65 protein-coding genes and 1 pseudogene (2 of these 66 cut by a window edge) are annotated in these 56,118 nt (G+C 47.3%); 47 read left to right on the plus strand and 19 right to left on the minus strand.

All coding sequences use genetic code 11. From position 1 onward, the window contains the following. The 28 genes from NXT09_RS01005 to NXT09_RS01140 form a co-directional block, all read left to right on the plus strand. A protein-coding gene (locus tag NXT09_RS01005; RefSeq protein ID WP_268578549.1) for a type I secretion system permease/ATPase crosses the window boundary here: on the plus strand, window positions 1–288 show its 3' end. Its footprint begins 1,440 nt before the window's first position; 288 of the gene's 1,728 nt are visible here — the last part of the coding sequence; its start codon lies beyond the left edge, outside the window; the stop codon is at window positions 286–288. 27 nt (window positions 289–315) lie between these two features. Further along, window positions 316–1,644 (plus strand): HlyD family type I secretion periplasmic adaptor subunit, encoded by a 1,329-nt coding sequence (locus NXT09_RS01010; protein WP_268578550.1) that lies wholly within the window; start codon window positions 316–318, stop codon window positions 1,642–1,644. Between the two features lie 2 nt (window positions 1,645–1,646). Beyond that, window positions 1,647–3,014: a TolC family outer membrane protein gene (locus tag NXT09_RS01015; protein ID WP_268578551.1), complete on the plus strand. Its 1,368-nt coding sequence runs from the start codon at window positions 1,647–1,649 to the stop codon at window positions 3,012–3,014. Between the two features lie 239 nt (window positions 3,015–3,253). Then, window positions 3,254–3,583, plus strand: coding sequence for a putative holin (locus NXT09_RS01020; protein ID WP_268578552.1), 330 nt, complete (start codon window positions 3,254–3,256; stop codon window positions 3,581–3,583). A gap of 1 nt (window position 3,584) precedes the next feature. Next, window positions 3,585–4,196 carry a transglycosylase SLT domain-containing protein gene (locus NXT09_RS01025; RefSeq protein WP_219678315.1) on the plus strand — a complete coding sequence of 204 codons (612 nt, stop codon included), beginning with the start codon at window positions 3,585–3,587 and terminating at the stop codon, window positions 4,194–4,196. After that, a complete protein-coding gene (locus NXT09_RS01030; RefSeq protein ID WP_268578553.1) occupies window positions 4,186–4,860 on the plus strand; it encodes a hypothetical protein in 675 nt (224 codons plus the stop codon). Before NXT09_RS01025 ends, NXT09_RS01030 begins: the two co-directional genes overlap by 11 nt. Further along, window positions 4,850–5,179, plus strand: coding sequence for a hypothetical protein (locus tag NXT09_RS01035; protein ID WP_010281034.1), 330 nt, complete (start codon window positions 4,850–4,852; stop codon window positions 5,177–5,179). Before NXT09_RS01030 ends, NXT09_RS01035 begins: the two co-directional genes overlap by 11 nt. Next, window positions 5,172–5,483 carry a hypothetical protein gene (locus NXT09_RS01040; RefSeq protein ID WP_268578554.1) on the plus strand — a complete coding sequence of 104 codons (312 nt, stop codon included), beginning with the start codon at window positions 5,172–5,174 and terminating at the stop codon, window positions 5,481–5,483. Before NXT09_RS01035 ends, NXT09_RS01040 begins: the two co-directional genes overlap by 8 nt. Before the next feature lie 263 nt (window positions 5,484–5,746). Further along, a complete protein-coding gene (locus tag NXT09_RS01045) occupies window positions 5,747–6,214 on the plus strand; it encodes a Gp37 family protein (RefSeq protein WP_268578555.1) in 468 nt (155 codons plus the stop codon). Next, window positions 6,211–6,408, plus strand: coding sequence for a hypothetical protein (locus tag NXT09_RS01050; RefSeq protein WP_268578556.1), 198 nt, complete (start codon window positions 6,211–6,213; stop codon window positions 6,406–6,408). Before NXT09_RS01045 ends, NXT09_RS01050 begins: the two co-directional genes overlap by 4 nt. Next, window positions 6,398–7,825, plus strand: a complete 1,428-nt coding sequence (locus NXT09_RS01055; RefSeq protein WP_268578557.1) for a phage tail sheath subtilisin-like domain-containing protein — start codon at window positions 6,398–6,400, stop codon at window positions 7,823–7,825. Before NXT09_RS01050 ends, NXT09_RS01055 begins: the two co-directional genes overlap by 11 nt. Then, on the plus strand, window positions 7,825–8,349 hold the full coding sequence (locus tag NXT09_RS01060; protein ID WP_268578558.1) for a phage major tail tube protein: 525 nt from the start codon (window positions 7,825–7,827) through the stop codon (window positions 8,347–8,349). Before NXT09_RS01055 ends, NXT09_RS01060 begins: the two co-directional genes overlap by 1 nt. Before the next feature lie 56 nt (window positions 8,350–8,405). Then, window positions 8,406–8,702, plus strand: a complete 297-nt coding sequence (locus NXT09_RS01065; protein WP_039499429.1) for a 2Fe-2S iron-sulfur cluster-binding protein — start codon at window positions 8,406–8,408, stop codon at window positions 8,700–8,702. A 139-nt stretch (window positions 8,703–8,841) separates the two neighbouring features. Continuing rightward, a complete protein-coding gene (locus tag NXT09_RS01070) occupies window positions 8,842–9,162 on the plus strand; it encodes a phage tail assembly protein (RefSeq protein ID WP_010294908.1) in 321 nt (106 codons plus the stop codon). Beyond that, window positions 9,107–9,250 (plus strand): GpE family phage tail protein, encoded by a 144-nt coding sequence (locus NXT09_RS22520; RefSeq protein ID WP_306417430.1) that lies wholly within the window; start codon window positions 9,107–9,109, stop codon window positions 9,248–9,250. The genes NXT09_RS01070 and NXT09_RS22520 overlap by 56 nt, the downstream gene beginning before the upstream one ends. Window positions 9,251–9,471: 221 nt before the next feature. Further along, window positions 9,472–11,919, plus strand: a complete 2,448-nt coding sequence (locus tag NXT09_RS01080; protein WP_268578883.1) for a phage tail tape measure protein — start codon at window positions 9,472–9,474, stop codon at window positions 11,917–11,919. Beyond that, window positions 11,919–12,848, plus strand: a complete 930-nt coding sequence (locus NXT09_RS01085; protein WP_268578560.1) for a phage tail protein — start codon at window positions 11,919–11,921, stop codon at window positions 12,846–12,848. The genes NXT09_RS01080 and NXT09_RS01085 overlap by 1 nt, the downstream gene beginning before the upstream one ends. Continuing rightward, window positions 12,838–13,050 carry a tail protein X gene (locus NXT09_RS01090; RefSeq protein ID WP_268578561.1) on the plus strand — a complete coding sequence of 71 codons (213 nt, stop codon included), beginning with the start codon at window positions 12,838–12,840 and terminating at the stop codon, window positions 13,048–13,050. Before NXT09_RS01085 ends, NXT09_RS01090 begins: the two co-directional genes overlap by 11 nt. After that, the gene (locus NXT09_RS01095) at window positions 13,038–14,198 is read left to right on the plus strand and encodes a phage late control D family protein (protein ID WP_268578562.1); all 1,161 of its coding nucleotides are present in this window, start codon (window positions 13,038–13,040) and stop codon (window positions 14,196–14,198) included. The genes NXT09_RS01090 and NXT09_RS01095 overlap by 13 nt, the downstream gene beginning before the upstream one ends. Further along, complete coding sequence (locus tag NXT09_RS01100; RefSeq protein WP_268578563.1) at window positions 14,195–14,776, plus strand: phage baseplate assembly protein V; 582 nt, start codon at window positions 14,195–14,197, stop codon at window positions 14,774–14,776. The genes NXT09_RS01095 and NXT09_RS01100 overlap by 4 nt, the downstream gene beginning before the upstream one ends. 58 nt (window positions 14,777–14,834) lie before the next feature. Beyond that, window positions 14,835–15,182, plus strand: coding sequence for a GPW/gp25 family protein (locus NXT09_RS01105; protein WP_039273098.1), 348 nt, complete (start codon window positions 14,835–14,837; stop codon window positions 15,180–15,182). Next, complete coding sequence (locus NXT09_RS01110) at window positions 15,173–16,276, plus strand: baseplate assembly protein (protein WP_268578564.1); 1,104 nt, start codon at window positions 15,173–15,175, stop codon at window positions 16,274–16,276. The genes NXT09_RS01105 and NXT09_RS01110 overlap by 10 nt, the downstream gene beginning before the upstream one ends. Beyond that, window positions 16,269–16,850: a phage tail protein I gene (locus NXT09_RS01115; RefSeq protein ID WP_268578565.1), complete on the plus strand. Its 582-nt coding sequence runs from the start codon at window positions 16,269–16,271 to the stop codon at window positions 16,848–16,850. The genes NXT09_RS01110 and NXT09_RS01115 overlap by 8 nt, the downstream gene beginning before the upstream one ends. A 2-nt stretch (window positions 16,851–16,852) precedes the next feature. Further along, complete coding sequence (locus NXT09_RS01120) at window positions 16,853–18,829, plus strand: phage tail protein (RefSeq protein ID WP_268578566.1); 1,977 nt, start codon at window positions 16,853–16,855, stop codon at window positions 18,827–18,829. Next, complete coding sequence (locus NXT09_RS01125) at window positions 18,829–19,446, plus strand: tail fiber assembly protein (RefSeq protein ID WP_268578567.1); 618 nt, start codon at window positions 18,829–18,831, stop codon at window positions 19,444–19,446. The genes NXT09_RS01120 and NXT09_RS01125 overlap by 1 nt, the downstream gene beginning before the upstream one ends. 75 nt (window positions 19,447–19,521) lie before the next feature. Further along, window positions 19,522–21,339, plus strand: a complete 1,818-nt coding sequence (locus NXT09_RS01130) for a hypothetical protein (RefSeq protein WP_268578568.1) — start codon at window positions 19,522–19,524, stop codon at window positions 21,337–21,339. Window positions 21,340–21,621: 282 nt separating this feature from the next. Continuing rightward, the gene (gene ybiB, locus NXT09_RS01135; protein WP_268578569.1) at window positions 21,622–22,590 is read left to right on the plus strand and encodes a DNA-binding protein YbiB; all 969 of its coding nucleotides are present in this window, start codon (window positions 21,622–21,624) and stop codon (window positions 22,588–22,590) included. Window positions 22,591–22,676: 86 nt separating this feature from the next. Next, complete coding sequence (locus NXT09_RS01140; RefSeq protein WP_268578570.1) at window positions 22,677–24,545, plus strand: M3 family metallopeptidase; 1,869 nt, start codon at window positions 22,677–22,679, stop codon at window positions 24,543–24,545. Between the two features lie 51 nt (window positions 24,546–24,596). On the opposite strand, the gene glnQ is transcribed toward NXT09_RS01140, so the two are convergent. The 4 genes from glnQ to dps form a co-directional block, all read right to left on the minus strand. Then, a complete protein-coding gene (gene glnQ, locus NXT09_RS01145) occupies window positions 24,597–25,319 on the minus strand; it encodes a glutamine ABC transporter ATP-binding protein GlnQ (protein ID WP_014914973.1) in 723 nt (240 codons plus the stop codon). Further along, the gene (gene glnP / locus NXT09_RS01150; RefSeq protein ID WP_005972676.1) at window positions 25,316–25,975 is read right to left on the minus strand and encodes a glutamine ABC transporter permease GlnP; all 660 of its coding nucleotides are present in this window, start codon (window positions 25,973–25,975) and stop codon (window positions 25,316–25,318) included. Before glnP ends, glnQ begins: the two co-directional genes overlap by 4 nt. 26 nt (window positions 25,976–26,001) lie before the next feature. Beyond that, on the minus strand, window positions 26,002–26,748 hold the full coding sequence (gene glnH / locus NXT09_RS01155) for a glutamine ABC transporter substrate-binding protein GlnH (RefSeq protein WP_268578571.1): 747 nt from the start codon (window positions 26,746–26,748) through the stop codon (window positions 26,002–26,004). 391 nt (window positions 26,749–27,139) lie between these two features. After that, window positions 27,140–27,643, minus strand: coding sequence for a DNA starvation/stationary phase protection protein Dps (dps, locus tag NXT09_RS01160; protein ID WP_039273124.1), 504 nt, complete (start codon window positions 27,641–27,643; stop codon window positions 27,140–27,142). Window positions 27,644–27,981: 338 nt separating this feature from the next. Here dps and NXT09_RS01165 point away from each other — a divergent pair, with 338 nt between their 5' ends. Beyond that, window positions 27,982–28,533: an AAA family ATPase gene (locus NXT09_RS01165; RefSeq protein ID WP_205550964.1), complete on the plus strand. Its 552-nt coding sequence runs from the start codon at window positions 27,982–27,984 to the stop codon at window positions 28,531–28,533. Here NXT09_RS01165 and rhtA read toward each other — a convergent pair. Beyond that, entirely contained in the window at window positions 28,521–29,408 is an 888-nt protein-coding gene (gene rhtA / locus NXT09_RS01170; protein WP_268578572.1) for a threonine/homoserine exporter RhtA, read from the minus strand. The genes NXT09_RS01165 and rhtA overlap by 13 nt on opposite strands. A 376-nt stretch (window positions 29,409–29,784) precedes the next feature. Between rhtA and ompX the strand changes: the two genes are divergently transcribed. Then, entirely contained in the window at window positions 29,785–30,300 is a 516-nt protein-coding gene (gene ompX / locus NXT09_RS01175; protein WP_014914977.1) for an outer membrane protein OmpX, read from the plus strand. A 344-nt stretch (window positions 30,301–30,644) separates the two neighbouring features. Next, window positions 30,645–31,814 (plus strand): MFS transporter, encoded by a 1,170-nt coding sequence (locus NXT09_RS01180; RefSeq protein WP_268578573.1) that lies wholly within the window; start codon window positions 30,645–30,647, stop codon window positions 31,812–31,814. Between the two features lie 44 nt (window positions 31,815–31,858). Here NXT09_RS01180 and NXT09_RS01185 read toward each other — a convergent pair whose 3' ends face one another. Then, a complete protein-coding gene (locus NXT09_RS01185; RefSeq protein WP_268578574.1) occupies window positions 31,859–33,259 on the minus strand; it encodes an EmmdR/YeeO family multidrug/toxin efflux MATE transporter in 1,401 nt (466 codons plus the stop codon). A gap of 406 nt (window positions 33,260–33,665) precedes the next feature. Here NXT09_RS01185 and NXT09_RS01190 point away from each other — a divergent pair, with 406 nt between their 5' ends. The 3 genes from NXT09_RS01190 to NXT09_RS01200 all read left to right on the plus strand — a co-directional run bounded on the left by NXT09_RS01190 (window position 33,666) and on the right by NXT09_RS01200 (window position 35,110). After that, a complete protein-coding gene (locus NXT09_RS01190; protein WP_268578575.1) occupies window positions 33,666–34,202 on the plus strand; it encodes a rhodanese family protein in 537 nt (178 codons plus the stop codon). 71 nt (window positions 34,203–34,273) lie between these two features. Then, window positions 34,274–34,603 carry a DHCW motif cupin fold protein gene (locus NXT09_RS01195; protein ID WP_039527441.1) on the plus strand — a complete coding sequence of 110 codons (330 nt, stop codon included), beginning with the start codon at window positions 34,274–34,276 and terminating at the stop codon, window positions 34,601–34,603. Between the two features lie 315 nt (window positions 34,604–34,918). Continuing rightward, window positions 34,919–35,110, plus strand: coding sequence for a hypothetical protein (locus NXT09_RS01200; protein WP_268578576.1), 192 nt, complete (start codon window positions 34,919–34,921; stop codon window positions 35,108–35,110). A gap of 157 nt (window positions 35,111–35,267) precedes the next feature. Here NXT09_RS01200 and NXT09_RS01205 read toward each other — a convergent pair whose 3' ends face one another. From NXT09_RS01205 to NXT09_RS01220, 4 genes and pseudogenes are all read right to left on the minus strand, one after another. Further along, complete coding sequence (locus tag NXT09_RS01205; protein ID WP_268578577.1) at window positions 35,268–36,146, minus strand: cell envelope biogenesis protein OmpA; 879 nt, start codon at window positions 36,144–36,146, stop codon at window positions 35,268–35,270. Window positions 36,147–36,567: 421 nt separating this feature from the next. Continuing rightward, window positions 36,568–36,852, minus strand: a complete 285-nt coding sequence (locus NXT09_RS01210; protein WP_268578578.1) for a type II toxin-antitoxin system RelE/ParE family toxin — start codon at window positions 36,850–36,852, stop codon at window positions 36,568–36,570. Beyond that, window positions 36,842–37,075, minus strand: a complete 234-nt coding sequence (locus tag NXT09_RS01215; protein ID WP_268578579.1) for a CopG family ribbon-helix-helix protein — start codon at window positions 37,073–37,075, stop codon at window positions 36,842–36,844. The genes NXT09_RS01210 and NXT09_RS01215 overlap by 11 nt, the downstream gene beginning before the upstream one ends. Window positions 37,076–37,112: 37 nt before the next feature. Next, window positions 37,113–37,309 (minus strand): annotated as a pseudogene (locus NXT09_RS01220) (phage integrase central domain-containing protein); the annotation flags it as partial. A 420-nt stretch (window positions 37,310–37,729) separates the two neighbouring features. Between NXT09_RS01220 and NXT09_RS01225 the strand changes: the two are divergent. From NXT09_RS01225 to NXT09_RS01265, 9 genes are all read left to right on the plus strand, one after another. After that, window positions 37,730–38,242, plus strand: a complete 513-nt coding sequence (locus NXT09_RS01225; protein ID WP_268578580.1) for a DUF4823 domain-containing protein — start codon at window positions 37,730–37,732, stop codon at window positions 38,240–38,242. Window positions 38,243–39,001: 759 nt separating this feature from the next. After that, window positions 39,002–39,853 (plus strand): DUF6387 family protein, encoded by an 852-nt coding sequence (locus tag NXT09_RS01230; RefSeq protein ID WP_268578581.1) that lies wholly within the window; start codon window positions 39,002–39,004, stop codon window positions 39,851–39,853. A 122-nt stretch (window positions 39,854–39,975) separates the two neighbouring features. Beyond that, window positions 39,976–40,134, plus strand: coding sequence for a helix-turn-helix transcriptional regulator (locus NXT09_RS01235; protein ID WP_010305240.1), 159 nt, complete (start codon window positions 39,976–39,978; stop codon window positions 40,132–40,134). A 300-nt stretch (window positions 40,135–40,434) separates the two neighbouring features. Continuing rightward, a complete protein-coding gene (locus tag NXT09_RS01240; protein WP_268578582.1) occupies window positions 40,435–41,625 on the plus strand; it encodes a tyrosine-type recombinase/integrase in 1,191 nt (396 codons plus the stop codon). Then, complete coding sequence (locus tag NXT09_RS01245) at window positions 41,622–42,926, plus strand: site-specific integrase (RefSeq protein WP_268578583.1); 1,305 nt, start codon at window positions 41,622–41,624, stop codon at window positions 42,924–42,926. Before NXT09_RS01240 ends, NXT09_RS01245 begins: the two co-directional genes overlap by 4 nt. 364 nt (window positions 42,927–43,290) lie before the next feature. Beyond that, window positions 43,291–44,619, plus strand: coding sequence for a DNA-binding protein (locus NXT09_RS01250; protein ID WP_370690888.1), 1,329 nt, complete (start codon window positions 43,291–43,293; stop codon window positions 44,617–44,619). Window positions 44,620–44,634: 15 nt separating this feature from the next. Then, complete coding sequence (locus NXT09_RS01255; RefSeq protein WP_121328614.1) at window positions 44,635–45,024, plus strand: hypothetical protein; 390 nt, start codon at window positions 44,635–44,637, stop codon at window positions 45,022–45,024. 124 nt (window positions 45,025–45,148) lie between these two features. Beyond that, window positions 45,149–45,559 carry a hypothetical protein gene (locus tag NXT09_RS01260; RefSeq protein ID WP_121328616.1) on the plus strand — a complete coding sequence of 137 codons (411 nt, stop codon included), beginning with the start codon at window positions 45,149–45,151 and terminating at the stop codon, window positions 45,557–45,559. 225 nt (window positions 45,560–45,784) lie between these two features. Further along, the gene (locus NXT09_RS01265; protein ID WP_268578585.1) at window positions 45,785–46,570 is read left to right on the plus strand and encodes a hypothetical protein; all 786 of its coding nucleotides are present in this window, start codon (window positions 45,785–45,787) and stop codon (window positions 46,568–46,570) included. 676 nt (window positions 46,571–47,246) lie between these two features. On the opposite strand, the gene NXT09_RS01270 is transcribed toward NXT09_RS01265, so the two are convergent. From NXT09_RS01270 to NXT09_RS01300, 7 genes are all read right to left on the minus strand, one after another. Then, on the minus strand, window positions 47,247–47,954 hold the full coding sequence (locus tag NXT09_RS01270; protein WP_233980938.1) for a DUF5677 domain-containing protein: 708 nt from the start codon (window positions 47,952–47,954) through the stop codon (window positions 47,247–47,249). A gap of 390 nt (window positions 47,955–48,344) precedes the next feature. Then, a complete protein-coding gene (locus tag NXT09_RS01275) occupies window positions 48,345–48,671 on the minus strand; it encodes a hypothetical protein (RefSeq protein ID WP_268578586.1) in 327 nt (108 codons plus the stop codon). A gap of 36 nt (window positions 48,672–48,707) precedes the next feature. Then, a complete protein-coding gene (locus NXT09_RS01280) occupies window positions 48,708–49,082 on the minus strand; it encodes an SEN1984 family lipoprotein (protein ID WP_103161085.1) in 375 nt (124 codons plus the stop codon). A 36-nt stretch (window positions 49,083–49,118) separates the two neighbouring features. Then, window positions 49,119–49,922 carry a hypothetical protein gene (locus NXT09_RS01285; RefSeq protein ID WP_268578587.1) on the minus strand — a complete coding sequence of 268 codons (804 nt, stop codon included), beginning with the start codon at window positions 49,920–49,922 and terminating at the stop codon, window positions 49,119–49,121. Window positions 49,923–50,240: 318 nt separating this feature from the next. Beyond that, a complete protein-coding gene (locus NXT09_RS01290) occupies window positions 50,241–51,650 on the minus strand; it encodes a relaxase/mobilization nuclease domain-containing protein (protein WP_268578588.1) in 1,410 nt (469 codons plus the stop codon). Then, window positions 51,619–51,996 carry a hypothetical protein gene (locus NXT09_RS01295; protein ID WP_268578589.1) on the minus strand — a complete coding sequence of 126 codons (378 nt, stop codon included), beginning with the start codon at window positions 51,994–51,996 and terminating at the stop codon, window positions 51,619–51,621. Before NXT09_RS01295 ends, NXT09_RS01290 begins: the two co-directional genes overlap by 32 nt. Window positions 51,997–52,203: 207 nt before the next feature. Beyond that, window positions 52,204–52,716 carry a hypothetical protein gene (locus tag NXT09_RS01300; RefSeq protein WP_268578590.1) on the minus strand — a complete coding sequence of 171 codons (513 nt, stop codon included), beginning with the start codon at window positions 52,714–52,716 and terminating at the stop codon, window positions 52,204–52,206. 107 nt (window positions 52,717–52,823) lie between these two features. On the opposite strand from NXT09_RS01300, the gene NXT09_RS01305 reads away from it, so the two are divergent. After that, a complete protein-coding gene (locus tag NXT09_RS01305; RefSeq protein WP_268578591.1) occupies window positions 52,824–53,444 on the plus strand; it encodes a hypothetical protein in 621 nt (206 codons plus the stop codon). Window positions 53,445–53,603: 159 nt separating this feature from the next. On the opposite strand, the gene NXT09_RS01310 is transcribed toward NXT09_RS01305, so the two are convergent. Both NXT09_RS01310 and NXT09_RS01315 read right to left on the minus strand, forming a co-directional pair. Beyond that, a complete protein-coding gene (locus tag NXT09_RS01310) occupies window positions 53,604–53,930 on the minus strand; it encodes a hypothetical protein (RefSeq protein ID WP_268578592.1) in 327 nt (108 codons plus the stop codon). Between the two features lie 237 nt (window positions 53,931–54,167). Beyond that, entirely contained in the window at window positions 54,168–54,347 is a 180-nt protein-coding gene (locus NXT09_RS01315; RefSeq protein ID WP_268578593.1) for a hypothetical protein, read from the minus strand. A 240-nt stretch (window positions 54,348–54,587) separates the two neighbouring features. Between NXT09_RS01315 and NXT09_RS01320 the strand changes: the two genes are divergently transcribed. The 3 genes from NXT09_RS01320 to NXT09_RS01330 form a co-directional block, all read left to right on the plus strand. Then, window positions 54,588–54,782, plus strand: coding sequence for a hypothetical protein (locus tag NXT09_RS01320; protein ID WP_039487725.1), 195 nt, complete (start codon window positions 54,588–54,590; stop codon window positions 54,780–54,782). A 331-nt stretch (window positions 54,783–55,113) separates the two neighbouring features. Further along, the gene (locus NXT09_RS01325) at window positions 55,114–55,563 is read left to right on the plus strand and encodes a hypothetical protein (RefSeq protein ID WP_039506828.1); all 450 of its coding nucleotides are present in this window, start codon (window positions 55,114–55,116) and stop codon (window positions 55,561–55,563) included. Between the two features lie 12 nt (window positions 55,564–55,575). Continuing rightward, a protein-coding gene (locus NXT09_RS01330) for an MvdC/MvdD family ATP grasp protein (protein ID WP_268578594.1) crosses the window boundary here: on the plus strand, window positions 55,576–56,118 show its 5' portion. It continues 420 nt past the right edge of the window; 543 of the gene's 963 nt are visible here — the first part of the coding sequence; it begins with the start codon at window positions 55,576–55,578; its stop codon lies off the right edge, out of view.

Raw genomic sequence — 56,118 nt, forward strand, 5'->3', positions numbered from 1 at the left:
GTGTATGGCGATCCCTGCCTGCTGGTACTCGATGAACCAAATTCCAGCCTCGATAACGAAGGCGAAATAGCGCTGGCGCAGGCGATCTCGCATCTTCAGAAGCGGGGAGCGACGGTGGTACTGATTACGCATCGTCCTGCATTAACCACGCTGGCACATAAGATTCTGGTGCTCAATCAGGGTAAGCAACAGCGATTTGGGCCTGCACGCGATATTCTGAACGAATTGCAGCCGCGTCGTGCCGCCAATCAAGCACAAATGACACCTGCTGCCGCTGTTCAACAGTAACAGGGAATGACGAATACAGGGAAAGACATGTCCGCATCAGAAATAAGTGAAGAGAGTATGAACCAGACGGCGCGGCGCGATGAAAAACGTGCTGTGCGTCTGGGGTGGTTGCTGGTGCTCGCCGGGTTCGGCGGTTTTCTCCTGTGGGCACTGTTTGCTCCGCTGGACAAGGGCGTCATGGTGAATGGCAGCGTCGTGATTTCCGGTAACCGCAAGGTTGTGCAGCACAATCAGGGCGGCATCGTCGATAAAATCCAGGTGAAAGATGGCGACAGGGTCGAGGCCGGTCAGATTCTGCTAACGCTGAATGAGGTCGATGCGCGTTCGGCGAGTGAAGGGCTGGATGGTCAGTATTTACAGCTGGTGGCGCGTGAAGGTCGTCTGCTTGCCGAGCAGCAGCGGCTGAGTGACATGGTGATGACGCCTCGCCTGCAACCGCTAGCGGAAAAACCGGAGATGCGCGTGATTACGGCATTACAGCGTGATTTACTGCACAGCCGTCAGCAGTCGCTCAAGCTTGAAGCGGAAGGAATGCGCTCAAGTATCGCGGGGATGGAGGCGTCGCTCAGCGCCCAGCGTCAGGTGATGTCCAGTAAGCAGAAACAGCGGGAAACGCTGGAACAACAGCTGCAAGGGCTGCGCTCACTGGCGGCGGAAAATTATGTCCCGCGCAACAAAATGCTGGAGAACGAACGTCTGCTGGCGCAGCTTAACGGCGATATTGCCCAGTTGGCAGGGGATATTAATCGTACCCGTCGTGATATTGAACAACAAACGCTGCTGATCGCCCAGCGCCAGCAGGAATACGACAAAGAAGTGAACAGCGAGCTGGCGGACGTGCGGGCACTGCTGAGCGATGTGGGTAGCAAGAAGGAAAAAGCCGATTTCAATCTGGCGAATATTCAGATGCGCGCACCCGTTTCCGGCACGGTGGTCGGGCTGAAAGTGTTTACGGAAGGCGGTGTGATCGCGCCGGGGCAAACGCTTCTGGAGATTGTGCCGGACGATCAGCCTCTCTTGGTGGATGCGCGCCTGCCCGTTGAGCTGGTGGACAAGGTCTGGCCAGGGTTATCCGTCGAGCTTCAGTTCGTCGCGTTTAACCAGAGCACGACACCGCGCGTGGCGGGAACGGTCGAGCTGCTGTCCGCCGACCGCCTGCTGGATGAGCGAGACGGTTCACCTTATTACAGCCTGCGTGTTCAGGTGGATGAGGCCGGGAAACGGGCGCTGGAGGGGCTGGAAGTCAAACCCGGTATGCCGGTTCAAGGATTTGTTCGTACCGGAGAGCGGTCGTTCGTCAATTATCTCTTTAAGCCTTTAATGGATCGCCTGCATCTGGCATTAACGGAAGAATAATCATGCAAAGGATCGCGATAATCGTGCTGTTTGGGCTGCTTTCTTCGGGGGCCAACGCATTAGGGCTGCTTGATGCCTGGGAATTGGCGCTGCGTAACGACGCTCAGTTTCGCGCGGCGGGGTTTGAGCATGCGGCAGGTCAGGAAGAGGAGACGATAGGGCGTGCCAACCTGCTTCCCAATCTCCAGTATGGCTATAACGCTAACCGCAGCCACTCCAAAGTCACCCAAACGGATAGCTTCACGGGTAACACGCTAAAACGTGATTACGACAGCTATACGTCAACGCTGTCGCTGCGCCAGCCGCTGCTGGACTATGCGGCCTGGGCGCGTTATCAGCAGGGCGTTGCCCGCACACTGATGGCCGATCAGCGTTTTCGCGATCGCAGTCAGGATTTGATGGTGCGGCTATATCAAGCCTGGAGCAGCGCGCTGCTGGCGCAGGAAAAGCTGCAATTGCTGGATGCACAGCAGCGGGCGTATCAGGAACAGCTAGTGCTGAATAAACGCCTGTTGTTGGCGGGCGAAGGCACGTTAACGGATGTGCGGGAAACGGAAGCGCGTTTTACGCTGATCGAAGCGCAGCGTATTGAGCAGCAGGACAATCTGGATGCCGCGATCACCGATCTGGAAAATATGACGGGGACGGCGCTGGATATCACGACGCTGTATCCTCTGGCGCTCACTCAACTGCCGTCTGCGGAATCAGGTAAGCAGACGCTGGCACAGTGGCGCGATCTTGCCGTTCAGCACAATGCCAAACTGGCGACGCAGCGTGAAGGGCTGGCGGTCAGCCGCTATGAAATTGAACGCAGCCGCGCCGGGCATTTACCCACGCTGTCGCTGGTGGCATCGTCGCGTAATAGCCGTTCCGAAAGCGAATACAACTACAACCAGAAATACGATACGCAGAGCGTCGGTTTGCAGCTGAATGTCCCGCTTTACGCTGGTGGCTCTGTCTCCGCATCTATGCGGCAGGCGGCGGCAGAATATCAGCAAAGCCAGGCGGAGCTGGACGATCAAACCAAGAAAACGTTGGCCGAATTGAAAAAGTACTACAACCTGTACAATAACGGGTCGGCGAAAATTAAGGCCTGGCAAATGACGGCCTCGTCGGCGCAAGAAGCGGTCAACGCCACGCGGCTGAGTGTTGCAGGCGGAGAACGTATCAATCTGGATATTCTGCTGGCCGAACAGGATTGGTATAACGCCCGGCGAGAGCTGGCGGAAGCGAAATACAGCTGGCTTCAGGCGTGGCTATTACTGCGCTATACCGCGGGTACGCTGAACGAGAAAGATATTCTGGAGCTGGCGGCCTGGTTTCAGCCTGCAACAGCGTCATTTGCCAACAACAAGACCATTCGCCAATAACAAGACCATCAGACACTAAAACAGATGATAAAAATCATATGCGGATAGTCGGTTATGATTTTTATCACCATAGAAGTCTACACACGTGTAACGTGAAGTATGGAAAGTAGAAAGGGATGACGAATAGAAATGGTTCGATTTTGTGTGATATCGCGCCTTAGTAATACTTAAACTCCTTTAAAATCATAAAACCCCCGCATTTTGCATAATGGCCTCCATTCTTATCAGGAGGCTTTATCGTGAAAAAAATCAAAAAACCGCGTCTTACCGGCTGGATTGTGACATCCGCTTTGCTCTTTGCTGTTATCGGGCTGATTTCACCGCAACAGCTTCCCGTCACCGTCTATAAGCTCTCGCTTATTTCACTCGCGGCGGTATTAGGTTATTGGCTGGATCGCTCGCTGTTTCCTAAAGCGCGCCCTGGTTTGTTCCTTGAACAAAGTGATGAACCTGTACCGCGTGGACGCTTCCCGGTTCGGGACGGCCACCACACCGTATTTGCCGCCGCGATGTTACGACGTGCGCTGATTGTGTCAGCCGTTTGCATCGGCGTAGCGATGGGGTTGTGATATGCGACACCTTCTCATCACGCTGCTTTTTAGCCCGATGCTTTTTAGCGCGACGGTCTGCGCCGACACGATCCCTCGTGCCGCGCAGGCGTACCGCAGTGATGTGATCCGCAGCGCACGGTTGGATTGGGGCATGAATGCCCCGATTGCTGACTTTGCGGCGCAGTTGCATCAGGAAAGCGGCTGGAATCCTCGGGCTGTTTCACCCGTCGGTGCGCAGGGGCTGGCGCAGTTTATGCCGACCACCGCCGACTGGTTTAGCGGTATCGTCCCTGAACTTCGGGCTAATCAACCGTTTAATCCCGCCTGGGCTATCCGCGCTCTGACGGGCTACGACCGCTGGCTGTGGACGCGTATCAGCGCCAGCAACGACTGCGAACGCATGGCAATGACCTTGTCGTCCTACAACGGCGGGCTTGGCTGGTTACAGCGTGATAAGCAACGCGCGAAGATCGCCGAGAAGGACATACTCCGCTGGTTTGGTCATGTGGAAACCGTCAATGCCGGACGCAGTGCCGCCAACTGGCGTGAAAATCGCCATTATCCCGACCGCATTTTGCATCAACTGGCACCACGGTATTTGAGCTGGGGGAGGGCGAGCTGTGTGGAATAGTCTGTTTCTCAATAGCCTGAAATCCTTTCTTTCTCCACGCGTAGTCGCCGTCCTGCTTGTCGTGGTGTTGCTACTCGCGGTCTATCTGACTGGCCGCAATCAGGGTTATCAACTGGCACAGGCACTGGGGGATGCCGAGCTGGCGAAACAGCAGGCAGCATTCAACTTGCTACAACAGCAGCAGGCCGAAACCCAGAACCAGCTACTCCGTGCGGCGGCGGAGCAATACCAGCAGCAGGTAGAGCGTGGGAATCAACTCGAACAGCGCTATGTCGCAGCACGTCAAAAACTGGCGGCGGATAACGCCGCTCTGCAACGGAAAATCGACCATGTTACTCAGCAATACATTGACGAAAAAGGCAAAGTTCAGCCTGTGCAGTGCGTGTTTACTCGTGGCTTCGTGCAGCACTACAACGCCGCTTTCGGTCTGTCCGCCGACGGTGCCTCAGACATTACCGCCGCTGCCCGCCGCACTGGCGCAGCGTCCGGTTTCGGCGCAACCGCTAACGCCGAATTACAGCCTTCAGACGTCTCCCAGCGCGATATTCTCGCCAACATCAGCGACAACGGAGAGCGCTATCAGGCGCTGAGTGCGCAGGTTAACGCGCTGCTGGATTACATCGAAGCGCTACAACAGGCAGGGGAGGTAACACATGAAGATTGAAGTGGAATTCTGGTCGCTGGTCGGCCTGCTATTGTCGTTTATGAGTTTCCTGTTTGCTGCCGGACGGATTCTGCTCACTCAGATTGAAAAGCGACTGAACGAGCGTTTTGCCGCCCTGGAAAATGCACGTCAGAAGAGCGAGCAAGGCTGGACGCGACTGGAGCGCGAGTTTCTGGAGTTTCGCGCTGATTTACCGTTGATCTACGTGCGACGTGAGGATTACATCCGTGGTCAGACGGTCATCGAAGCCAAGCTGGATGCGCTTTATAACAAGCTGGAGCTAGTGCAGCAGCGGTATTCAGGAGGCAATCATGGCTGATACGCCGCGTATCCGACAGGAATCGATGCGTTGGCACTTGCTTATCGCATTAAATAAAACGCGGCCTTACACCGCGAATGAAATGTTCCTGCTAGCGCTGATGCAGCGGCTGTATGCCGATGCCTCAGAGCCGGAGCTGCGTCACGCACTGGATTATCTGGCCGATCGCAAGATGGCGGTATTGACCAAGGAGGTGGGCGGCGTCTGGCTGGCGAATCTTACCCGCCTTGGTGTGGATGTCGTGGAATATGCGGTTGACTGTATGGTTGGCATCGCCCGGCCAGAAAAATATTGGGATCGGTAATCCCATCGCATGGGTTTCTCTTCTGTCTTTGCGCGTTATCAGTATCGTCATATTTCTTTGCGCCAGCACGGTTGTGTTGGCGTTTTTTTTATCGAAATAATTTTTATTTTTCAGTGTTTTATCCGTATTTTTTTCAAATACATCACTTCGCTGTTTTTTCTAAAACAGATTAAAAGCCGCAGCCAATCATTATCCGGATACTAGCGCCATCAACACGATGTGCCACCAAAACAGTGCGCCATTAACACAGCGGGTGAACGGATATGAATACCAGACCAATTATCGATGCGGTGATAGCCCGCCTCCAGCAGCACTTACCGGCACGGCGGATTGCGTCCTGCCCAGAAAACATTCTGCTTGGACCCGATCTCCTGACACCTGGCGATGTACTGGTGGGGTATCGCGGTTCCGAATTTTCCGCACCGGAAGATGCAGATTCTCCGGTTCAGACGCAGCGACCACAGCTGATGGTTGCCGTGCTGCTGCCGGCGCTGGATGGCGAAGACGGCGTGCTGGCCACGCTCGATATCGTCCGTCAGGCGCTGGGAGGATACCGACTGCCTGACTGTCATCGCGGTATTCGGCTAGTACGCGACCGCTACGTTGGTTACACCGAAGGACGCTGGCATTACGCCATTGATTGCACCATAGAAACCCTTTTTATCGAAGACCGCGAGCAGACGGATGGTCCGCTGCTTACCACGGTTAATTATGAGGAGAAAGACGCATGAAATACCGCTACACCGGCCCCGCCAGCGGCGTCACGCTGGCAGATGGTCAGGAAGTTCTGCTTTGGCCCGCTCAGGTGACTGAACTGCCGGCAGATCATGAGTACGTGAAAACGCTGATCGCGCTGGGCTATTTGCTGCCTGTCGCGGATCAGGTTCTGGCTGATAGCGCAACGGAGGTGACCCTTGGCCGCTAATTATTTACATGGTGTAGAAACAATTGAAGTTGAAACCGGTGCTCGTCCGGTGAAAACCGTCAAATCTGCGGTGATTGGGCTGATTGGTACGGCGCCGCAGGGTGCGGTAGATGACGTTACGCTGTGCCTGTCCGAAAAAGACGCGGCACAGTTTGGTAGCCAGTTCGGCGGCTATACCATCCCGCAGGCGCTGGATGCAATTTACGATCATGGTGCGGGTACGGTTCTGGTCATTAACGTGCTGGATCCGGCGAAACACAAATCGTCTGTGAGCGCAGAAAAAGTCACTTTTGACAAAGCGACCGGTACGGCGCAACTGGCGAACCGTGTGGTTGCCAAGCTGGTGCTGACGGCGGCAGAAGGCGGTCAGCCGTTTGTCGAAGGTCAGGACTATACGCTGGATGCACAAACCGGCGTACTGAAAAATCTGGGTAAAAACATCGATGTTACCGCTGTGGTTAGCGCGTCTTATGACTTTGCTGATGTCACGAAAGTGACTGCCGCCGACATCATCGGCAGCATCAACGCCGCGGGCAAACGCACCGGTATGAAGCTGCTGAACGATACCTACAACCTGTACGGCTTCTTTGCCAAGATTCTGATTTCGCCGGTGTTCTGTACGCAAAATAGCGTAACGACCGAGCTGATTTCGCTGGCCGACAAGTTGGGCGCGATTGCCTATATCGATGCGCCAATCGGTACCACCTTTGCGCAGGCGCTGAGCGGCCGTGGCCCGGAAGGCACGATCAACTTCAACACCAGCTCTGAACGCGCTCGTCTGTGCTATCCGCACGTAAAAGTGTACGACGCGGAAACCAACAGCGAACGTCTGGAGCCGCTGTCGGCGCGTGCCGCGGGTTTGCGTGCCAAAGTCGATCTGGAGAAAGGTTTCTGGTGGTCGTCGTCCAATCAGGAAATCAAAGGGATCACCGGCGTAGAGCGCCAGCTGTCCGCGATGATTGACGATCCGCAGAGCGAAGTGAACCTGCTGAACGAGCAGGGCATCAGCACCATTTTCAACAGCTACGGCTCCGGCCTGCGCCTGTGGGGCAACCGCACCGCGGCCTGGCCAACCGTGACGCACATGAAGAACTTCGAAAACGTGCGTCGTACTGGCGATGTGATTAACGAATCCATCCGCTATTTCAGCCAGCAGTACATCGATATGCCGATCAATCAGGCGCTGATCGATGCGCTAGTGGAATCCGTTAACGCCTACGGTCGCAAACTGATCGGTGATGGCGCGCTGCTGGGCTTCAAATGCTGGTTCGATGCCGCGCGTAACGAACAAACCGAGCTGGCGGCAGGGCACCTGTTGCTTAACTACAAATTCACTCCGCCGCCGCCGCTTGAGCGTCTGACCTTTGAGACGGAGATCACCTCGGAATACCTGGTAACGCTGGAGGGCACTAACTGATGGCCGGGAAAATTGAAGTAAACCGCATTACCAACGCCAACATCTACATCAATGGCGCCAACCTACTGGGGCGTGCGCAGGAAATCAAGTTGCCGGATGTCTCCATGATCATGCAGGAGCACAAAGCGCTGGGTATGGTCGGCAAGATCGAACTGCCTGCGGGCTTCGACAAGCTGGAAGGTGAGATCAAGTGGAACTCCTTCTACCGCGAAGCAATGCTGGCGGCGGCGAACCCTTACCAGTCGCTGGCGCTGCAGTGTCGCTCCAGCGTGGAACGCTACGGCTCTCAAGGCCGTATCGAAGAAGTGCCGCTGGTGACGTACATGACCATCATGTTCAAAAAGAATCCGCTGGGCACGTTCAAACAGCACGAAAACCCGGATTTTAGCAGCGCGTTCAGCTGTACCTACATCAAGCAGGTGATGAACGGTGAAGACCTGCTGGAGCTGGATTACCTGTCCAACATCTTCATGGTGGGCGGCGTGGATCAACTGAACAGCTATCGCGCCAATATCGGCGGTTAATTTATCTTCCAGGCCCGCCAGTGGGGCGGGCGTTTCTATCAATCAGTGAGGTGACGATGTCAGCAAAAGTATTTGATATTATCGACTTGGAAAATAATATTCATTTCCAGTGCCGTGAGGATGTCTACATTTTGGATGCAGGAGAAGAAGCGGGTTTTACTTTACCCTATTCGAGTCGTGCTGGTGCAGACCCGTCATCGGCAGCACGTTTGATTTCTGGTCAGGTCGATCAAAGTGATGGTTCCTATTTAGATGACAATCAGAAAGCGGCCGGCTTCTTTCTGACTGATACGTCTTACCCTATGAGCGACTGCGTTGTTCGCTTCTTTGCGGAAGAAGAACTGCCGCGTTAATTATCTGTATTCACATTATCTTAATTCAAGGGGCTTCGGCCCCTTTCTTATGCCTGCCGCTTTCGTTTTCTAATTCACTTTAAAATCGTTATTCCTCGCCGCACGCGATACTGCTCCCGACATTTACTAAGGAGCCGTTATGCACACTGAAACCTATTCTCTGCAATTCCCTTACACCACCTCCGCCGGTCAACGCGTGGAGTCCATTTCGCTCAAGCGTCTGAAAGTCAAAGACATCAAAGCGGTGAAAAAAATCAGCGATGACCCAAGCAACTGGGACGACGCGCTGCTGTCGCGCATGACCGGTCTGGTGCCGGAAGACATCGATGAGATGGACGCGCAGGACTATATGGCGCTGCAAAAACGATTTCAGCAGCTACTTGGGTTGGATAACGCAGCCGGCGCTGCTGTGGAAAGCGCAGGCTCTGCTGGCGAGGTGGTTTCGCTTTCAGCCGAGTGAGATTGATGCGCTGGAACTGGACGACTTTGAACGCTGGCTGGATGAAGCCAGCGAACAGATAAAACGTGAGAACGGTGAGGAAAACTGATTACTGACAGGATTAATTAGGCCACCATCCACCCAACCCGGCCAGCGATAAGGATGCTGGCCGCTTTGCTCCCTCACCACGTGTCTTCCTCCCGCTTATCACCCGTCCTTTTCCTCGTTTTATCCCCGGTTTGTGATGGGGAAACCACACTGGAGCGGCGCAAGCCGCCGTCTCCGATCCGCCCCGCAAGGGGCTTTTCTGAATGAGAGTGAACCGTGGATATGCTTTTAAACGGTGTCATGCTGGGCAGGGCGTTTGGCGCCACGCTGGATGACACAAAAAAATCGCTGCAGCCACTTAGCGATAAACTCAAACAAGCTGAGGAGTGGCAGCGTCTGTTTAATCAGTCGCTGGAGCGTTTTGGCAATGTCAGTTTGCGTAGCACACAAGTGACGTCCCAACTGAGCCAGTCACTAGGTAAATTGGTAACCAATCAGGAACGGCTGGAGAGTATCCAGTCACGTCAGGAAACGCTACGTAGCCGTCGGGGTGAACTCGCCGAGGATTTTCAGACTAAGCGTGCGCAGTTTGATTCTGTCATGAAGCCGATTGTGGCGTCGGTCACACGCTATGCATCGTTTGAGGCGCAGTTGCGTGGCATCAGCGTTGCTCATGGGATATCGAGTGAGCAAGAAAAATTGATGGGGCAGAAACTGCGTCAATCTTCTCAACAGGTGAACCAAAAGCCAGATGCATTGCTCGGTAGTGCCGGGCAACTGCTTGCTTACGGCATGTCACCGGATCAGGCAACGGATGTTGCGGCAGTTGTAGGTAAAACGTCAACGGCCTCTGGCGCGGCGCTGTCCGATCTTACTGCACTTTCGGCCACGTTAGATGACGTGTTTAACCTGAAAGGTGCTAAGGCGCTGGAGGAATCCTTCTCCCGGATGCTAGCGGGCACTAAACAGGGTTTCTCCATGGCGTCGATGACGCAATACGCGACTGCGCTAGCTCCGGGGTTTACGGCGATGGGGGCGACGGGCAACCAGGCGTTGAGTCAGTTGGTTTCCAGCCTGAGCGCGACAAAAGGCGCGTATACAGAAGCGAATACGGCTGCCCGGCTGGAGAGTTTCATGAATTCGGTGGGACGAACTGACATTGCCGACAGCTACTACAACGCGGGCGTAGATTATAACGCGTCACTAAAAAGCTACATGAAAGGTGGGTATTCACAGTACGACGCTGCGGTTCAGATTAGTAACCGATTCATCGACAGCAAAGGCAGTCAATTCCAGCAACTGTGGGATAAGGCCAGTAAAGCGGGCAACGTAGACGCACAGCAAAGTTTAATGCAGCGCTACGGGTTGCAGGAGGTATTCCGTACGCCAGAATCCGTGAATCATGCGATGTTGATGAAGCAGAACTGGCAGAGCTATCAAGCGAATCAGCAGGTGATGAACAGCCCGGCAGCCACGCAAACGCTGGGTCTCGACTTCGCCCGGCAGAATGACACATTGACCGCGCGCTGGAACCGAATGACAACGTCGTTGCTGAATATTGCGCTCAATGTGGGTGAAGCGTTGACGCCAGTATTGGTTTCTCTGAGTGATGCGCTGATCCCCATTTTGGAGCAATTGGTGACCTGGACGGCAGCGAACCCTGAACTGGTTCGCGGGATCGTGATGGCCGTGGCCGGTTTCTTCGCGTTCAGAATGGCGTTGAGCGGGGCGAAGCTGGGGATTACCACACTGTTATCGCCTTTACTGAGCGTTTGGGAAGGTATTTTGCAGGTTCAGCGTGGCTGGCAGCTGTTCAATGCGGGATTAAGAACGACCGGGGTGTTGCAAGGTATTGGAGGGATCTTGAGCCGGCTGGTTGGTGGAGCCGGAACATTAGGGCGCATTCTTGGTGGCGTGTTACGTAGCGGCTTGATGATGGCGGGTCGAGCAGTATTGTCGCTGGGGATTATGTTGCTGACGACGCCATTGGGGTGGGTGATTATCGCAGTTGGTGCCGCACTAGTTGGAATAGTTGGTTTGGTTTACAAATATCGAGACCAAATCAGTTCATTCTTTAGTCGCCACTGGTCTGATATCAGTCAGAGAGCTAAAGCGTTTTGGGCCGATCTCAAAAATGGCACGTCTGGAGGCGTGGCGGGTGTTCTCGCTGTTCTGGTTGATTGGTCGCCATTTGGTACGTGGTATTCAACCTGGGCTAAAGATGTTAATGAGTTAGGAAATAAGTTACCTGAACGTTTAAGTGAGGTGGGGCGACTATGCATTGATGCGTTTGTGAAAGCATTGTCGAATGAATTTCCGAAAGTCTCTGGCACTTTTAACAAAATGGCGGAGTTTATTCCTGATGGCGTTAAAGACTTTCTGGGTATGGGTTCAAAAACGGTGTCTGTAGAAGCCAGCGGTCAACCTGTGGCTGCCAGTGCTGTAGCCACGCCAGTTCTAAAACCCACGTCGGTATCTGCATTGTCGCTAGAACCAACCCCGCAACAGCGTGTTGCACTGACACCAACTGTCGGTGGAGCGAAAGGTAAGTTAGTCACCGCAGCCCCTTCCGAACGTGTTCAGGTTGCTTTCTCACCCACCATTTATCTCAACGGCCAGAAGGCCGCGCCAACGCCTGAAATGACGAAGACGCTGACGCTTAGCATGAATGAACTGGAAAATATGTTGAACAAGCTGCTCACTCAGCGTGAGCGCAGGGGGTACGCCTGATGTTTGCGGTATTAGGAAATATTGAATTTAAAGTGACCGCCTACTGGGACGGCTTTAATACGTCATTCGGTGCAGATTATGCTGAGCATGGCCGCATTGAAGGCAAACCTGGCCTGCAGTTCATCGGTGCGAAGCTGGACGAGATTACTATTAGTCTGGTGTTTCACAAGCAGTACTGCACGCCCGATGCGGAGCTGAAGCGGTTGGCTGAGGCGATGCGGGCGCATCAGGCAATGGCGTTAGTCTTCGGCAATGGGGATTATCGTGGCTGGTTTGTGATTACGGCATTGACCTCGACCAGCCAGCATACTGACGCGAAGGGCAACGTATTGGCCATGAATGCCGAGCTGACGCTGCGAGAATATATTGGCGATCCGAAGAATCCGCTCAAACCGCCGGCGATAGAGACCCCTGTTCCTAACGTCAGTGCCATCACCACGGCGGTCCAGAAAGTGAGCAATTTTTCAGCTTCCCTACGCACGGCTGTCACGTATGCCAAGAAGGCACAGTCTGCCGTTAAGGCGGCGAGAACCACCGTTCAAATTGTAAAACGGATGAAGAACAACCCCGAAACTGCGCTGTTGCAAATTCCCGGACTGCTAACGCAAGTCGGGAATGTATTGACGCCGTTAAGTGAGGTGGAACCGGCGTTTAAAAAAGCGGCAGAGGCCATATCTGATACGGCGGTTCAGGCAGAGAAGATGATGCCTGAAATTACAGCGGTTAATAAAGCGGCGAATGAAATGCTGAAGCAGGTCAAGCAAGTTGCCGCCTTGTTGCAGGGGGTCGACAGCAAAAATGTTATCGAGAAGCTGGAGGCCATCAGTAAACATGTTGAGGCCGCGAGCGACACCTTTAAAGGCGCTGAGCCTGCGCTGAGCAAACTGACGGCGGAAATCGTGAAGAGGGTTGAAGCATATGCACCTTGAACATATCACTACACAGGGCGAACGCTGGGATACCTTGTCCTACCTGTATTACGGCGATCCGCTCGGCTATCCGCGGATCATTGCGGCTAACCCGCATATCCCCATCGTGCCGCTGTTGCCATCGGGTGTGGTGGTGCTGATTCCGATTATTGAACAAGCAGAGGCCAGTAAAGCGAAGGACACCCCACCATGGCTGCGTTAACGGAAGAACTAACCCTGTCCTCTCCTGCGGTGTCGGAAGTACTGCAACCGGCGTTCACACTGTGGTATCTGCAAAAGGATATTACCAATGATATCGCACCGTATGTTACCAGCGTGACGTATACCGATAGCATCAAGAATGAATCGGATTCGATCGAGGTCAGGCTCGATGATACTGATGGCCGCTGGATGGATAAGTGGTATCCCGGTACGGGCGATACATTATCGCTCAAGCTAGGCTATCTCGGTGAAATGCTGTTTGACTGCGGTACTTTCTCGATTGATGAAATTGAGGTTAGTGCGCCGCCGAGCGAAGTAGTGATTCGCGGCGTCGCGACATCGGTCAATCGTGCGTTGCGAACCAAATCAAATCGCGGTTTTGAAGATACGACGTTAGCCGCGATTGCGACACGTATCGCGAAAAAGCATCAGTTGATGCTGGTAGGGAAGATTCAAATCATCAAGATCGATCGCGTTACGCAATATGCGGAAACCGATGTCGCTTTTCTAAAGCGGCTCGCCAGTGAATATGGCTATGTCGTGAAGGTGGTCAGCGACCAGCTGATTTTTTCCCATCTGGCGACGCTGCGCAATCAGGCGTCTGTTCGACAAATTAAGCCAACGGACGTCGCGCGTTTTTCACTGAGCGACACGATCAGTCACGTCTATAAAAATGCCAAGACGAAGTATCAGAAAGGGAGTGAAAAGAAACTGATGGTTTATGAAGCCAACGGTGGCGCGAACAACGAAATGAAGCCTGCCGGTGCTGAGACCAGTGCGGATACGTTGAAAGTTAACGTGCGCGCGGCGGATGCTTCTGGAGCGAGGATGAAAACGGATGCCGCATTGGATGCGCACAACGAAAAGCAACAAAAGGGGTCGATGACGCTGATGGGCAGCCCACAGTTGGCGGCGGGTAATAAAGTGGAGTTGGTGTCGTTCGGCCAACTTTCCGGCCATTGGTTGATCGAATCGGCTCGCCATGCTCTGGAACGTGGCAGTGGCTACACCACGGAGATTGGGTTGATTCGCGGGCCAATTACGGCGGGCAAGCGGAAATCGGACGGCGGAAAAACGTTGGTGACTTACCACCCGGATGGCAGCCAGACTACACAGACGGTCAAGAGTAAAAAGGATATAGGGTTATGAGTTTATCTCGTCGAATTGGCACGATAAGCGCGGTGGATGAGGTTCGTGTGATGGTGCGCGTTCGTTTACCGGAGTGTGACAATCTGCGTACGGCCTGGCTACCGGTATTACAGCGTAATACGCAGAATAATAAGGATTACTGGTTGCCGGATATTGGTGAACAGGTCGAGGTTCTGCTGGACGGCAACGGCGAAGATGGCCTGGTGCTAGGGGCGATTTACTCTACCACAGATGTGCCAACGCTGGCAGATAAGGACAAAAGGGCGGTAACGTTCGCTGACGGCGCGCATATTGAATACGATCGCCGGACGCATACGTTAACGATCAACGGCGGCGTGCAGCATATTGCGATTAGCAGCGGGACTGACGTGGTGGTTAACGCTCAGCGTGTCACTATTAATGCGCCAGAAACGACGGTGACTGGCAAGCTACTGGTGCAAGGGCAACTCACCTACGAGAGCGGGATGTCCGGTTCCGGCGGTGCCTGCCTCAGCGGTGATGTCAGTATCTCCGGCAACGTCAGTGCCAGCGGCAGCGTCATGGATGCTGGCGGCAACTCTAACCACCACTCGCACTAGCGTTTTCCTAAACCGCTTTAATATTCCTTCCTCTCACCGGGGGCGACAATAGCCCCCTATGAAAACTCAATCTGTTTTTTGGCAACCGGCGCTGCAACGTTCTGGCGACATCGTCGAAGGAACGGCAGATATCATGCAGGCGATTCACATCATCCTGCGGACACCCTGCGGCAGCGACCCACATCGGCCTGACTTTGGTAGCAATCTACATTTGTATCTCGATTATCCGATCGAACGTGCGATCCCGCATGTCGTTAGGGAATCGGTAGAAGCGATCAAACGATGGGAACCTCGCTGCCAGCTACTGGCGGTTAAACCTTCTGTGAATGGGGCTCACCTGACGCTGCACGTTAGCTGGAAAACCGCTAACGGCGCGACACAGACCACGGAGTTGTTATGGCGCTGACAGAACCCAATTTTATTGAACGCGATGCGGCGAAGATTACCGCCGAAATGATCGCGAAATATGAAGCTGATTCGGGGAAAACACTCTATCCGGCGCAGGCCGAACGCCTGCTGATTAACCTCTTTGCCTACCGGGAAACTTTATTGCGTAGTGCGGTTCAGGAAGCCGCCAAGCAGAACCTGGTTGCGTTTGCTCGTGCACCGATGCTGGATTATCTGGCAGAACTGGTCGGCGTCTACCGTTTGGCGGCGCAGCCAGCGCGCGCAGAGCTTCGCTTCACCCCTGAAACGCCGTTAGTCAGCGATCTGCTGATTCCTGCGGGCACTCGCGTTAGTGCGTCAGACAGCGTGATTTTCACCACTGACAGCGATGCGCTGCTGAGAGTGAATGGCAGCGGTGTCACCGTGCTGGCGACCTGTACCGAAAGTGGCGATGTGGGCAATAACTGGCTGCCTGCTCAGATCAGTACGCTGCTAGATGGGATTGGCGACAGCGATTTAAGCGTCATCAATATCACCAAAAGCAGCGGCGGTTCCGCCGAGGAAGATGACGATCGCCTGCGTGAACGTGTTCAACTGGCACCGGAATCGTTCAGTACGGCGGGATCGAAACTAGCGTATCGCTTCCATGCGATGCGAGCACACCAAAATATTGTCGATGTGGCGGTGATGTCGCCCGAACCGGGCGAAGTGGTGTTGTATCCGTTGCTCAGCACTGGCCTGCCGGACAGCAGCATGCTTTCGCTGGTGGAAAGTTTTTGCTCCGACGAACAGGTGCGCCCACTGACGGATTTTGTTTCCGCCAAATCACCCACGCAGGTGGATTACGCCATCAGCGCCAAATTGACGCTGTTTAACGGCGAACAGGCTGGCGTCGTTCAGGCCGCTGCAGAAAAAGCGGTGCAGGCCTGGGTTGAAACCCGTACTGCCACTCTGGGGCGCGATATTGTCCCAAGCCAGATTATCGCTACGTTATCCATTCCTGGCGTGTATCAGGTGGAGCTCGTTTCGCCGTCACTGATGGTGCTGGATGACAGTGAATGGGCGAACTGTACGGGCATCAATGTCAGCGTCGTCGGGGTGTCGAATGGCTGATTCACTGCAACTGCTGCCACCGCCGTTGGCGGCTGATGCCAGCTTTCGTTCGCTGGCGGAGTTGGCTGACCGCTTTGATGACATCGATCTGAATGCTTTGCTGATTTATCTGATCGATATCACTGACGGTAGCGTGTTGCCTTGGCTGGCAGAACAGTTCTCGTTGTTTGGTGACGGCTGGGAATTGGCTGAGTCGGATGACTCCAAACGTGCGCTGATCAAGGCCGCTATCGATCTGCATCGCAGCAAAGGTACGCCCTGGAGCATTAAAGAGATCATCCGCCGCTTTGGCTTCGGTGACAGTACGCTGATCGAGAACATTGGCCGCCTGAGCTACGACGGCGAAACCACCTACAACAACCTGTATGTGTACGGCGATAAAGCCGCGTGGGCGGTTTATCGCGTACTGCTAAAACAACCCATTACCAACGATCAGGCCAACATGCTGCGCAATACCATTGGGATGCTTGCTCCGGCGCGATGTCATCTGGCCAGCATCGAATATTGGGCCGTGCCTATCCGCTATAACCGGACAGCAACATACGACAGTAACTACAATCATGGGAGCGCTTGAACATGGCGAATTTGTCAGAGAACCCACTATGGGTTGACGGCATTTATCAAATAGAAACGTCAGATCCGGTCGCAGGTGGACCGGACGGTGTTTCAAACCGACAGGCTAAAGAATTGGCCAGTCGTACCAGCTACTTGAAAAAAGAGCAGGAAAAAATGGGCAGCGATCTGGCAACACACGCCGTCGCCGCCGATCCGCATCCGCAATATGCACCGAAGGCGAGCCCTACCTTCACCGGCACACCGAAAGCGCCAGCACCTGCAACTGACAGCAATAGTCAGCAGGTGGCGACGACGGCATTTGTGCGCTCGGTCGGCGCGACGAAACTGGCGAAAGACCAAAACGGTGCGGATATTCAGGATAGAGAACTATTTAACCGCAACCTGGGCTCATCGCGTGCATACAGCTCCTCGATCCCCATCGGAGGAAGTGCCGGTTTATGGACAACCTCTGAGTTTATTGGCTGGTTAGAAAGTCAGGGCGCCTTTATTCATGCTTATTGGGTGTGTCGTGGTTCGTGGTCGTACACCCACAATAAAATCATCTCTGATACAGAGTGTGGTCAGATACCACTGGCTGGCTCTGTTGTTGAGGTTATGGGGCAAAACGGTGCCACGACAATCAGGGTGACAACACCGTCAACCGCGCCAGGTGGGCTTAGCGACTCAGCGAATGCACAATTTACTTATATCTATAACGGGTTTGATTATTCTCCCGGTTGGAGACGTGATTACAATACGAAGAATAAACCGACAGCAGCCGATATTGGTGCGTTATCAGAGAAGGCCGTTGCTCAGGCGGCGGCAAAGTTGGCGACTCCGCGTACGATCAACGGGGTACCGTTTGACGGCACGGCTAATATTACGCTGACTCCCGCAAACCTCGGTTTAACCGAAACCGTGAATCTTGCTGCTGCGGCATTACCAAAAGCCGGCGGCGTTATGTCAGGCGGCGTTCGTTTAGGCGGTAATCTCGACCTGCCTGTGGAAACACGCATTACAGGAATGTTCCCGGATAATACCTATCGTGAAATGCTCTGGCTTGCATCTGACAAAACTATTCAGGTTGGTGATATAAATAGTGAGATTGCTATTAGAACGAAAGGCTCACTCAATATTTTAGTGAAGGATAAATGGCACCAGGGATACCATACAGGGTTTAAACCGACTGCAGCTGATGTTGGCGCTATAACAAAATCAGATGCTGACAATAATTATGTTCGTCAGGGTTCATTGGGCGTTATTTATAAAAACGATGACCTTGCATGGAATAGTCCGACAGGTGCCTACCTGAAAGATAATGGAGGCTATTCATCTCTTATCTGGCATATGGGATTAAATACGGGTTCTGCATCTTCAGCCCAATTTCATTTCGGTTATTCAAATAGTGGTTTGATGTATCGGAGTTCCCGTGACAATAGCGGTTTTGAAAAACCATGGGCGCGTATTTATAGCGATCAGGATAAACCGACGGCTGCTGAAATTGGGGCATTATCTCTCAATGAAGTTGTTGGTATCCCTATGCCCTGGCCACAGATAACCGCTCCTTCTGGTTGGCTAAAGTGTAACGGGCAGGCTTTTGATAAAAATATCTATCCACTTTTAGCACAGGCTTATCCATCAGGAAGATTGCCCGATCTTCGTGGTGAGTTTATTCGTGGCTGGGATGATGGGCGCGGAGTGGATATGGGCCGTGGATTATTTTCAGAACAGAGTGATGCAATCAGAAATATAACGGGAAGTCTCCTTTACGGGCATGATGCTGATGTTACTGCACCGACTAAAAACTCTTCATCGGGGGCTATGTATTACGATTTAAATGAGAAGCTCTACGACAGAGATAATTACTTAACCCTTACTAATAACACGGTGACAAATTCATGGTACCCCGCGAAATTGGATGCCTCCCGTGTTGTACCAACGGCAAACGAAAACCGTCCTCGCAATATCGCATTTAACTACATCGTGAGAGCAGCATAATGAAAAATTATTCTATTGAAGTGAAAGCAGCAAAAATGAATGAATCAGGGTTCAGCGCTCAGGCGGGTTGGATTACTGTTTATCAGGTTCATCCAGTCAGCCGAGAATATATCGGCGCTAATTATGAATATTTGCCGGTTGGCGTGGGTATTCCTGCTGATAGCTACATTGATGTTCCTGAAATTCCTCCTGCTGATTTGGCATTGCGCCGTTCTAATGATGGCTTGAAATGGGAACATGTACTGGATTATCGCGATCAGAGCGTTTACAGCAAAGAAACCCGGCAGGTACAGGTGGTGACACAGTTAGGTGAACTGCCAGGTAACATGACGCTATTAAAACCCGCGACGGAGTTTGACAAGTGGGATGGAAACACATGGGTCACTGATGTTGATGCGCAACGTGCAGCAGCCGTCAAAATAGCACAACAGGAACTGGCATCACGTAAAACTGTCGCATCGTCACGCATTAATGAACTGACGTATGCAATTAATTTGGATATTGCGACAGACGAAGAGAAAACAGCGCTGGTAGAGTGGAAAAAATACGTTGTATTGCTAAGTCGTATTGATATTTATTCAGTGGATATTAGTTGGCCAAACTCGCCAAATCTATAACTTACCTGTTATCGATATTTATTATATTCGAAAGAAAAGATATAACCTTGATTATAATTATGCGAGAGCTTATTAATGGCTAATTTATCAGAGAACCCACAATGGGTTGACGGCATTTATCAAATCGAAATGTCCGATCCGGTCGTCGGTGGGCCGGATGGCGTCTCAAATCGACAGGCTAAAGAATTAGCCAACCGTACCAGTTATTTGAAAAAAGAACAGGAAAAAACGGGCAGCGATCTGGCGACACATGTCGCCACCGCCGATCCGCATACGCAATATGCACCGAAGGCGAACCCAACCTTCACTGGCATGCCAAAAGCGCCAATGCCAGCAGCAGACAGCAATAGCCAGCAGGTTGCAACTACAGCGTTTGTGCGCTCAGTCGGCGCGACGAAATTGGATAAAGACCAAAATGGTGCGGATATTCTTGATAGAGAGCTGTTCAACCGTAATCTGGGGTCATCACGTGCATACAGTTCCTCGATCCCGATTGGCGGCAGTGCCGGTTTATGGACAACGGCTGAGTTTACTGACTGGTTAGAAAGTCAGGGCGCTTTTGTACATGCCTATTGGGTTTGTCGTGGCTCGTGGTCATACTCCCACAATAAAATTATCTCTGATACCGGGTGTGGTCAGATACCATTGGCTGGCTCCGTTGTTGAGGTTATGGGGCAACACGCTGCAATGACAATCAGGGTGACGACGCCTTCAACAACGCCAAATGGGCTGAGCGATTCCGCTAATGCGCAATTTACTTATGTCTATAACGGCTTTGATTATTCTCCTGGCTGGCGACGTGATTACAATACGAAGAATAAACCGACTGCGGCTGATATTGGGGCATTACCCGAGAAGGCGGTTGCTCAGGCGGCGGCAAAACTTGCAACCCCCCGTACTATCAACGGCGTGCCGTTTGACGGTACCGCTAATATTGCGCTGACTACGGCCCACCTCGGTTTGGGGGAAACGGTAGATCTTGCTGCTGGTGCTTTGTCAAAAGCCAAAAACGGTGCGGATATTTCCGACAAAACAGCATTTTACAGTAACGTGTCATTACGTGGAACGCTGGGTAACGGTATGGCATTCGCCAACTGTGATAGAGCAGGTGACTATGTTGTGATGATAACCGATCCCAATACTGTTTCTGATATGCCGACGTATAAAGGTCAGAAACTGTATGGATACGGTGTACTACATATCTCTCGGCGCGATAATTTTGTCGGACAAGAATACATCAATCATAGTGGAGACTATGCCTGGCGACAGAAATGGGATGATGGTGTTTATGCGCCGTGGGTGATTGCACTAAGTTCATCTCGCGTACCGACAGCAACCGATGTAGGGGCATATACCAAAGCAGAGACAGATACCCATGTCGCCGCTGCAATTACAACCGCTAATAATGCCGCAACGGAAGCCGCGAGTGCCAACGCTAACGCTAATGGTCGCGTACCGTCCGTGCGCAAGGTGAACGGTAAAGCATTGACAGCAGATATCACGTTAACGGCGGATGATGTCGGCGCTATGCCTGCAAATTCATCTGGTACGAGAATATGGGTCTCAGGTGAATACACTCCTGTAATAAACACACCAATCGTGGTATCTCATGGACTGGTTAATATCAATCCTTTGCACTGTCGTTGCGATGTTTTGGTTAAATGTATTGTTGCTGAAGGTGAATACCGTGTAGGCGATTTTGCTATTAACCCTATGACGCTTTTTATACAAAACAGCGTCGGGCATCCTTACTCGTTATTGCCTGCATTGAGTACTAGCACTATTCAGTTGAACATGATGAATAATCTTGTTGCGTCATTCAAAAGCAGCACAATAGGTAATCAGAAATTGAATACTGACTACTGGCGTTTCATTTTTCGCATTTTTTACTAATTTTTATAAAAATCGTGCCCATAATCATTGGCGTTATAAATTATGGAACGTGGGGCCCACCTACAGCAAGATGGAGATGGTGGGTTTTTTCCTTCTATATCTTATGGTCATACATAATCTACTCGCTTTGTCTGCATGCGATGTGCGTTCGTCGTATTCCTATTACCAGCCCAAAAGCAGCGCGATAGCAATTTCCTCTGCGCTACAGTGACCAGAAACCCGGTAAACATGTTATTTTCATTGATAAGTTCTTTACTGTGTCGCCGAAAATAAGAGGCCAGCATGGATTACACCAAAATTATCAAAGAAGTGGGGCGCGGGAAAAATCATGCGCGTGATGTCGATCAGGCAACGGCTTATGAACTGTATAGCGCGATGCTGCGCGGTGACGTGCCGGAGCTGGAGCTCGGTGGGCTGCTGATTGCGTTTCGCATTAAAGGCGAATCCGAAGCCGAGATGCTGGGTTTTTATCAGGCGATGAACGAGCATGTATTACGCCTGACGCCGCCTGCAGGCTTTCCTATGCCCATCGTGGTTCCTAGCTATAACGGGGCACGCAAGCAGGCAAACCTGACGCCGCTGTTGGCGCTGCTGTTGGCAAAACTGGGTTTTCCGGTCGTGGTTCACGGCGTCAGCGACGATCCGACCCGTGTCACCAGTGCTGAAATTTTGCGTAACCTCGGCGTGACAATTGCGGAGAGTGCCGAGCAGGCTCAGCAGGAGCTTGATAACGGCAGCCCGGTATTTATCCCTGTGTCGACATTATGTCCGGCCATCGATCGCCAGCTACAGCTACGCTGGCGGATGGGGGTGCGTAACAGTAGCCACACGCTGGCTAAGGTGGCGACGCCGTTTGGTGAAAGCGACGCGCTGCGCGTCGCCAGCGTTTCCCATCCTGAGTATGTTTCCCGCGTGGGGACGTTTTTTAATGACATCAACGGGCGCGCACTGCTGATGCACGGCACGGAAGGGGAGGTGTACGCTAATCCGCAGCGCTGCCCGGAAATTCATTTTATCCATCAGCAAAATACCAAAGTGCTGCAGCTTCGGCAGGAGATTAGCGTCGCACCCGATGCGTTGCCGATTGCGAAGGATGCCGCAACGACGGCGCGCTGGACGGTACAGTGCCTGACGGGTGAAATTGCCATACCGCAGGCGATCCGTCTGCAGCTGGCGTGCTGTCTGGTTGCCGCCGGCGAAGCGGCGACAATGGAACAGGCTGTCGCCACGATTAAGAAACGCCTTGGCTGATTGGTTTGCCGGAGCGAGTTCGGACGCGGTTTATCGCGCCACTTCACGCAGCCAGACGGCTGTCATTTGAAGAGAGAAGGAATAGCATGCAACAGGTAGCGGATTATTTTAACGCTTTGAATCGCGACTATCTTGCGGTTCATCAGGCGAAAGAAGAACTGTTTTGGCAGCTGTATATGGGAACGAGCAACGATGACGTGTCCGAGCGTTTCTCCGCCGCAGAAAGTGCATATAAGCGTTTTATTTCGCAGCCGCAGCGTCTGGCTGAGCTAAGAACCCATCTTGCGGCACTGGAAAACAGTCCGCGTGACGAGCAGCAGCAGGCGTTGTTGCACGGTTTACAAGGCTGGTATCGGTTTTTCGACTGCAATGTGATTGAAGATCCGCAGGCTCAAGCGCTGATGGATGAGATTATCACCGCCGAAAGTGCGTTATACGCCAAGCGCAAATCCTATGAAATGACGCATCTGGATGCCATGGGGGAACGTGTTTCCGCTTCGCTCGGAGAACTGCTGACCAATCAGACGACCAATGATACCGAAGCCTATCGGCAAAGTTCCCAGCAGGCGCTGCGCGATCTCGAACAGTGGCTGTTGCAGAATGGCTTCCCTGAGCTGATTTCACTGCGTAACCGCTTTGCTCGCCAGATGGGCTACCGCAACTATTTTGACTATAAGGTCAACAAGACGGAGCGGATGACGCCGGAGCAGCTTTTTGCCATCCTCGATCCTTTTGAAGAACAAACGCGTGAAGCGAATACTCGCAGCCTGAAAAATCTGGCGGATGAAAAAGGTGAGGATGCGCTGCAACCGTGGAATATTCGCTATGCCAGCGCGGGCGATGTGACGCGCCAGCTCGATCCCTATTTCCCTTTCTCTGCGTCGCTTGAACGTTGGATTAACAGCTTTAAGCGTCTGCGCATTGGGTTTAACGGTGCAGAAATGCAGCTCGATTTACTGGTGCGCAAAGGTAAATACGAGAACGGCTTTATGCATGGCCCCGTGCCGCCGTTTGTGCAGGAAGGAAAATGGGTTCCGGCGCGGATTAATTTCACCAGTCTGGCAAAGCCGGATCAAATTGGCAGCGGTGCCAGCGGCATTAATACGCTGTTTCATGAAGGTGGACACGCCGCGCATTTTGCCAATATTCGGCAGAACGCGCCCTGTTTTTCACAGGAGTTCCCGCCAACTTCAATGGCTTATGCGGAAACGCAGTCCATGTTCTGCGACAGCCTGCTGGGTGATGCCGACTGGTTAAAACGCTATGCAAAGAATGCGCAGGGAGAGACGATTCCTGATGAATTAATCCGTGCGGATATCAGCACGCAGCAGCCAATGCGAGCCTTTAGTGAGCGACACATCCTGCTGGTGCCGTATTTTGAGTGGCAACTCTATTCGTGGGACGACGAGGCGCGTACGCCGGAAGCGATGACGAAACTGGCGCGTGACACTGAGCAGCGCATTTTGGGTATTAGCGGTAGCCCACGCCCGACGCTGGCGATCCCTCATCTGCTGTCTATGGAGTCGGCGTGTTCTTATCAGGGATATCTGCTGGCATTGATGGCGGTGGAGCAGACGCGCAGCTATTTCCTGCAACGCGACGGTTACCTGACGGATAACCCGGCTATTGGCCCTGACTTGGCGCAACACTATTGGCATCCGGGCAATAGCGTCAGTCATGACGATACGCTGCGTAGCCTGACCGGTGAGGGTTTCAATCCCGCTTATCTGGCGCAGGCCTGTAATCTGACGGTTGATGAAGCCTGGCAACAGGCAGAAGAGATGATGGCTCAGGCGGCGGGTCGTCCACAGCCTGCTGCGGATTTCGAACTGTCTGCACGTATTCGCGTGGTCGATGGTAGTCGCGTGCTGGCAGATAATGAACAGAGCGACGAGAAGATGTGCCAGGATTTTGCGGCGTTTATTGAACGAGAATATCCGCGTTCGCAGGCATAACGTTCGCTGACATCGCGAGTAAGAGAAAGGGGGCGAAAGCCCCCTTGTTGATCAAGATACGTGTTGCAGGAATTCACGCAGACGGTCGCTGGGTGGATTCGTAATCAGCGTTTCCGGGTCGCCATCTTCTGCGATGCGGCCTTTATCAATAAAGATCAGACGCGAAGCCACTTTATGGGCAAAGCCCACTTCGTGAGTGACGATCACCATCGTCATGCCTTCTTCTGCCAGATCTTTCATGACGGTCAGCACTTCATGACGCAGTTCCGGGTCGAGTGCAGAGGTCGGCTCATCAAACAGCATCAGCTTCGGTTTAACCGCTAACGCGCGGGCGATGGCCACACGCTGTTGTTGACCACCGGAAAGCTCGGAAGGGTAATGATGCGCGCGTTCTGACAGACCCACTTTCGCCAGTAATTCCAGCGCCAGCTTCTCGGCATCGGCTTTACTCGCGCCGCGAACCCGAATAGGACCGAACGCGACGTTTTCCAGCGCGGTAAGATGCGGGAACAGATAGAACTGCTGGAATACCATTCCTGCTTCCTGACGGATTAAACGCTCGTCAACGCGCGGATCGTTTACTTTAAGGCCATCTACAACCAATTCACCGCTGGTAATTTCTTCCAGCTTGTTGATGCAGCGCAGCAGCGTGGATTTACCGGAACCCGAAGGCCCGATGATGACCACCACTTCACCCTGACCGATGGTGAGATCGATATTGTGTAAGACCTGTGTCTTGCCAAAGTGTTTGGATACGTTTTTAAATTCAATCATATAATCTTAAGTCTTCTTTCCAGACGACGCAGAATAAAGCTGAGGACCAGCGTGATGCACAGGTAAATAATGGCAACCGCAGTCCAGATTTCCAGCGCACGGAAGTTGCCCGCGATGATTTCCTGACCTGAACGCGTGAGTTCAGCCACGCCGATGACAATAAACAGTGACGTATCTTTGATGCTGATAATCCACTGGTTACCCAGAGGCGGCAGCATGCGACGCAGGGCGAGTGGGGCAATCACATGGCGTAACGTCGCGCTGCGAGACAGCCCAAGCGCCAGACCCGCTTCACGGAAGCCGTTATGAATCGACAATACCGAGCCACGGGTGATTTCCGCGATGTAAGCACCAGAGTTAATCATGATGGTGACGACGGCGGCGGCAAAAGGGTCGATTCGTACGGAGGTGAAAATCATCGGCAAGGCGAAGTAAATAAACATCACCTGCACAACGATCGGGGTGCCGCGGATAATTTCAATAAAAACGAGCGAAATGCGGCTGGAAAACCAGCCGCCGTAGGCGCGGGCAAAACCCGCGACCACGCCAATCACCAGGCCGCCAAGCAGACCCAGAACAGAAATCAACAACGTCATTTTTGCCCCTTCCATCAGGAGGGGCAGAGAAGGCCAAATGGCGCTCCAGTCAAACTGCATGGAATATCTCCAGATTAAATCGGCAATTACTTAGGTTCTACGCCAAACCACTTCTTGTAGATCTCAGCATAAGTGCCGTTTTCACGCAGTGTTTTCAGGGCGCCGTTCACTTTTTCACGCAGCTCGTTGCTGCCTTTCGGGAACGCGATGCCGTATTGCTGGGCTTTAATGGATTCACCTACCGCTTTAAACTGGCCGTTGCCTGCGGTTTTGATGAAGTAGAGGATATTTGGCGTGTCGTGCAGCACGGCGTCAGCACGGTTGGTGCCCAGTTCCATGTAGGCGTTGTCGATATTCGGGAACTGGCGCAGGTCTTTGGTTTTGATATTGGCTTTCGCGTAATCAACGGAACCTGTGCCGCTCTTCACCGCAACGACTTTACCCGCCAAATCCTGCTCGCCTTTGATGTCGTTGTTGTCCGCTTTGACCATTACCAACAGGCCGCTGTTGTAATAGCCGTCAGAGAAATCGATTGCTTTTTTACGCTCTTCAGTAATCGTAATGCCTGCAAGCGCCAGATCGATGTTACGTGTTTGCAGTGCGGGAATAATGCCGCCGAAGTCCATTGGCTTCAGGGTGTACTTCAGGTCTAGCTGTTTAGCGATAGCATCCCAGAGGTCGATGTCAAAACCGACGTACTTGTCGCCTTGTTTGAATTCAAAAGGGACAAAAGCGGTGTCTGTTGCGACAATCAGTTCTTTCTCAGCAGCATAGCTAGATACGCTCATCATTAGCGTCAGTGCAGCCAAAGAGGCCTTAAGTAGTGATTTCATCAAACCCTTCCTATTAGCAGTTGTGGGAGCTTTTTGTTTTACAGGCGTTTTAAGCATAGTACATCGTACGAAAGTGAAACCTGGGTCAGTTACCCTGCGTTGTGCTTAACCTGTTGCTTTATTTATTGCCCTGCCAGCGGTGAAATTTTCACCTCCGATTCTCACAGGCAAGGCGCTGCTATGATTAACTGATTTACAGAAGGGAAACAACCGTTGATTAGCGTTATGACCAATTAATGCGGGCAAAAGCTATTTTTTTGAGCGTCTTAACGGATAAAATGCGTGGTTTGTGCGGGTTGGGCTAAGAAAGAGGGCGGTTTGAGTCGAGTGACTGGCAGAAAAAAGGCTGCCTAAGGCAGCCTTGAACGCGTTTGCGGGATGATAACGCCGATTATTCGATGTTTGATTCAATGAACCACAGGAACTGATCCAGATCGCGTGACGCGGCGGTTAGAATGTCCGCAGAGGCCTCATCTTCCGTTTTACCAATGGCTTTGCGTACGTTGTTGGCAACAATCGCATAGCGTTCGGCCAGCGCTTTAAGATGATCCTGAACGCTATGGATAGTGGTTGGGTAGCTTTTCAGTGAGGTTTGTTTACCCACGATTTGCACCGTACCCAGCGCAACACCGCCTATCTGCACCACGCGCTCGGCGATGGTATCCTGATGGTCAATAATCGAGGTGCGGAAGCCATCCAGCATTTCATGAACGGCGATAAAGTTTGCACCGCGCATGTTCCAGTGCGCCTGTTTGGTAATCAATGACAGGTCAATGAAATCAACAACCAGTTGGTTTAACAGCGCGATCGTCGAGGTCTTAACGCTATCGTCCAAATCATTACGAGTGTAAAGCAGTTCGGACGGTACTGATTTCACGAGTTTAGCGGTAGGCATAATAGTATCCTCTCTTTAATTATTGATAGTCTTGCTGTTCAATGTGACTAATTATAGCAGCGATAAAAATTAATACTGAAAAGAATCACCTATCAAATGGATAGCTATAGCATAACGATGGTGTGGGTATTTGTAGTCAGGATTTCTCTGATATCAATAATGTGGCAGTGGTGATGTGAAGGTAATGTTTTAATTACTACTGAAACATCATGTCATATATTGATAAATATCATCACTGGTTAGATGAAAATAGTTATTATTCTCTGCTTCTTAAATAGAATGACGGCATCGCTTTCATCTTGAAATATACTGTGTACGAGTAAAAGGAGTCGTGGCGAATGAGAGTGAATATTATTGGTACCAGTGGAAGTGGCAAATCTACGCTTGCTCGTCGCTTGTCTGAAAAGCTGGCTATTCCGTACATTGAAATGGATGCACTGTTTTGGTTAAAAGATTGGCAAGAACGGACGGATGCCGATTTCTTTCAACGGCTTGAAAGCACGCTGGAGCCTGACAGCTGGGTGTTGGATGGCAACTATAATCGAACGCGTGATATCAAATGGCGTAATGTTGATGTCGTGATTTGGGTCGATTACAGCTTTAGTCGCACGCTTTTTCAGGCGGTACGGCGTGCCTTTCTTCGGGCATGGCGTAAAGAGGAGCTCTGGAGCGGCACGGGTAATAAAGAATCTTTTCTCCGTAGTTTCCTTAGCCGGGATTCAATTATCCTCTGGACAATAAAAACCTATTCAAGAAACCAGAAACGGTATTTGGCGGATTTAGCCGATCCTCGTTATCGCCATATCCGTTTTATTACTTTGCGTTCTCCTCGGGAATGTGAAACTTTTCTGCAACACTTCCCCAAGGAAATACACACTCATTCGGCTTGAGTCGTTACTTTGGCTGCACCCGCTGGTTTGATTGTCAGCGTTGCACCGATTGACGCGATGATAATAAAGATCAGCGCCATCCACTGAATAAACGATAAATGTTCGCCGAGAAAAAGAATCCCGGAGAGGGCGGCAATAGCGGGTTCCATACTCATCAGCGTGCTGAACGTTCTGGCGGGCAGCCGGGTTAATGCCACCATTTCCAGAGAATAAGGAAGTGCGGTGGACAGGATGGCGATGGCAATACCGAGCGGGAGTATAGAGAGCGAAAACAGCGTGCTCTCGGCGTAATACGCACCAATAGGGCAGAAGATCAGCGCAGCAATGCAGGAGCCGATAGCAACGGTTCCCGGCCCGTGATTTGCCCCCGCTTTTTGCCCAAACAGAATATAAAGTGCCCAACAGGCACCGGCACCCACGGCGCAAGCTGCACCCGTTAAGTCAACATTGCCGATATTGTGGCCCAGCGGCAACAAGAACCATAGCCCGGCAACGGCCAGAAAAACCCACAGAAAATCAATCGGTCTGCGTGAGGCTAACATCGCAACGGCAAGTGGGCCGGTGAATTCCAGTGCGACAGCAATGCCAAGCGGCACCGTCTGTAATGACAGGTAGAACAGAAAGTTCATCCCGCCCAGTGTTATGCCATACACCAGCAGCGGCAGGCGGTTACTGCTAAATCGCATACGCCACGGTTTAAAGATGATGCACAGAATGATCGTACCAATTCCCAGACGCAGTGCTGTGACGCCAGTGGCTCCAATGAGTGGAAACAGGCTTTTGGCCAGAGCGGCACCGCTTTGGATAGAAAGCATCGAGATAATGATGAGCAAGACAGGTAAAAATGATGACGAGCGGTGGGAAAATAAGGTCATTCTTTTGGCCTTAAAACAGGTATAACATACCGTTGCTATTATATCCAATTGTAAACAATTTGTCTGGTATGAATTGACTTTTATTGACCTTTATTTACGTACCATTTAACTGGCGTGTTTTTGTGCAATATAATTAGCATACAAACTGAGCGGGTGATTCGGAATTATCTGTTTTACAGCGCCGTGGTGAATTTATTTTTAATCTAACTGTCACAATAAAAAACTCAATGTAATTAGCGTGATAGGTCGTTTTTGACAATATTTGTTACATCTAAAGCCTAATTGATAAATATTTATAGGGCGGCAAGTCCCGAATTTCTTTGTTATATTTACTCCGTTAGTTAGTCTTTCATAAAATGAATCTGAGGCTGTAAATATGAAAAAAATCGCGTGTCTTTCCGCTCTGGCTTGTGTATTAGCCGTTGGCGCAGGTTCTGCATTTGCTGGTCAAAGCACTGTAACTGCAGGCTATGCTCAAGGTGATGCTCAGGGCGTACAAAATAAAGTTAAAGGCTTTAACCTGAAATATCGTTACGAGCAAGATAATAACCCACTGGGCGTTATTAGCTCATTCACCTACCTGGAAAAAAATGGTAGCGATAACGGTCTGTACAGCAAAGGTCAGTACATGGGCTTCACTGCGGGTCCAGCTTACCGTCTGAATGACTGGGCAAGCCTGTATGGTGTTGTTGGTTTCAGCCACGGTAAAGTGACGAATAACGCGACCAATGGTCTGAACAACAGCAGCAACGACGATTACGGCTTCACCTACGGTGCGGGCGTTCAGTTCAACCCAATGCAGGACGTTGCTCTGGATGTGGGTTACGAACAAAGCCGTATCCGCAGTGTTGACGTTGGTGCCTGGGCTGTTGGCGTAGGTTACCGTTTCTAATCTAGCCCTGTAGGGGTTGTTTACCCTCAGTGTTGGTTGTTAGATGTGTCGAAAGAATCCGCTCTTTTTAGGGCGGATTTTTTTATGGCGAGCTTCCTGCCCGCCACCCTGCGGACCGTCGCAAGCGACGTTTTTTACGGCTATTTGTCTAAATCAGCGATGAGTATCATCAGTCATTTATCCAGTCACTTTCCAGTTGGTCGATATCCAGTCCTTCTTGCTACCGTTGATCAAATTCATGCGGTGTCGGTCTGTCATAAGATTTTATCTTGACGTTAAGATTCTTTATGTGAAGATAATGTTCATCAAGTTGTAGTGATTTACTCAAGCTATTGAGGTTATACATGGTAGTGACATCAACGGCCCGTACGCGGGCTTTTCTGTTCTTCACAATTATCCTATTGGGACTAAACTTACGTCCTGTTCTGGCGGGGATTGGCCCATTGCTGAATCAGATTCAGGCTGCAACGGGCCTGGATGACAGCATGGCGGGAATGTTAACTACGCTCCCGGTGTTCGCTATGGGGTGGTGCGCGTTATATGGCGGCCAGTTGCAGGCGCGTCTGGGTGAATACCGGGGAATCACGCTGGGTATTGTGGTCATTGCTTTGGCGTGTAGTGCCCGCTGGTGGCTGAATAGCGGTATTGCGCTGCTGGTTAGCGCTGCGCTTGCCGGAATCGGGATTGCCTTGATTCAGGCGCTGGTGCCATCGTTTATCAAGCTCCATTTTGGTCGCCATAGCAGTCTCCTCATGGGTTTTTATACCACGGCGATTATGACCGGTGCGGCATTTGCGGCTTCATCGGTTTCTCCGCTGGCAAATATGTGGGGCTGGCAAAGTGCGCTGGCCTGCTGGGGAATTGTGGCGCTGGTGGCTGCGGTGGCCTGGCGGTGTATCCCTAAAGCGTATACCGTGAAGCAGGATGCAGTGGCTGTTGTAGCAACGCGCCGAAGCGGAATGGACTGGCTGCTGATGGTATTCTTCGGCATTGGTACGGGCGCGTATACGCTGGTGCTAGCATGGCTGCCGCCGTATTACATTCAACTGGGGTTAGATGCGACGCAAAGTGGCCTGATGTTGGGCGGACTAACGCTGACCGAAGTGATTTCCGGCCTGCTGGTATCAACGTTCATCAACCATTTTCCCGATCGCCGCAAGCTGTTGCTTCCTATCCTGAGCGTGATGCTGGTGGGAATGATTGGGTTGATTGTGGCACCGCTGACGTTTACGTATCCCATTATTATCATGTTGGGCGTTGGCATTGGTGCGCTGTTCCCGCTATCGCTCATCGTGGCGTTGGATCAGGTAACCGAATCACATAAAACCGGTTCACTGATGGGCTTTGTGCAGGGCGGTGGCTACATCCTCGCCAGCCTGATGCCGCTGCTGGCCGGTTTCATTCGTCAGCATACGGCAGGTCTGGAGCAGGCCTGGATGATTATGACTGTTGGTGTGGTCGTGTTGATTATCATGGCGACCCGTTTTGCTCCGGTGAAGAGCACGAGTCGCTAAGCGGTTTGTGGTGTTGTAAGCGAGCGGAAAACCGCTCGCTATCATCAATTTGTTGGGGGGCGATAGCGCCATAGCCAGCGTCCGCTCATCAGGCGGCGGTAATAGAAGAACCCGCGTACAATCCAGTCAAAGAACATCCCCATCCACACGCCGATCACGCCAAAACCGAGCATCACGCCGAGGATATATCCCGCGATGACTCGACATCCCCACATGCCTGCCATTGCTACCCACATGGTGTAGCTGGCGTCTTTCGCGCCTTTTAGACCGGCAGGAAGCACCCAGGACGCCGCCCAGATCGGCATAAATAGCGCGTTGAGCCACAGGAGATGTTTTGCCACTTCGATAACTTCCGGCTCATTGGTGTAAAACGACGCCAAAAAGCTGGCGCTGGGCACCGACAGGACGGCAAGTACGCACAGTCCGATATTGGAGAGCCAGAAGATGTGCTTCAACTGGCGGGTGGACTGCATGATTTGGCCTTTCCCCAGCCGTGTACCAACGATAATGGTGGCGGCTGCACCGAGTGAATTACCGGGAAGGTTGATCAGCGTTGAGATGGAGAAAGCAATAAAGTTTCCGGCAATGACCTCGGTCCCCATATCTGCCACAAAACGCTGGGTAATCAGCTTGCCGATGTTAAACATCACGGATTCAATGCTGGCGGGAATACCGATACTGAGCACTTCATAGAGGATCGACAGGGTAAAAGGCGCAAAGTAAGACTTGAAGGGAATGCGCAGCGCACCGTTAAAACCGTGCATTAGCGTCAGAATCACGAATACCGCACCGATATAGCGTGAAATGGTAATACCAATGCCCGCGCCAACAAAACCAAGACCATCCCAGGAAAATGCCCCATAAATCAGCAGGCTACTGATGCCAATATTGAGAATATTCATTCCAATGTTGATGACCATCGGCAACTTGGTATTGCCCGCGCCCCGCAACGCGCCACAGCCTACCAACGCGATAGCGACAGCAGGATAGCCCCACACCGTCCAGCGAAGGAACGTGAGAGCAAGTGCTTTAACCTGTGCGTCGGCCTGTCCTGCGATCAGATCGATAATTGCTGAGCCTGCGAATTCAACCAGTGCGACCAACAAAAACGATGACAGAACCAGTAGAGACATCGACTGACGAGCGGCCGATCGCGCCTGCTTTCTGTTGCGTTGTCCCAGGCTGAACGCGACAACAACGGCGGTTCCCAATGCGACGGCGGTAAAGAATGCGATGATGACCATGTTGAAGCTATCGGCCAGACCGACGGCTGCCATGGCCTCTTTCCCCAGCCAACTGACCAGGAAGGTGCTGAAAACCCCCATCAACACGACGCAAAGGCCTTCAATAAAGATCGGGAAGGCGAGCGGTGAGATTTCTCTCCAGAAGAGGACGCGGTTGGAGTAACGCTTTTTATACCAGTCTGTGTCTTTTAATTTTTTCATGAAACGATCTTGGCGGTATCTCAAGTTTCCCAGTCGGCACGGTAAACAGAGCCACAAGGTGGCCACAAATAACATTATTTTTGCACGGTACTTATGTGCATACAGTGACTTATCCATACCATTACTGATCCATTTTGTACGATCGTGGCAGCATGGCTGTTTTTTAAAATAGCGTTTCTGTTTACAGAGTATCAGCCGCTAAATCGATGTCCAGTCTGGATTGCTTTCTCCGCGTGGAAAGTTGTTGCACGTGTCCATTATTTAATTTAGATTTTACTTAATTAGATTTATCTAAATTAATGGTGACACGCAAACAATCAGCGATATCACCTTCCTTGCTGACTGAATACCACGTTGAATGATGCATGATGACGGGTTTCAGCTGCTCAAAAAGAGGATCACGACCATGCCAACGCCACTTGCTATCTCACCTGCTCAGGCTCGTAAATTGTTAGATGAAGGTGCGGTGCTCATTGATATTCGCCAGCCGGAAGAATATGCCCGCGAGCACATCGCACAGGCAAGGTTGCACCCGCTGAATTCCTCTGCTGGGTATGTCCTTCCTGATGATGGCAAAGAAGGACAGGTTGTGATTTTCCATTGTTTGTCCGGCATGCGCTCGGAACAGAATGCCGACGTGCTGGCGCAGGCGGTTTCACCCGCAACGGTATTTCTTCTGGAAGGGGGAATGACGGCATGGAAAAAGGCAGGATTTCCGACGGAAGTGAATCGTAAACAGCCGATTGAACTCATGCGGCAGGTTCAAATCGCCGCTGGCATACTTATTCTGGGTGGTGTATTACTGGGTTACAGCGTAAACAGCGCTTTCTTCCTGCTTTCTGGTTTTGTAGGAGCAGGACTGCTGTTTGCAGGGATTACGGGTTTTTGTGGCATGGCAAGACTGTTGATGAAAATGCCGTGGAACCGTGGCACCAAACGCTGATGTGCCGGGATGGTTTGCCGGAAGAGTAAGCGGAGTGTTAACCGATAACGTTAAAGAATAGGGGCAGTAATATGGACATGAAAAACATTCCGTTTGGTACGACTGACTGGTCGCAAATAGAGCCCACCGAGCACCGGGGCGACACGGGGATCGCCTACTGGCGAACACAGCATTTTGATAACATCCGGGTTCGTATTGTTGAGTACACGCCAGGCTATCTGGCCGATCACTGGTGCTCTAAAGGGCATATTCTGCTGTGCCTTGAAGGTGAACTTCACACGGAATTGGACGATGGGCGTGTTTTTGTCCTAAAACCGGGGATGAGCTATCAGGTTGCGGATAACGCGGAAGCCCATCGCTCCTACACCGAGACGGGTGCCAAGCTGTTTGTTGTCGATTGATGCCAGAGGGCTAACCCAGAGTACGGAGATTAGCCCTCGATTTTAGCTAACCCATCTTGTCTAGTTTCGCGTTCGTCGAAGCTAGTAAAAAATCTGTGTAGAAATGCTCAATCCGTTGATAGGGATGGAAGAAATTCGCTTCTAAGCCCCTTGTCGATATCGATATATAACCAGAATATTTGAGTGGTTAATGGTGCCACTACATGAGTCAGGAGTGTATGAACATGTCTATCAGAATTGAACTTGCAGAATCTATGGAAGTGCTGAGCCTTCGGGTTGCTGGCCCCTATTACGAGAAAATACCCCAAGGATTTGATGATTTATGCTGTAACGCACACCATTGTGGAAAAAGGGGACTTTGCGAAAGCTTGGGATGACTTTTATAAAGCCATTCATGCGCAAGGATATCACCCGGCGGGAGATATCTGTTATGAAAATTATTTGTGCGACGGAAGCAACGGTAACTGGGAAATTGAAATATGGCAGTCTGTTGAAGCTGTGAATTAAGCCCGTTTATTGAGATTGGTTTAAAAATAAAAATATCGGAGCAGCCTGCATCGTTACTGTTAATACTCCGTGAAAAGATTACATTATGGTATGTCTCTGGCATGGTGAGGTTATTTATCATTATCACAGGCACTCAATGAATGCCTGTTGTAATGCATCACTTAGTCACTGAGTTATCGATAGTCTTAATGGCTGTCCCATTCTGTTGTTTGATGATGTTTAACTGAACCCCGTCAGATTTGCGCGTAGCTAAAACATTAATATCCTTTTCATCATCGCAATTGAAATCGCCTTGCAACGATAACGCGATGGCTTTCAGCGAATCATCGGTAGAGAAGGGAATATACGAGACAGTATTGTCGTTCCTGATCATTTTGACACCTACAGCGCCAGTAATGTCGTTCTGATACAGGTTATAGACCTTTCCATTACGAGAGTCGGTATCAATAAATACCTCTGTTCCCAACGCTTTTGCACTCGTCAAAACAATCGCGTCAATGTCGGCACCCGGTGAATCGGCATATTTCGACAGACTGGTGTCGACGATTTTCAGATAGGTAAATGAATCAGACTCGGAATCAATCACGTCAACGTCATACCCGATTACAGAACCACGATTGGTTGTCGTCTGAGCTGATGCAGGATTAATTGCCTGAAACACGGGTGTGGCTTTGATCCATTCACTGCCGTCATTGGATACGTAGGCATCCCACGATTCATAGGTTCCTGCTTCATAGACATAAAAATCTGCATCGGCAGTACCGCTCTTTTTAATCGCGTACGGGGTAAAACGCACCACAACGCTACCTGCTGCACCGAGAGAAAGTATATTTTCATTCGCGCTGTAGCGGTTAGGTTCGCCAAGTATTCTTTCGGGCACTTTATAACTCGAAGATACATTAGGGCCTGGCGTATAGCTTACGATTTCCGTGGCAAAACCAACCGCGGTACCTGGAATATCGGGATATCCTTTATAGGTTTCTGCAAAGGCTGACGCTGAGAATAGGCACATTAATGCAATGGCATATTTTTTCATTTCACTTCCTCTTAATATAAAAAATCCCACGATTATGGGGAATGCATTGATGTCATTTTACGTCTGCCAGCTCGTTGATAATTAGTCCACGGCAGTATCGATGGACATTGTGCTAGCACGTAAACAGCACGTGTAATCGAACCGACAATAGGCTGCGCCTAATAGCACTGACGACCGATTCACGTTGGCAATGGTCTCGGAAACCTTCGGTGCTTCATTTAAATCTGTTTTAGTACTTATGCGAGGTGGATTTTCCTGATAAATGAACCTGTTATAGCGATGAAAGATCAGCAGAAGTCGCGCAATTGCAATGATATTCTCAATCTGCTTTGCGTAGCATTGTGTTATTGACTTTGCTATCTGGGATATTTATGTCTGGAAGGAAATGGATATTTTTAGGATTGCTGCTGGGTTTTATAATTCACCATTGTGACGGTAAACGCCTGCGCGTATGAAAGACGCGTAGAATCTGGAGCATATTATCTTTCACGCGGTAGGAGATGATGCAGAAATAGTACATTAATACCAGCTCACGTGTTCCTGGCACACGGCAAGGTCTTCCCATTGCTGGCTGTTGCGGTAGTAATCCCGTTACCCTTTGGACTTCATCTACGAACTGTCTGGCAGCCTGTGGAGCGTCTTGAGCGATGTCGAGGTACTCGGCTTCCAAATTGGCCGCGGCTTTACGCAACCATTTAATTTCCATGTCTTGCCGTACCTAATTTTTTAAATAGATTGTTCATCTCATCTGGTGAGGCAAAATCACCTGCATCGGCTTCTTTTATGGCTTGCTCGATCTCTGCTATTTGCCAGGCTTCCCGTGCAAGATAGTCTTCAACGGCTTGTCCGGCCAGAAAAGGGCGGGTGTGTCCCGTAGCTTTAGCCAGCACATTTTTTCCTAGCTGATAAAGTGAGGCAGCAAAGGCCAATATTGATACCGCCGCGCCATGCTGCTGGTAGTAGTCATGATAGTGTTTTCATCAAGCTAGGGAATGTCTCTGGGCAGATAGTTGGCATATGGGTTTTAACCGGCGTCTGAAAGGCTTTGTGGATCTTAGCTGCGGGGTTAGCGGGAATCAACCGGAGTTAACCGCATAATCCATCACCTCGTTAATTCGCTGGCTCACCCGCTTGACGGTTTTCAGTTTGCCGCTGGCCTGTATAAAGATTTACGGCCTGGGTGAAATGGAAACTTATGCGCTGCTATGGCAATAACCGACAGGCAGGCACAGTCAAAAAATGGAAATCTTAAAAAATGTGTGAAACTAAAGTGAGTAGTGCTTACAGTCCGTGCTAACGTAGCGAATAACTTTCCCTTCTTTCTTTAACGGGATTTTTCTATCTAACAGGCTGATTCGTGCTTGCCTTCAATGAAACTGGAGTTATCTGGTCAGTGTAGATAGTTAAGCAGGTTTGCTGGTCAAGTAGTGGTAATGTGAGATATAAAGCTGGTAAGTTATAAACAACGTTTGGGAGAGTTAAAATTTCAATCTGATAAGTATCAATCTTACATTTGGTAGTAAACACTCCTATAAGGTTACATAGATATAATAATTATTCTTCTTTTAAGAAAAGGAAATAACATGAGGAAATTTTTTATCGCTTTTAGCATTATTTTTCTTGCTGGCTGTTCTGCTAAGTACAATTCTACGGCAATACAGAAAAATGAAGAGTTACTCATCAAAAATAAAGAGATTGTAATAGCTGTCCCAGCTAACGGTATCTACTCTACACAAGAGTACGCTGGTTCTGGGAGCAGCACAGCAAACGTTATTAAAGCCGCATTTTTACGTTATAGCGACAATGTAAAAACCATTTCTGAATGCAGCAATATGAATTGCTTAGTGTCAAAATCACCAGTATCTGATGGATATTATATAGTTCCTCAAATTCTTCATTGGGAAGATAGAGCGACAGAATGGTCTGGCATTCCTGATAAGATGGAAGTAAAAATAACTATCTATAAGGCTGATAACCAGAAACTATTGTCCTCAGTGATCCTGTCTGGGAAAAGTAAATTTGCAACGTTCGGTGGAGATCACCCTCAAGATTTATTACCTGCCCCTGTAAGGGAGTATGTTGCTTCTCTATACTAAATAAAGTACTCAGCACCCTATAGATGGGTGCTGGATAGCTTATTAATAGATAAGGAGTTTAATGCTCCACAATTAATTTACGAAAAAATCTTTTTTATCCAGCGAGTTATCATCAAGTGCAGGGCCACAGCAAACTCTGTATCTCGTATCTTCTGCGAGTTTCTTCCGATTTCCTACAATCATTACTTTGAGGTGACTGTGAGGATAGAGATAGGATCAATATGGAATTTTCGGTGTGTCAGTTTCTCCGAGGTGCACTTCGACATAGCGCCCCGAATCTTCAATAACTGCGCATGATCCGACAGGGCAATTGGTGAGTGTGTTGTCGTCGAGTACGCAGATCGTCGTTCCGTGATAGTCGATTTGTCTCATTCTTTCGGTTCCTTCCGTCAGTGGTTTTACCATTGTTTTACCATCGGCAAATTTAAGGTATAAAAAAAACCAACCGTAAGAGGTTGGTTTTTCTGGGGAAATTTGGTCGCACGAGAGGATTAAAGTAATGAATTTAACTTTATGAAATATATAATTTATTTTTCATGTTGATATTTAGCGTATGCCTATAGCTATGCCTAAAAGTCAAAGTCATCCCATCAACAGAAAATATTGCCTCAAACTTCGAACCTTCAGACGATAAAGTATTACATCGGGTCTACGCTGTTCAAGTGACAGAAAAACTGAAAAGAGTGGTGAATAGTTAGTCATTCAGCCTGGTTCAACTATCCTTTTTTAAGGAAAGGACAATTGATAGCGGATGATCATATGAAAAACTTGTCGGACAAAGACATTAAAGAAATCAAAAAATGGCTAAATATCGATACCTATCGTCAGTTTGAAAACATATCTCTTGAGCGGCTTTATCTTGAGCTGGTGATGAGGTCGCTGTTTTTTAGTTCTGACCATAGTGATTATGATCGCTGGGTGGTTAAAACTTATGCCAACAGTCTCTTCAGTGGGGATCCCTTCCTCGTTACAGATAGTCATATGAATCAGCTTAAAACAGAAGCCAGACTTTTGGTATCCCCATACTTTTCTGTAACAACGACCGGAAGGTTGGCACATCTTTGTTTTGACGGGATGAAGAAGTCGTTATTTGGCTGGAACAATGTTGATGATTATTGGATAGATGAAAAAGTCGACGAGCTCCCTGTTGCAGAGGCTATGCCGATATTATGTGAACACCGGGTTATGATAGAGATAAATCTCACCAGTGGCTCTGACGAAGAAATCGCTGAATCACTGAAAGCCATGCTTCCTCAGTGGCGTAAAATCCGGAAAATTGAGCCGGAGTCATTAGACACCATTCGCTTTGGTCACAGCACAATCAAGAAAATTATCGATTACAGACTGATCCCATTACTCGACATACTGACATGGGCAAAGCACCATGATATTCGGGTGTCAGATAATCACCTTTCCTCTCTGCTTCACTGCGATTCTGATGAGGAAAATAAAACAAGAATGGGGAGTCATATAAAAAATACTGACAAACCCCTTGCGCTTAAAACCGCCAGCAAGTCATTCATCCTTCAGTTTTATAATTTTCTTAACAAGAACAACCATTTGAAAGAAATGCGGGTTTCGGATGTTATAACGCTCGCGGACAAGGACTAAAAACACGCTAATTCTGGATGTGCTGAAATTCGCTTGTTTCCCTGAACTTTTCATATAGTCTCTTCTAAAAAGCGAGGAGAGACTATGAATACCCAGAATCGCCTTATTCTAACCCCGAAGTAATGAGAAAAACCGGCTTTGGAAAAGCCTGGATCTATCGCCTTATTAGTGAAGAACGTTTCCCCCAACCTGTGAAAATTGGTATCCGTGCTGTCGCATTTGTTGAAAATGAAATTGATGAATGGATATTAACCGCGATTGAAAAAAGAAATGTATTTTAAAAGTGTAAAGAATTTCAATCAATAAAGGCTATATATTTTACAGAATATTTGACAGATTTTAATGAGGGCTTTTTTTTAAAGGTTTTGCGGGGCATTATTAAGTCTCAGGTGTACTTAAATTCAATTAAGTATACCTGAGATATTAAATGTAAAAAATATCGTTATTATCTGATTGATTAAAAATAATTTTAATTATTATTTTCCTGTCATTTTCTTAAGATTTTTTTGTAAATTTATTATTTGTAATTTAATAATATATTGCACCTAGAGTGCTTTTGTAAAATATTTTAAGGAGAGATTATGGATCATATTAGAACGAATACATTTATGTTTGATAATGGTGAGCGATATTGCCATATTATTAACAGTCTGACAGGAGAGCCGCTTTTTGATCCTAATCTTTATATAACGACAAACGTCAGGAACAAATCGGTGTCGATTAATACAATGGAGGTGGTTGCCGGAAGTCTGGTATTACTTTATCGATTTTTTCATATGAGAGAAATAGACATCGTGGATCGGATCACCCGAATGGAATTTTTAAGTTCTTATGAAATTGATGCACTGGCTGATTTCGCTTCGAAAAACTTCAAAAATAGGGAAAAAACGTCCGGTAGCAGAAGTGTGAAAGCGCCGACAAAGTATTTCAGACTGACGTTTATTTGCCATTACCTTGACTGGCTATACCATCATCACTTACCGCATTCGGTAGACGTAAATCTTGACGCCCGGATCACAAGGATGGTGGCTGAACTGAAAAATAAAAGACCTGATTCTGACGGATATCGTGACTATATCCCTGAAAAGTCCTTAACGAAGGCGCAGCAAGATATTCTGTTTAACGTAGTCAGCGTTGGGTCTGCATTAAATCCGTTTTCTCCTGAGGTTCAGACACGGAACAGGCTCATCATTTTATTACTGTTCAGTTACGGGGTCAGAGCCGGTGAGCTTTTAAATCTCCGGATCAGTGATATTGATTTTGCCTGTTCCTCTATCACTATCCAGCGCCGCGCCAATGACAAATCAGATCCAAGGGTTAAGCAGCCGCTTGTCAAAACGCGGGGAAGGGTGCTCCTCTCTGAGAAAGCGGTCATGTCTGAATTATATAATTACATCCAGCAAGACAGGCTAAAAATAAGAAATGCAAAGAAAAATGATTTTCTTTTTATTACCTATAAGAAAGGGGATACAGAGGGAAATCCCCTGTCGATGTCGGCTTACCGGAAAATTATCCATACGATTAGCCAGTGCTCACCGGAGTTGTACGGGGTAACCGGGCATCAACTGAGACACACATGGAATGATCACTTTTCTTCCATGTCAGACGCCCATGGTCTTTCTGAGGTGAGAGAAGGGCAATGCAGAGTGTATTGTATGGGCTGGGTGCCGGGCTCTGAGATGGCGATGATCTACAACAAAAGACATCTTACTAAAAAGGCAAATGAAACCTCACTGGCTGTTCAGCAAGAAATCATCAGGGAGATGTTATGAATAAAGTGAAAGAAAACAAACCCTGTTTAATGGCAACACGTTCAGGTTATTCATTTTCTCTCTCCGATACACGGTGGCATCTGGATAAGGATAATACGGTCAATGTTTATTCTGTATTGCAAACATTAACCCCGTCATTGCATGAGGGGTATCTCAATACACTGGCTTTTTTTGCCTGTAAACGGAGTGCGGGTTATGTGGTGAATATCAGTAACAGCCTGAAGCGTTTTATTTGTGAGATGTCCCCTGATTATATTGATGAGTCAGCGATCCTGAATTACAGAGCTTCACCTGCAACACCGCTGGCAAGTCTGATGGTGCTGAGATGTTTTCTGATTAAGTGGCATTCCCTAGGTTATGCGGGTATCGATGACAATGCCATTACGCTGTTGAAAGCCATGAGAATAAAGGTTAAAGCGCCCGGAGACGTTGTAAAACAGGAAAGCCCTGAAAAGGGCCCCTTAACGGATACGGAGCATAAGGGATTAAACAGGGCGATCCACCATGCCGGGAAAAACGGCAGGATCACGCTGTCTGAGTCTGCAATGGCATTGCTGGTCAGCCTGACCGGAAGACGACCCTTGCAAATCACCTCATTAAAATATCAGGACATAAAAGAAGAGAATAATAGTGATTCCGGCTATTTCATCAACTTCCCCAGGATCAAACAGGGGGGCGGATTCAGGAGGACCTTCAGGCTCCTGAACGTTGATAAATATCTGTTTGATATTGTCAGGCAACAGGCAGAGGCGTCGGTAAGCCGGATTGAGAAGGCTATCGGCAGGGCGCTTCAACCGGCAGAAAAAGAGGATGTGCCTGTTTTTCTGTGTGAGTCGCAATGTCGTCTGAGCGAAGGTCAGAATATGACGGCGTTACTGGCGTCGGACAGACTTCATGCTTCCCGAAACGGGGTTAATTATGCACTGATCAACGTGGTTAATACCGAGCAGGTCATCTCTGAAAGAACCGGTGAAATCATGAAAATAAGTCCCCGACGACTCCGTTATACCCTTGGCACCAGGATGGCGCGTGACGGGTATGATGTGCAATACATTGCAGAGTTGTTAGATCACTCTTCCACGGCCTGTGCCGGGATTTATGTTGAAAATTTACCGGATAGTGTCGTCAGGATTAACCAGGCTGTTTCTGACAAATTATCCTTTATTGCCGATGTTTTTCTTGGGAAAGAAAAGCCGAAAGTAAAAAGCTGTTCATCCTGTGCGACAGCCATTCCGTGCCATCAGTGCCTTTATTTCAGACCTTTCACTCACCAGAATAATGACGAGGTGGCGCATGGGTAACGTGACCGTATTCAAATCTCAGGCCGGGTTGAGTGCGGAAAAGAATACCGGTGATTTTATTGTTTTTTGCCGGGATAAGCTGACCGTATTTGGTGCGGATTTAAACTGGCATTCACCTGTCTGGAAAGGCATTGCAACGTTTTGCAAGCTGGGGACGGGGAGAGGCGCAGTCAGCAATGAATGTGCCATGGACAGCGATTTCATTTCTTTTGCCAAAAGCTATATCCGTTACCAGCAGGCGTTACGCCCGGTCAAACGTCACGGTGCGGCACTCATGGCACTAAAGTGTCTGGAAAAAGCGCTGTTGCAGGTTTGCCGGAATGCCCATATCTATAACACGTCGGTTCTGGTGCTGGATGAAGCGATGCAGACCGCCAGACAGTATTATAAAGATAATGTGTTATACCAGTGTGGCACACAGCTTGAAAAACTGGCGCAGTTTCTTACGACCCACTGCTTCGTTAGCTGTGGTTTTTTTCGCTGGTGCAATCCGGCTAAACCCGATTTCAAAAATCATTACCTGCCTGAGAAAGAAGATCCGGACAGAAAGCATAAATTACCGGACGAACGGGCTTTACTCGCTATCGCTGAAATTTTTTCACGACCGGATGATGAACTCAGTGAGCGGGATTTGTTTACCACCTCGGTCTTTGCCCTGCTGATGTGCTCACCAAACCGTATTTCAGAAATTCTGGCATTACCGGCAGACTGTGAGATCACCCGGAAAGATAAAAATGGCGTGGAGCGTTACGGGCTTCGCTTTCATGCCGTCAAGGGCTATGGGGCCACTATCAAGTGGGTGCCTGATGTTATGGTGCCGGTTGCCAGAAAAGCAGTCAGCCGGTTACGTCTTCTGTCGGAAAACGCCCGTTCAATAGCGAAACGGGCAGAAAATCAAACATGTTCAGCAAAACCTAAGACTGCTGCACGCTCTGTAAACGAGAAGGTGATGCCGTGTCTGCCTGCGGATTTTCCCTGGTTTGATAAAGAAAAGTCTGTGCGATATAGCAATGCGCTGTGTCTGCTGAACAAATATCAGGGCTGTGAGAAAAGGGAGACGCGGGACGTTCAGATTTGCAGGCCAGCGTATCATTTCTTTGCCTCTGATATTGCAAAGATGAGACCTTCCGGCACGGTGAAGAATATCTTTGCACGTCATGGTTATACCGATGATGAGGGGAACCCCTTATTTCTGCGCTCCCATCAGCCGAGGCACCTTCTCAACACGCTGGCGCATCAGGGGGAACTTTCAGAAATGGAGATCGCCAAATGGTCAGGCAGAGTCAGTGTCATGCAGAACCGTGCCTATAATCATGTCTCTCAGGAAGAGATGCACGAGAAAATCAAAGAGCTGAAGCTGGGTGCTCATGGCTACGCTCTGCCTGTCAGTATTCCGGTTATCACAGAAGAGCCGGATCACGGTGCGGTTCACGTCACGCCCTACGGTTATTGTGTTCATGACTACCTGATGCTCCCCTGCAAGAAATTAGCCAGCACGTTGCATTACGGCTGGGCAGGGGGAATGAACGGGCATGAGCCTGTCAAAAAAATCCGTCAGCACCTTCGGATGGCGAAAAAGGCAGTGAAAGACGCGTATTTTGGTGCGGATAAATGGGTGGCTCACCACGAAGCCGTATTATCTGTTTTAGAGAAAATGCAGAGCAAAAAAATGAAAACATCTTATAAAAATTAATCATCAGGAGGCCGTATGGCAAAACATTTAACATCATCAGATATCACAGTCATTAAAAAAACGCTTCAGGGCTGGCAAGGAAAATTAACATGGGAAGCGCTTTGTATCGAAGTTGAAAAATTTATCGGAAAGAAACCCAGTCGTCAGTCATTGAATATGCATAAAGATATCGTGACGGCCTATTTAATGAAAAAGAAAATGATACAGACAAGCCGCGTTGAACCAAAGAAACCCGCCAGCCTGAAAATTGCGGCGCAGAGAATACGACATATTGAAAACGAGATGGTAATGCTTGAGCAGCAAAACAACCGTTATAAAGAGCAGTTTTCCCTGTGGCAGTATAACGCCAATAAATATGGTCTGAAATTGCATCAGCTTAATGAACCGTTACCTGAAAAAAAGTGACTATAAACGAAGTCAGGTAGCGTAAATATATTTTTACGAATTGCTTGATTTTTAATTTAATGGTGATATTGATACGTTGTCAGGATGACAATTAATAATAATTTAAATGCAAGGATGCATAGTTATGAAAAAAATAAACATGAGTTTAATGGAAAGATATTTGCTTTTGCTGGACAGGTTTGTTGATAAGCTCGATGAATCGGGCTTTTCAGAAGCAGAAATTACTGAGCAGTCTTATCTTTTTTGTGCAGGATTTTATATTAAATACCAGCAGGACATAGAGAATCTGACGTTTTCAAACCGAGAAGTGGTGCTAAGTTTTCTGCTTCTCTCTTACTATTGCCATATCGAAAAAATCAGTGATGATTTGATTGATAAAGCCCGTCTGAATAAAGTCTTTCTTTCCATCATCAGCTTCATCACCAACAACGGTGGAAGAACCGAGCGGATCTACGTGCATGAGAAAAAGAAGTATGACGCGAACAAGCTGATAAGAGCCTCAACGAGCGTCAGGAAGAGTGGTTGTCGACTGTGATGAAATGTATTAGCTAAGACCCTATCTGGCACAGTTGCTGCGTAGAGCTAAGCGTAATCTGACTGGCGGCTCTGTGCCAGGAGCGGAAATTCACTTCATATTTGCTCAAATGGTAGGCAAAAAAGAGTACTGACAACAGGGTAAAAATGCAGAGGATTTGTGCTATTATCACTGTATATTAGTACAGTCATGATGAGCATCATTAGATGAATTGAGGATCACATTATGGGCGTAACAAAAGAATGGGTTATGGATGTTGAAGAAAGTCGTCGCGAGGAATGGATACGAGAACGGCTTTCCAATCAGGATTTGGACGAATGGTCCGAAGAGTGGCAAGAATTGGAAGCTGAGTTCCATAATTATCAAGATTTTTTGGCGGATATGGCTCAGGAAGAATATGAAGAGCAACAATGGTTAAAGCAAAATCCGCATACGGTAATTTATGATTCAGCGATCAACATATTGCAAGAAATTAAAGAAGAAGCAAAACAGCATAAAAGTGAAGTGTTTATCAAAATGCAAATTTCTTACAGCATAACCATAATGGAAAGTTGTCTTAGTGAAATGCTTAAGAGTGTTGCTTTATCTAATGAAATATATGTGATTCATGCAATACAAAACATAAAAAAACTGAGCGACAAGTCAGTACCAATTACTGATCTTTTAGTAAAGGAAAACACTGCTAGTAAATATGTTCAGGATTATCTTTCAGATATTCTTTATCATAAGATATTATTGGTTGTTGAAATTTATAAAGCAGTTTTGCAACCCCAAAAGTATAAAGGCATTTCACTTAAGGATGTGCTGTCTCTGACTAAACTCAGACATGATATAGTTCACCGCAATGGAAAATCTCTAAATGGAGAGATTCATATTTTCAACTCTGCTAGTCTTGATGCAGCATTTAAGACTGTAAATGAATTCCTCACGCATATGAAAGATTTGATCAGTGATGCCGTTGAACAACACGAGAGCGAGCAGATCTCCAGGGATCTGAATGACGAGTTTTGAGTTACTTTTTGCATGGGGAAGAGTTGGCGTCGTGTCCAGTAAAGACTTGGCCGGATGAAGCTTTCGCTTTGTTCCTGCAGCGGACATTGTTGACAGCGGACCTTCAGCTCAGTTAGTTCGTCTGCTTCGTGCCGTCTTTATGCATACCCTAAGACCAGTCTGTTAGGTGCAAGAAGCAGAACTTGCTGACATCGTGCTATGTTAGTTTACTGGGAGCAAGTCAAGTGTGTTTTGCATTATGCTCACCTCTCATGATAAAAGGAAAACAACAAAGTGAGTAGAAACCCATGGGAAGTAACTGAATGGCATGCTCTGGGGCGAGAAGCATTCTTTAGCTATTGCTCGCTGGCTTGCAACGGTTTTATCTGAGCTCTCTCATATCATTTGCTATACATGGTATAGAAGTTTTTTTTGCCTAAATGAAATAGTTTGATAGTTACACTGTTGACGATAGTTTTTTAAAACTAGAAAGGTATGGCCTCTTTGATAATAAAAAGCCCTCGAAGCGGAATATTTTCTGGCAGTAAAAGCTTGCCGAATGCCTCAGGGCGTGAAGCGGACATTACTAACATCAGTCTCTGTTATTTAACGGGGATAGATCAGAATATACTATATGAACAATAATTAATCATTCACTTTTTATTATCATACAATGCATCATAAATAGAATATAACATCACCACTCTTTTAATACACCTTCTGGTACATTCAATTCACTCCGTAAACTCTCAAATAGAACAAATGCATATTTTTGTGCAGAAACAATTAGTATGTTAAAGTTATCAATGCAACCTGCTGAATTATATGAATTAATTAGATATGAGGAAGGATGCAACAATTTTGAAAATAGTTTGAATAGCGCAGTGTACTCTTCCAGATCACCTGCATCTTTAGCAATATTTTTTACAGTTTCAGGACTCTTAACGTTTTTTAAGTTATGTTTATCTAAAATGGAGTTATTTAGTTTCTTTTTATTTTCGAACAACTCCAGTTCAGCGGCATGGTTATCATTAGCAATCGTTGAAATGGCATCTAAAATCTGATTTTCATCCATAACCATCTCACTCATCCATGTGTTGAGTGAGTTTTCATGTTTAAGTATTGATCTTAATCTGATGTTAAGCTCAAAAAGGTTCCTCGTACATAATGCTACTAATGTTATGTCATAGTCATCTGACAAGTTTTTAGCCAACAAGCTTAAAGAGCGGTGAGTTCCTTTTGCAATATTAGTTAGCGCTACATTTTTATTAGTTCTTTCAATATTTTGAGAACCTGAGCAAAACTGAATAAGCCTTTTGTAATTCGCGTCTATTTTTAATATGTTTTTTTGGATGTTTTTGATTGAGTCATGCTTCACAAACTCCCTTAGACTTTTTTCAGACATATTTAACTTTTCCTTGGCAGCTGAACTGATTATCGAATTTAACAAAACCATTACATCACAGGAAACCCCTATACTGTGTCATGTCAAAAATAATTACAAGTTGTATTTAATGATTTTGAGATCCAGCCTTTCGTGAAATTGTGCCATAAGATGCAATGCTTGGGAGGTCCTCGCGCCCGTTGATAATTTCGCGGATATATTAGTAAATATTCAATCAACTGTAATAGGAATCGTGAACTTCCGTTCCTCGCTCAATGCTGCCTGTCAGATTTGATGGTGTTCTGCCCGCGAAAACTTTCAGTTCAAGTCTAAGGTAATGCAGATGAAAAAAGCCCGTAGCGGTGAAACTACGGGCTGATGCTTTCCCTGATGCCGTTTATGGCATATTAATTATTTTGACGGCGAGACTTTCCACTTGCCTTCAAATTTAAAGAACTTGAGCTCCATGGTTGATGTTCTTTCACCCAGAAACGGGATCTTCGCATTGTATTCGACTGTGCATTTGTAACCGCCGTCGCTGTCTTTCTCTTTACATGCGATCTTCTTGGCTGAATTGAAAACGACTCTTGCTGATTCAGACGGTGCGCCTTTGTTCATCTCTTCAGTAAAAGACTGCATCGCCTTAGATACGTCAGCATCTGATGGTTCGCTGTCACAGCCGGTGAGAAAAAAGGACAGCACCAGTAATAAACCTAAAGGTAATTTTTTATTCATCATGGCTCTCGTTTTGAGGATTGCTGAATTTAAAAGGATTTAAAAGGCACCGCGTTTCATTTCACTGGCACCAGCAGTGAATTCATAAGAACTGACTTTTTCACCTTTAAACGTGATGAGAATTGATTTTTCTTCAATATCCGTTCCGCCAGTCAGTATTCCGACAATCGGAATATATGATGTTGGTTTACTGCGGTAGTTATGCATAGAATAAGACCATTTCTCCTCATCATCTGAGGTGATACGTTTATCCGGCTCACCAAAGGCAGTTAATACTTCTGACTTGGTGGTTTTTCCTTTTACAATTTTAGCTTTTACGTCTTCCTGCGTTACATTTTTCAGAGTCTGATTACCGAAGGAATAACATCCAGAGAGAGTGAGTGATACCAATGTTACGATGATAAATTTTTTCATTAATTTAAACCTTTAAGGATTTACTATTATTAGGTCTTAACGTGTAAATGAACTAACCAGATTTCTAAATTCGACATTAAACTTGCTAACCCTGATGTTTAACCATCTGATGAGGACATGACAGACCAGTGTTGATAACAAATAGATATCCCATAGATCATCATTTTTAAAATCAAAAAGGAAAATAATAAATGAAACGGCAGAGATAATATTAGTTACGATAAAGGTAACAGGGAAAAATCTTGGGACGGGCATAGCAGAACTATAGACACTAGCAGTAAATTTTACTATAGGTCGAATAAACAAAAGCAGAGTCAATGTCGTTAATCCAAAGACAATAAAACATTTTTCCGGCATGTTTACATGCCGTTCTTTGGTGGTTTCATTAACGATCAGTGCATCATGAAATGATGCATAGGAATGATGGTCATGATAGCCATTAAATTCGTATTTTTTAATACGATGTGATTCACGGAACGGTAGGCCATGCGCGGAAATTTGTGTCTCATCCCCAGCATCTGTTTTTACCCAGATAGTGTCATTGTTCGGGTTGTAGCTGATGACAGTGCCTGAGAGCGTTTCCTGAAACGTATACGCGCGACCGCAAAATTCAAATTTTTCGGTAGTGATTTGTTCTTCCCACTGTTGGCGGATCCAGATTCTGGAATCTGCGTCTTCTTTCCTATTTTTGTTGTAGGCAAAAAAAGCCCAGATGAGCAGGGGAGCACTAATGGGCAGCCAGAGCCACCAAAGCTGAATTGCACCTGCCATAAAAAGCCAGTCGATAAACACAGGAAGCAATACGCCGATCCAGAAACGTCTCATGAATAAAAGGCTCATACAAATTCCTTAATAGCTGAGTGAAAGTCATATTCGATGTATGAAGAGGTCAGGAACTATGTATGAGACGAAATTTGTCATTGCTGAACCTATATCGTTAGTTGAATAAGTAAATAGACCAGTTAAATCAGTCTATTATGGGAAAAGGAACAGCTACATTTTGAACAGTTGTGATCAAACAAAGCAAATCGCTTATAACGATCGATGGTTTACTTGTGATAGATAAAGGCTATCATAAATTAAATATAGATCGGTATTAACGATCGTTAATCTTGTGTTTTTTGTATGAAGAAAGGCTTGCTGGACGGCTTCTCAGCCCTACATTTGGAATGATGATGGAGGTGATTTTTGCGGAGTTTGGATGGCGGTTTTTGGTGTTGCCGTAATTTCTATCATCTTCATACCAGTGATGGTGTTGTGTTTGTCTGGGCGTTTGAGTGTCGGGATTTTCAGTTTTTTCAACATGCCAATGATGATGTTGAGGTATGGGATGGTTTCTAACCATCTGAAGCCTGTCTGAATCATAGAGAGGGGTTTTCTGTGGTGAGCTTCTTTTGCCGCTTCGGTTGCATGTGCTTCTTTAGCATCTGCACCAGCTTCTTTTACTGCTTCGGTTGCATACGCTTCTTTAGCATTAGCATTAGCATCAGCATCAGCATCAGCATTAGTATTAGCATCAGAGAGAAGCGCTTTGGAAGCGGTAGCGTATTCGTCCTGAACAGCATCCTTATCGAAGATAATCGCTTCGATGCGAGTGTTAACGTCTGCTTTGAAGATTTCAGGGGTATCTATAGCATTGGTCATATCAAGAGCTTCGCTAACCGATGCCTTACTGACTGAGGGCATTTTCAATGCAAACAGGAAAGCATTGTCGCGTTCCGGCTGGTAGTCGAGCCTGTTTTGTAAGGCAGACCAGGAATAACACTTACCTAATTGCGAAGCTTTGAAGGCAATCCCCTGGTATTCGAATGAAAACCCATTCATCTTTCCGGTAGAAGCGATATTCGGGACTGCCATGATATTTCGTGCCACAAGCTGTGTCACAAACTCAGTGGTGGATGGCTTACCGGCAAGCAATGCTTCCAGGGCTTCCTGGATGACCGATTTGGGTGATGGCTCTCCTTTATACTTCTCCATCATCGCTTCGTTACGTGACAGCTTTTTAGGCTTTGGTGTTGCGCCCATCGGTTTCTGTGTCGGGGATTTTCTGGATAGCGAAGGAGGGAAGGGCGAAGCTGGGGATGGTGATGCTACCAATTCTGGTCCTTTGGTTCTTAGTGAATAGTCGCGTTCAAGCTGCTGGATGATACGGGTGCTGATCAGGTTTTCGTTTTTGCCCAAGTAAAGGCTTCCGTTGGTGAGATCTATACGACTGGCAATAATGTGGATGTGCTGGCCTTCAACATCATCATGTAACACATAGCATCTCAAATGCGTTTCAGAGAAGCCCATTCGGGACATGTAATCATCAGCAATCACTGACCATTGAGCATCTGTCAGCGTTTCGTTCTTCGGTGCTCGAAGCGAATTGTGCCATACCGGTTTAACCACATCCGGGCGAAGCGTTTTGGTGGTATTGAATTCAGCGATCAGATCTCCGGCTATATCCCCCAGCATGTTCCCACCAATTACTATCGGATCTTTTCTATGGTGAGAGCCTGGCTTTAATGCGTAGAGAACAACACCGGCGAAACCCTTACCCCTGCGGATTTTTTGCATTCCCTTCATGGGAAGCACTCCACATACTATCTGTGATCAGATTTGTGCGAAGCTCTGCGATCTGACGCTTCACGGCAAAGAGTTCAGTTTGTGAGAGAGGGCTATCATTGCTCTTGTTATCCAGATGAGCGACAAGCCTGTTCAGCTTCTGCGAAATCTCACCAAGGGTTTTCCATGCTTCGAGATTAATTGATGGAATAACTGAGGGGAGGTTATGCAGAAACGCCATACGCAGCCATTCACCTTTGCGATGACTACCACGCCTTTCATTCAGAAGCGACAACTCTTCATTATTTAATCTGACACTGACGCAATGGCTGCGAAGGATATTATTAAAAGTATCATTTTCGATCATATGAACTCCTTTTCATATAATTAAATCAAAGCATATTCCTTATGCTTAATACTTACTTATATGACAGAAGCTAACAATGTCAATGCATGGTATTGATTTTGCTTTTAATTTTTTTCAACCGAAGGGCGAAAAAAACAAGGGAGAACTCGGAGAAGCCAGCGTAGCGCTTCGGAGAGTTAGCCCTTGCTAATTTACTAATTTAAATAATCACTTGCTAAGTTTTTTTTGGGGGTATTGTGTTTCTTGAGTATTGAGAGAATTCTCAAGTATGTTCTTTTGATTAATCACATTGAGATCCTCCATGTATTTTATTATAGTGTCAATTAGAGTTTTATTTATTTCTTCAATGTATTTATAGTCATGATCATTGCATTCGCATATTAAATTGTAATTATTAACATCTAACTTTTCTTTTTCTTTTTCTTTTTCTTTTTCTTTATTAGTATTCTTAATGCTCAATCTGTATTTCATTAATTCTTTATCATTCTTAATTTCTTCTTTTTCAATATTTTTTTTATTTAATAAAGAAAATGAATCTTGGTAAGTAGAGGAAACGTCCTCTACTTCATTTTTATCTTTATTTATTAAAAGATAAATAGAGACGTGTGTTTTAGGTATAAAAACGCACTCACATAATTGGAGACGTGAAAAGACATTCTGGATACTAAAAAAATCATGAGGAATGCAAACCTTAATGATTTTATAACTATTTGAACACATAGTTAATCTCTCAAAGTACGTTATCTATCTGTTTAAAGGTTGTTTTTTAACATACATCAATTGACATTTCAATAGAATGTTTTATTGGTTTTATTTTCGAGGTGCTTATGAGCGAATTAATATTCAAAGAAATTAAAGGGTTTATAGATAAGTGTAATTATAATAATAAGACAGCGAGTTATTTTGTCGCTAATGATAACAGTTTTTTTAAAGGTGGATCTAAATATCTTTGGTTTGGCTTAGAGGAGAAGAAAATTCATAAAAAATATAATGAAGAGTATTTATTGATAAATGAATCTATCGCATTAAAAAATAAATATGGTTATGACTGTTTGTACTTTGAAGTTAATAATGGGGTGCTTACGTATTTATCTGTTTTAAATGATAAAAAATCGCCCCATGAAAATGAGGTATCTAACTTTATTGATGTGGGTATTTTCGAAGAAAAATATATAAGAAAAAAGATTGATGAAATTAACTCTATAACTGATGAGGAAAAAATAAATTATGATTTGGTTAATTTTTTAAGACTTTATGAAGAGAAAGTGGCATTGAAATTACTGGCTTGTTTTTATGGTAAAGTCGGAAATAACAGACTTCAAAGGATTATATCTTATTTTTTGAAAATAGCTTGTGATGAGGATCTTTTTCATTTAAGAAATAATATTGGTTACATTGAGTATTTAATTATAGGGGGAGATATATCAGGAGAGTTTTTCGCTATATAAAATATTCTTCAGTTGTTAAATGTCTTTTTCATTTCAGATAATATAATTAAAGTTTATAAGTTATTTATTAATGTATACTCAATAAACCTTAGCTTTGAGGTTTATTGAGTATGTTATTCCATTATTTATCGTCTATGATTGAAGGTCAATATAGAGAGATTAAATACGAACTTCTATATGTTCACCTAAACCATCGATCATTAAAGCAATATTAACCCAAGTATAATCATATGCATCATTTTCATAAATTTTTTCTTTAAAAATAGCTGTTATGATTTTTTCTGCTTCATTTCTTTTATTATCAACTCCAACTGATTTTAAATCAACTTTACCAACGTATGTGGTTTCTACTTCATCTAGTTTATGCCAATCTTTTTCGTTAATTCCAGCGAGTTTTTTTCTTAATTTATCTGCTGTTTTTATATATATGTCGTCATCTCCACGAGGAGATATTGAATAAGTCAATAGAAAGTTAAAATAAGACATGTGTTTCCTGTTATTAACTTATAAATATAATTTATAATCAATTATTTAGTTATATAACATAACTTGTTTAAAAAGTATATTTTATATGTTAAAAATGATTCAGTGTTGTTTTTATTATTTTAATTAATAATTAGCATTGTTATTTTAATTGTTAACGTGGTCAATAAAAAATTGACCACTGTACTGAATCAACTAAGAATGGATGTTTGAAAGGAAAGGGATGACAATTACTTCACGTTACTGGTCTTGAACGGCTTCTTCCGCATAAAAATCCTGATACAGCCAGTCGAGTCTTTCCCAAAGAATGAACGTCAGGATCTCTTTGACCTGCGGTTGTTTTGTTTCGATTACGGCGTAGATCAACGCTCTGCACTGATCTATGATTTCTTCCTGCTCTAAAGGTGTGTTATCGAACATAACGCACCTCCGTATCTTGTTGTCGAAACTGATTAAAATAACGCTTAACTTGTTTAAGGTGCTTATCCAAAAGGGAATTGCTAGACTTGCTGATAGCCATGTCGTTAGTCCTATAACGTTGTGGTTAGCCCCTGTCTGGTAGTGCAATACCTTTCAGGGGCGAAACTGATGATGAGTGTAATGTGCTTTTGTGATAGTGTACGTACCTATAAAATCCAGCATAGTTAAAAAGGTACGTACATGTCAACGATAAAACGCGATACGAAAAAATCTTCATCATTGGGGAAATCACCAACTTTCCAGATACGCATCTCGCCTGAACTCCGAGAGCAGCTTGATGAGGTAGTTGCAAAAGAAGGTGTCAGTCTCGGAAACTGGTTCAAAGAGCTTGCCCGTCAGGAATTGAGAAAGCAGGGGATTGAGCCGAAGGGGTAATTTTCGACCCCATACAGTTATCTTCAGAGGATATAGAAATGATACTGAGCAAAACAGGTTATCCCGAAGGTGAGAAACTACGCGCCGTATGGGATTGCTGTCACGAGCTGTATGAGAAACTTGGCGGCAAGCCTCCTACCCGAAAGCAATTCTATGAAGAAATAAACAAACGAGAGCCGGATAGAAAAGGGATAAGCACCCATTCACGTCAGTGGGGTGATTGGATGAGACATCATGGTTTTAGATGAAATAGGTTGTTAGATAGTAAGATATGAGACTTGCTATATCGACCATCTTACTTGTTTATCGTGCGATAATATGAGGAGTTGTAATGAAAGGACATATCCATTCTATACCTTACCTTGCTCGTTTTGCTTCTAAAAGAACAGAGGCAAACAATATACCTGGGTATTATTCATCTGAGCAAGATGTATGGGTCATTGAAGATGGTGATAAAGAGCTACCAATAATCTTTAAAGGATTTCTGTCTGAAACGCTAACTAAAACAAATTCTAACCAGGAAGGTGATGATGATACGTCTTACAGAATGGCTGAACTTGGAACTAAAACAGAGGCTGAACTTGAAAGAGACGATACAGATTTCAGCACGAATCATCTATTAGAATTGGTTACGAAAACAGATACTATTCAAGAACGGGACGATAATAATTGGGGAGATAGTCATTTAATTGAACTTGCTACGAAGACTTTTGTAGCTGTTGAAAGAGATGATGAACTTTCCTTCCTCCATATGTTGGATAAAGAAAATATTGTAAACTAAGGATGGTTTTTCATGATATTGTTAGTAACAAATCAACGTGATATTACTACAGATTATATCATTTTAGAGCTAAGAAGACGTGGGGCTGATTTTTTTCGTCTTAATACAGAAAATTTGCCTAGTTCTTATAGTTCTATGTCAAGCTCTTCCCAAATGGACTGGCGAATAAAAATAAATGAAAAGGAAGTAAACGGGAATAACATCAAAGCTGCTTATTTTCGGAGGCCAGGTAGACCCCATATTCCTGATGACATAAAAGACAAGAATGTTAGGGATTACATTGATGGAGAATGGAATAGTTTCCTTAAAAGTTTATATATGCGCCTCGAAGATTTTTGGTTTAATTCACCAACTAATATCATCTTGGCAGAAGATAAGCCGAGGCAACTTCTATTAGCAAAACAGATTGGATTTGATATTCCAGAGTCTTACATTACTAATTCATTCGATGAAGTAAATGATTTTTCTAAAAGAAATAATATTATTGGGAAACCACTGAGGCAAGCTGTATTTACTGAAGGTGATACTGAAAGTGTGATATTTACAAATAGAATA

It is taken from the genome of Pectobacterium jejuense, from assembly GCF_026800125.1.
Taxonomy (GTDB): Bacteria; Pseudomonadota; Gammaproteobacteria; order Enterobacterales; family Enterobacteriaceae; genus Pectobacterium; species Pectobacterium jejuense.

Bases quoted from the DNA above. Each gene is read 5' to 3' on its own strand.
- NXT09_RS01010 (WP_268578550.1), top strand. From the start codon at position 316: ATGTCCGCATCAGAAATAAGTGAAGAGAGTATGAACCAGACGGCGCGG.
- NXT09_RS01015 (WP_268578551.1), top strand. From the start codon at position 1,647: ATGCAAAGGATCGCGATAATCGTGCTGTTTGGGCTGCTTTCTTCGGGG.
- NXT09_RS01025 (WP_219678315.1), top strand. From the start codon at position 3,585: ATGCGACACCTTCTCATCACGCTGCTTTTTAGCCCGATGCTTTTTAGC.
- NXT09_RS01035 (WP_010281034.1), top strand. From the start codon at position 4,850: ATGAAGATTGAAGTGGAATTCTGGTCGCTGGTCGGCCTGCTATTGTCG.
- NXT09_RS01040 (WP_268578554.1), top strand. From the start codon at position 5,172: ATGGCTGATACGCCGCGTATCCGACAGGAATCGATGCGTTGGCACTTG.
- NXT09_RS01045 (WP_268578555.1), top strand. From the start codon at position 5,747: ATGAATACCAGACCAATTATCGATGCGGTGATAGCCCGCCTCCAGCAG.
- NXT09_RS01050 (WP_268578556.1), top strand. From the start codon at position 6,211: ATGAAATACCGCTACACCGGCCCCGCCAGCGGCGTCACGCTGGCAGAT.
- NXT09_RS01060 (WP_268578558.1), top strand. From the start codon at position 7,825: ATGGCCGGGAAAATTGAAGTAAACCGCATTACCAACGCCAACATCTAC.
- NXT09_RS01065 (WP_039499429.1), top strand. From the start codon at position 8,406: ATGTCAGCAAAAGTATTTGATATTATCGACTTGGAAAATAATATTCAT.
- NXT09_RS01070 (WP_010294908.1), top strand. From the start codon at position 8,842: ATGCACACTGAAACCTATTCTCTGCAATTCCCTTACACCACCTCCGCC.
- NXT09_RS01080 (WP_268578883.1), top strand. From the start codon at position 9,472: ATGCTTTTAAACGGTGTCATGCTGGGCAGGGCGTTTGGCGCCACGCTG.
- NXT09_RS01085 (WP_268578560.1), top strand. From the start codon at position 11,919: ATGTTTGCGGTATTAGGAAATATTGAATTTAAAGTGACCGCCTACTGG.
- NXT09_RS01090 (WP_268578561.1), top strand. From the start codon at position 12,838: ATGCACCTTGAACATATCACTACACAGGGCGAACGCTGGGATACCTTG.
- NXT09_RS01095 (WP_268578562.1), top strand. From the start codon at position 13,038: ATGGCTGCGTTAACGGAAGAACTAACCCTGTCCTCTCCTGCGGTGTCG.
- NXT09_RS01100 (WP_268578563.1), top strand. From the start codon at position 14,195: ATGAGTTTATCTCGTCGAATTGGCACGATAAGCGCGGTGGATGAGGTT.
- NXT09_RS01105 (WP_039273098.1), top strand. From the start codon at position 14,835: ATGAAAACTCAATCTGTTTTTTGGCAACCGGCGCTGCAACGTTCTGGC.
- NXT09_RS01110 (WP_268578564.1), top strand. From the start codon at position 15,173: ATGGCGCTGACAGAACCCAATTTTATTGAACGCGATGCGGCGAAGATT.
- NXT09_RS01115 (WP_268578565.1), top strand. From the start codon at position 16,269: ATGGCTGATTCACTGCAACTGCTGCCACCGCCGTTGGCGGCTGATGCC.
- NXT09_RS01120 (WP_268578566.1), top strand. From the start codon at position 16,853: ATGGCGAATTTGTCAGAGAACCCACTATGGGTTGACGGCATTTATCAA.
- NXT09_RS01125 (WP_268578567.1), top strand. From the start codon at position 18,829: ATGAAAAATTATTCTATTGAAGTGAAAGCAGCAAAAATGAATGAATCA.
- NXT09_RS01130 (WP_268578568.1), top strand. From the start codon at position 19,522: ATGGCTAATTTATCAGAGAACCCACAATGGGTTGACGGCATTTATCAA.
- ybiB (WP_268578569.1), top strand. From the start codon at position 21,622: ATGGATTACACCAAAATTATCAAAGAAGTGGGGCGCGGGAAAAATCAT.
- NXT09_RS01140 (WP_268578570.1), top strand. From the start codon at position 22,677: ATGCAACAGGTAGCGGATTATTTTAACGCTTTGAATCGCGACTATCTT.
- glnQ (WP_014914973.1), bottom strand. From the start codon at position 25,319: ATGATTGAATTTAAAAACGTATCCAAACACTTTGGCAAGACACAGGTC.
- glnP (WP_005972676.1), bottom strand. From the start codon at position 25,975: ATGCAGTTTGACTGGAGCGCCATTTGGCCTTCTCTGCCCCTCCTGATG.
- glnH (WP_268578571.1), bottom strand. From the start codon at position 26,748: ATGAAATCACTACTTAAGGCCTCTTTGGCTGCACTGACGCTAATGATG.
- dps (WP_039273124.1), bottom strand. From the start codon at position 27,643: ATGCCTACCGCTAAACTCGTGAAATCAGTACCGTCCGAACTGCTTTAC.
- NXT09_RS01165 (WP_205550964.1), top strand. From the start codon at position 27,982: ATGAGAGTGAATATTATTGGTACCAGTGGAAGTGGCAAATCTACGCTT.
- rhtA (WP_268578572.1), bottom strand. From the start codon at position 29,408: ATGACCTTATTTTCCCACCGCTCGTCATCATTTTTACCTGTCTTGCTC.
- ompX (WP_014914977.1), top strand. From the start codon at position 29,785: ATGAAAAAAATCGCGTGTCTTTCCGCTCTGGCTTGTGTATTAGCCGTT.
- NXT09_RS01180 (WP_268578573.1), top strand. From the start codon at position 30,645: ATGGTAGTGACATCAACGGCCCGTACGCGGGCTTTTCTGTTCTTCACA.
- NXT09_RS01185 (WP_268578574.1), bottom strand. From the start codon at position 33,259: ATGAAAAAATTAAAAGACACAGACTGGTATAAAAAGCGTTACTCCAAC.
- NXT09_RS01190 (WP_268578575.1), top strand. From the start codon at position 33,666: ATGCCAACGCCACTTGCTATCTCACCTGCTCAGGCTCGTAAATTGTTA.
- NXT09_RS01195 (WP_039527441.1), top strand. From the start codon at position 34,274: ATGGACATGAAAAACATTCCGTTTGGTACGACTGACTGGTCGCAAATA.
- NXT09_RS01200 (WP_268578576.1), top strand. From the start codon at position 34,919: ATGATTTATGCTGTAACGCACACCATTGTGGAAAAAGGGGACTTTGCG.
- NXT09_RS01205 (WP_268578577.1), bottom strand. From the start codon at position 36,146: ATGAAAAAATATGCCATTGCATTAATGTGCCTATTCTCAGCGTCAGCC.
- NXT09_RS01210 (WP_268578578.1), bottom strand. From the start codon at position 36,852: ATGGAAATTAAATGGTTGCGTAAAGCCGCGGCCAATTTGGAAGCCGAG.
- NXT09_RS01225 (WP_268578580.1), top strand. From the start codon at position 37,730: ATGAGGAAATTTTTTATCGCTTTTAGCATTATTTTTCTTGCTGGCTGT.
- NXT09_RS01230 (WP_268578581.1), top strand. From the start codon at position 39,002: ATGAAAAACTTGTCGGACAAAGACATTAAAGAAATCAAAAAATGGCTA.
- NXT09_RS01235 (WP_010305240.1), top strand. From the start codon at position 39,976: ATGAGAAAAACCGGCTTTGGAAAAGCCTGGATCTATCGCCTTATTAGT.
- NXT09_RS01240 (WP_268578582.1), top strand. From the start codon at position 40,435: ATGGATCATATTAGAACGAATACATTTATGTTTGATAATGGTGAGCGA.
- NXT09_RS01245 (WP_268578583.1), top strand. From the start codon at position 41,622: ATGAATAAAGTGAAAGAAAACAAACCCTGTTTAATGGCAACACGTTCA.
- NXT09_RS01250 (WP_370690888.1), top strand. From the start codon at position 43,291: ATGCAGACCGCCAGACAGTATTATAAAGATAATGTGTTATACCAGTGT.
- NXT09_RS01255 (WP_121328614.1), top strand. From the start codon at position 44,635: ATGGCAAAACATTTAACATCATCAGATATCACAGTCATTAAAAAAACG.
- NXT09_RS01260 (WP_121328616.1), top strand. From the start codon at position 45,149: ATGAAAAAAATAAACATGAGTTTAATGGAAAGATATTTGCTTTTGCTG.
- NXT09_RS01265 (WP_268578585.1), top strand. From the start codon at position 45,785: ATGGGCGTAACAAAAGAATGGGTTATGGATGTTGAAGAAAGTCGTCGC.
- NXT09_RS01270 (WP_233980938.1), bottom strand. From the start codon at position 47,954: ATGTCTGAAAAAAGTCTAAGGGAGTTTGTGAAGCATGACTCAATCAAA.
- NXT09_RS01275 (WP_268578586.1), bottom strand. From the start codon at position 48,671: ATGATGAATAAAAAATTACCTTTAGGTTTATTACTGGTGCTGTCCTTT.
- NXT09_RS01280 (WP_103161085.1), bottom strand. From the start codon at position 49,082: ATGAAAAAATTTATCATCGTAACATTGGTATCACTCACTCTCTCTGGA.
- NXT09_RS01285 (WP_268578587.1), bottom strand. From the start codon at position 49,922: ATGAGCCTTTTATTCATGAGACGTTTCTGGATCGGCGTATTGCTTCCT.
- NXT09_RS01290 (WP_268578588.1), bottom strand. From the start codon at position 51,650: ATGAAGGGAATGCAAAAAATCCGCAGGGGTAAGGGTTTCGCCGGTGTT.
- NXT09_RS01295 (WP_268578589.1), bottom strand. From the start codon at position 51,996: ATGATCGAAAATGATACTTTTAATAATATCCTTCGCAGCCATTGCGTC.
- NXT09_RS01300 (WP_268578590.1), bottom strand. From the start codon at position 52,716: ATGTGTTCAAATAGTTATAAAATCATTAAGGTTTGCATTCCTCATGAT.
- NXT09_RS01305 (WP_268578591.1), top strand. From the start codon at position 52,824: ATGAGCGAATTAATATTCAAAGAAATTAAAGGGTTTATAGATAAGTGT.
- NXT09_RS01310 (WP_268578592.1), bottom strand. From the start codon at position 53,930: ATGTCTTATTTTAACTTTCTATTGACTTATTCAATATCTCCTCGTGGA.
- NXT09_RS01315 (WP_268578593.1), bottom strand. From the start codon at position 54,347: ATGTTCGATAACACACCTTTAGAGCAGGAAGAAATCATAGATCAGTGC.
- NXT09_RS01320 (WP_039487725.1), top strand. From the start codon at position 54,588: ATGTCAACGATAAAACGCGATACGAAAAAATCTTCATCATTGGGGAAA.
- NXT09_RS01325 (WP_039506828.1), top strand. From the start codon at position 55,114: ATGAAAGGACATATCCATTCTATACCTTACCTTGCTCGTTTTGCTTCT.